Origin of the sequence: Streptomyces sp. NPDC056600, from assembly GCF_042792855.1 — a bacterium.
Classification (GTDB): domain Bacteria; phylum Actinomycetota; class Actinomycetes; order Streptomycetales; family Streptomycetaceae; genus Streptomyces.
The window spans coordinates 1-45,807 of record NZ_JBHTVQ010000005.1 but is presented as its reverse complement, the minus strand read 5'-3'; the positions used below and the strand labels follow the sequence as shown (position 1 = coordinate 45,807).

The window sequence follows — 45,807 nt, the reverse complement described above, 5'->3', positions numbered from 1 at the left end:
CGGACACGGCAACCGTCGCCCACTTCGTCCCCGCCCCACCCCGCACCCCCATCCGGACCTGACCTGAGTTGACCCCGTGGGGGGCCGGGCAGGCACGCTGCCTGCCCGGCCCCTGGCTGCCCGCCCCGCAGCCGCTCACCTGCTCAGGCGAACCCGCGGCCACGCGAACTCGAATGCGTCCAGGAAGACAGTTTCCAGCTCGCGGTGCCTGCGCGGAGGCTGTCCATCGGGTCGTAGTCCTTCATGGCCGTGGCGGTGCCCTTCCCTGCCGGTCGGTAAGCCGGTCGGATGTTCCCGGATCGGCTGTGCCTGCCGATCTGTGGGTTCAGACTCGGCGCTGGACGTGCAACAGGTACTCCTTGCGATCCAGTGGGTTGTGGTCTGTTCGAGGCCGGGTCGGGATGACGCCGCGGACGGGCCGGTAGCCCACGAAGGCGTGTTCGAGTTCGCCTTCGCCACGGGTCAGGCCGGGGAGCCTTCGCTCGAGGCCGTGCAGTGCGCCCGCCGGGATCTGACCGTCCAGCACGCACACGGTGCCTTGCACCACCGGGGCCTGCGGGATGGCGCCGAGTCCGGTCAGCAGAGGCAGCAGCGGCCCGTAGGTGTCGGCCGGCACTTCCAGCCGGTAGCGGTGCAGCGGTTCGTGGACGGTGGTGCCGGCCGCTTGGAGGGCGGTCGCAAGCACCAAGGGTGTGAGGTTGCGGAAGTCTCCCGCGGTGCTGGACATGCTGGCGTCGAAGGTGCCATGGGCGTGGCTTTGCCGGGCCCAGTAGCCGTTGTGCGTCAAGGTCACCGTGCAGTCGGTGACCTGCCAGCCCTGCAGTCCCTGCGACAGGGTCTGCATCACGGTGTCCTCGACGGTTCTGATGAACGCGTAAGGCATTGACCCGAGTTCGACTTCCCGCTGGAACCGCACGCCGGAGCCGACCGGAGCGGCCTCGACGCGGAGCCCGATAGTGGCGAGGAACGGGTTCGGGGGCTTGGCGATGTACTCCACGGCGGTGCCGGTGCCGTTCGGGCGTTCGATACAGATGGTGGTGGTCTCGCGGAAGTCGACCTCGACGCCGTAGTCGGTGGCGAGTGTCGCTTGGATGACTTCCTTCTGGACCTCTCCGTACAAGGAGACCGAGACCTCGCCGCGCACCTCGTCCTGGCGGAGGTTGATCAGCGGGTCCTGTTCGGCGAGTTGGGCCAACGCGGGGTGCAGCGCGGCCCTTGCGGCGGCGTTCCTGGGGACGACGACGCTCTCCAGGGTCGGTGGGGCGAAATTGCGGCTGTCCTGCACGGGCTCGGGCGGGACACCGATCGAATCGCCGATCCTGATCTCGCTGAGGCCTCGGATCCTGCCGATCCTTCCTGCGGTGATCGACGCGGCTCGAACGGTGCGACCGCCTTCGAATACCTCGATGGCGGTGACCTTGCCCTCGTTGCTGCCGCCGAACGTCAACCGGTCGCGGACGCGCAGGGTCCCGGAGAACATGCGAACGTAAGCGATCTTCTCGCCCGCGGGTCCGCGTTCCACCTTGAACACGGTGCCGTGCAGCTCGGCATCCGCTTCGCCGACGGTCCCAGGCAGCAGCTCCCTGATGCCGGAGACCAGCGAGTCGACGCCCACTCCGGTGAGGGCGGAGCCGAACAGCAGCGGGTGGATCGCGCCGCGACCGGTCTGGGCCGCGAGCTGTTCCCGCAGGAAGCCGGCAGACGAGGCGATCCTCTCGTCGTCGAGGTACGCGGAAAGGAACGCGTCGTCGTGCTCGGCGAGGCGATCCACCAACGCTGTGGCGAAGACGGCATCCGTTTCAGCGTGCGGCGTGAACGTCGCGTGGCGCGTCCCGCTGTCGGTGACAGACCCCAGGGGGACCACCGCCGAAGTCAGCCGTTCGGTGATCTCCCGCACGACCCGGTCGCAGTCTGCGCCTCGGCGGTCGATCTTGTTCACGAACAGCAGCGTCGGGATCCGAAGGCGCTCCAGCGTGCGCATCAGCACCCGCGTCTGCGCCTGGACACCCTCGACGGCCGAGACCACCAGAACGGCGCCGTCGAGCACGCCGAGCACCCGCTCCACCTCGGCGATGAAGTCTGGGTGGCCGGGTGTGTCGATGAGGTTGACCGTCGCACCGTCGACGGCGAACGACACGACCGCCGACTTGATAGTGATCCCGCGCTGCCGCTCCAGCGCGAGGGAGTCGGTCTGGGTACTGCCGTCGTCGACGCTGCCCGGCTCGTCGATGACTCCGGCGGCGAACAGCAGCCGCTCTGTCAGGCTGGTCTTACCGGCGTCGATGTGAGCCAGAATCCCCAAGTTCAACGTGTGCACTGCGCTCCAGGTCCTTCGAATCAGCGATGGTCTCCGCGGCGATGGACGTGGCTGCAACTCGCATGACGTGGCTCCTGGGTTCGGTGGGATCTTGGCGAGCAGTGGAGCAGACCGCCGGAGCGGTCAGCAACTGATTTGCCGACCGGCGGGCATCTGAAGCCCTACCGGACTTCAGCGGGCCCAGTTGCCCGAGTTCATGTCACCGGGTAGCGACGGTCGCGCTGGTACCAGCGGGTGCAAGGGGGACCGGCCGGATCCGCCAACCGTTCAACATCGCCTCACAGTCCGCGGCCCGCGGATCAAGCCGGCGACCCCGGAGGCCAGCACCATTACGCGGCTCAGCACGACTCACCATGTGCATCGCCACGCCGTATCCGTTGCGACACGGTTCATACCGGTGGAGCGGCACCCTCTGGAGATGGCATAACCATGCGCTTCGCTCAGCTGAGGCTGCTTCGCGGTATCCGGTCACTTGTACGTTCCGGGGCCGGTGAAGGCGGTGCGCACGCGCTTCGAGGTAGCGGTGCCCGTTGCCTCCTGCGAGATGGTGCGGCGTTCGGCTGTGGTGACGTGGAGGCCGAGGATCTGGCTGAGCACGGGGGCCGGGATGCCCTGGCCCGTCCGTCGGCCGTCGAGGGATCGGGCTACACCTGCCGCGATGCCCTCTACGACCCCGGGTACGGACTGCCCGTCGTCGGCGGCGAGCACTTCAAGCCCGGTCGCTTGTCTGAGCCGGTCTCACCCCAGCCTTCCCGCCGGTCCCGCCGGTGACCGGCCGGGGCAAACCACCCGCGTGGAGTTGTTTCGGGTTCGCGTGTGGGTGGGTGGGTGGGTGGTGTGGGCGCGGTCATTGTTCTGGTACGCATCGCCAGGCGATCACGGCGGCGGTGATGTAGGCGGTGGCGCCGATGGTCATGGTGATGCGTAGCGCGGTCGAGGGGTTGGTGGCGGTGGCCAGGAGGCTGCCTGCGAGGGCGACGCCTGTGGCGCTGCCGATCTGGCGGGTGGTGTTGAAGAGGGCGGAGGCGGTGCCGGTGTAGCTGGGGGGTACGGCGCTCATGACGGTGGTGGTCGTGCCGGTCAGGGCGAAGGAGGTGCCGAAGCCGGCTGCCATCATCGGGGCGATGAGGAGGGCGTAGCCGGGGTTTTCTCCCGCTGCGGCCCGGCCTTCGCGGACGCCGAACGCCACGGCTGCCAGGACGGCCAGGGCCAGGCCGGTGAGGACGGCCGGATCGCTCCAGCCGCGCCGTCCGGCCTCGTTGAGGGAGGCGGTCAGCAGGGCGACGGCCGCCACGATCGCGCACTGTGCGGGCCAGTCCAGGGCGCGCTCTGCCCGGCGGGGCGAGGGCGTCACATGGCGCAGTGTCAGCGCGAGGCAGGCCGCGCCGACGGGGAGGTTGATGAGGAAGATCCAGCGCCAGCCGACGGTGGACACGAGTGCTCCGCCGAGCAGAGGCCCTGCCGAGGCGGCGATGCCGGCCATCGACCCCCACAGCCCGAAGGCGCGTGAGCGGGCCGCCGGTTGCGGATATGCCTGCTGGAGCAGGGCGAGGGAGCCGGGGACGATGAGGGCGGCGCCCAGGCCCTCCACGAGGCGGGCGCAGACGAGGAACGCCGCGTCCGGCGCGACCGCGCAGGCGGCGGAGGCGGCGGTGAACACGGCGACGCCCGTGCAGAAGATGCGGCGGTTGCCCAGCCGGTCGCCCAGTGCGCCGCCGGTCAGCAGGAATCCGGCGAGGACGAGCGTGTAGCCGTCGGTGACCCACTGCATGCCGGTGAGCGAGGCGGACAGGTCGCGGCCGATGACGGGAACGGCGACGCTGATGACGGTCACGTCCAGGATCACCATGAAGTACCCGGCGCACACGGCCAGCAGTGGCGCCGAGCCTCGCCGTTCGCCCTCGGGCCGCCCCTGGGCCACGGTCGTTCCTCCTCCGGTCGCGGCGAGATCGCCTGGATCGTCACAGTAAGCGCCGGATGCCGTATGTCAGGGAAAGCAGGCCTTCGTGCCGGGGTGTCCTGCGCCTCGGGCTGCGCCGGTCCCGGCACCGCGCTGCCGCCCGGTGCCGGGCCGCGGGTGAGGGAGGCCCGAGGTCACGTCCCAGGCCCGCCCGGATTCGCGCCTTCGCACCGGACCGCCGGCCGGTCCCGGATCCCGCCACTGCCTGTCGTCGTCCTGGCCATCGGAGTACGGGCCTTGGGGTCGGGTGTACGACTTGTTCCGCCGGTGGCAGCGGAACGGCACCTGGCAGCGGACCGTCACCGATCTGCAGGCCCGGGCCGATGCCGAGGGCCTGATCACCTGGGACCTCAGGGTCGACTCCACCATCGTCCGTGCCCACCAGCACGCCGCTGGGGCACGAAAGGGGGACCTCCAGAAGGAGCCGCCCGGAGGTGTCACCACCGAGCCGGCCGACCACGGACTCGGTCGCTCGCGCGGCGGCCTGACCACCAAGCTGCATCTGGCCGTCGAACAGCGGCAAAAGCCCATGTCGATCGTCATCACCGCGGGGTAGCGAGGTGACTCCCCGCAGTTCGAGGTCGTCCTGGGTCGCGTCCGGGTTCCCCGTCTGGGGGCGGGCAGGCCCCGCGTCCGGCCGCGGCGAGTCCGCGCCGATAGGGCGTACGCCTCTCGCAAGAACCGCACCTACTTGCGTCGACGTGGCATCCTCTGCACCATCCCGGACAAGGCTGACCAGGCCCGCAACCGCAAGAAACGCGGCTCCCGTGGCGGCCGACCGCCGAAGTTCGACCCGGTCGACTATCGCCAGCGGCACGCTGTCGAGTGCGGCATCAACCGTCTCAAAAGGCACCGGGCCGTGGCCTCGAGGTATGACAAACTCGCGGTCCGCTATGAGGCGACCGTCCTTGTCGCGGCCATCAATGAGTGGTTGTGACCAGCACTCCACAACGGACCATGGCCCCGGGCCGCCCCGGTCCTCCGCCTGCCAGGCGGCCGATCCCGTCTGCCCCGAACTGACCACCCGTCGGCCTGAGCATTCGCGGACCATGTACACGTCGCAAGGAATCAACCGTCTGGCGGTGTCAGAGGAGTCCGAGTACTTCGGCCAGTGCGCTGGGACGCCGGTCCACGGGCAGAGGGTCAACCAAGTGAACCCGACACCCCAGCGCGGTGGCGCCGACATCCGCTATGCGTTCGTCGCCCACCATGAGCGCGTCGCCGGGCGCCACCCCGAGTCTGTCGCACGCCATCTGGAAGATCCGAGCATCGGGCTTTTTCACCCCGCGTTCAAAGGAAAGGAAGTAGGCGTCCACGAGGTCATCGACACCGTGGTCACGGAAGACGGGACGGATGTCCCAGCCGATATTGCTCACGACGGCGACTGGGATGCCTCGCACGCGCAGGGCATGGAGGGTTTCCCTGGTGTCGGGATACGGCTGCCACGCCCCGGACACTTGAGAACGGTCGTACAGGGCCTCAGCCAGGTCCGGCAACGGCGGCATGGCTTCCCGGGTGAGGGCCGTGAAGGCGGCCCGGTGTCGTTCGGCAGTCAGATCACGCTCGCGCCACAGTGCCTCCAGATGAGACGGCACTCGGCGCGGCGGCACCCCTCCTGGCTGAGCCCCGAACTCTTCCAGGCGGCCGGCGCACGCATCGAGTTCCTCGTCGGCCACAGCCAGACCGGCACTCGCGGTCACCACGCTCAGCGACTGCACGGCCGATTCGATCCGGAAGAGTGTTCCAGAGAAGTCGAACATCACACCTTTGATCATGCAGCCGATCTTGACCGTGCCGACGAGACCTCGGCAACCCTCAGGTTGATCAGAACTTGCAACCAAACGATCCGGACGACCGGCACCTCAAGCGGCACCGGCGGCTCCTCGCCAGACTCTTTTGATACACGGCCTAGACCGATGCCGCACCCAGACCGCCGACGCCGCAGCCTCCACTGGCCTGTGTCACCCTTTACCGCCACCGGCCTGTGCCTTCCGTCTGTGCTTCCGGTGGGGTGGGTGAGGGGGTGGCCTCTGCCGTCGTTGCCGGCTGCTGGGGCTGGGTGGGCAACAGGGCATGGGGCCGCGGGACGCCCGCGTTCCGTGGTGGTGGTGCTGTCCGTGATGCGTGGCAGACGGCTCGCGACGTCGCTCACGCCGGCGAACCAGCCGTCCTTGAGCCGCTCCCCGGGCCCGGGTCTGCGGGCTGCCCCCCCGCAAATCCGGGTCCGGGTCTGCGGGCTGCCCCCCGCAAGCCTGAACCGGCTGTTCTTTGAACCGCTTCCCGGGCCCGGGTTTGCGGGTTGCCCGCCCTCGCAAGTCCGGGAGGCGTCGCCGCCCCGGCGCTGAGGGCGGGCGGGGTGGTGGCGCCCCCCGGCGCCGGTGGTGTGTGTCGGGTGTCGGGTGGGTGGTGAAGTACCTGTCCGGCGGGCCGGCGGGCCGTGGTCGTGAGGGCGCCCGGGGGGGTTGTCAGATGTCGATGACGCGGTAGGCGATGGTGTACACGCCGCCGGATCCTTCGAGGGAGCGGTACTGGATCTCGGCGCCCGCTTCACTTCCCGTCACGAGCGTCGCGCCCAGCTTGTCGTCGCCGCTGGTCGTGTCGTAGTCCCACAGCGTCATGGTGCGCGCCTGCTGGATGCCCAGGACGAGGGCCGTGTTGCTGTTGCCGTCGGTCATCGACCGGACGTAGCCGGGGCCCATCGTCTGGTACTTGAGGCTTCCCGGCCACACCTTGACGGCGTTTGCGTTGGCGTCGGTGACCTTCAGGTAGGCCTCGTCGTGGTCGCCCTCGCTCTGCTGGTGGCAGGTCACCTCCAGCAGTTCGATGCGGACGTAGTCGACCGGCTCGGCCTGGGCCGCCGTGGCGAGTCCGGTGACGCTGCCCAGCGAGAGCACGGCGGCCGTGGCCACTCGGGTGATTGCACGCATGATCTGGTTCCCCCTTGAACGTACGTGGTGGCCCCGCGTGGTCGTGCGGGGCCGGTGCCGTCCCTTGGCACGCCTCCACCCTGCCCGCCGTCACCCCCTGGTATCTACGCGCGTCCCACTGAGCGGAACGGGGCCGGACATCCTCACGCACGTGCCTTGGTCCCGGAGCGGCCCAGTGCGCGGGTGAGGTGAGGGCGGCTGCGTCCCGCTGAGCGGAACGGGGCCGGACATCCTCACGCACGCGCCTTGGTCCCGGAGCGGCCCAGTGCGCGGGTGAGGTGAGGGCGGCGGCCGCGTCCCAGTGAGCGGAACGCGGCCGGACACCTTCACGTACGCGCCTTGGTCCCGGAGCGGCCCAGTGCGCGGGTGAGGGCGGCGGCTGCCTCGGCGACCCGGTCCGCCATCACCTCCAGCCGCTGGCCGGTCTCGGCCATCACGGCCACCGATCCCACCACGGCCACCGCGCCCACCACGGCTCCCGTCGTCAGGCGTACCGGCAGCGCGGCGCAGCACACTCCGGCCGCCACGTCTTCGCGGTCCAGGACGGCGCCGCTGCGCACCGGGCCTCGCAGGGCTTGGCCCAGCGCGGTGTCCAGGGGGAACGCCTCGCCGTTGCGGACCGGTACGAGTGGCTCCGCCCGGCCGGGCACCGAGCAGACCGTCAGGGCTTGTTCCTCGTGCATCACCGCCAGCACCGCACTGCCTCCGGTGGCGGCTCTGAGCCGGTGCAGCGGCAGGCGTCCCGCCATGCGCAGTCCTGGGTGCGGCTGCCATGCCTGGCCGAGCCGGTAGAGCTGTGCGCCCAGCCGGTAGCGCGCGCCGCGGCGCTCGACCGCCCCCAGGGCCGTCAACTGTTCCAGCAGCCGGTGAGTCGTGCTCTTGGGCACCGCGCAGGCTACCGCCAGTTCACTCACTCCTGCCCCGTCGCCGTGCTGCCGCAAGGCTTCCAGCAGCGCGAACGCCCCCTCCAGTACGCCGCGTCCTTTGTCCGCCGTTCGCATACGTACGGCTGTGTCCATGACATCCCCCGATGACGTGTCCCGGTCGCGTCCCCTCACAGCGGCGCGGCCTTCAGCATCCGGGACCATGTTCACCACACCGCCCTGCCGGGCGAAACCATTCCGCCATGTCGCCCCGCACACACCCGGGATGCGCGAAGGCTGCTGCCGGCTCTTGGCGGATTGCGAGCCGCTGCGGCCCAGGGACTTCCGCGGACGTGGACGGCCGAGGGTGATCAGAAGCTGAAGGGCGCTGCTTCGGCCGCCGGCTGCACGGCGTTCCTTGGCTTCGAGCTCCGTTCGGCGCACGGCGCACGCTCGTGAGGACCTGCCGTGGCGGTGATGCCGCCGTGGGCGGAAATCCCGCCCCCTTCCGCACGATGAGGCATGAGAACGGCCCCTGACCGGGATGTCCGGTCCAGGGCCGCGCTCATGCCTGCGTGTCGTGACGGCCCGGCGTGCCCAGGGCCACGTCTTGACGGGCGGGTCGGCGGCGCGAGCCGTGGCACGTCGTCGACCACCTGGCCCGGTTCGTCGCCGTGGAGCTGATGGCCGCCTCCCGCGCACCGGAGCCGCGCCACGCCGGGCCGTCGCGGGGCTGACCGCCGCGCCCGCCACCCGGCCGCCCATACCTCGGCCGCCCGCGCGGCCGGCGCCGCGGGCCCCGCTGCGGACCGCCGCCCATGCCCCGGCCTCGCGGCGGCCGAGGCATGGGCGGCCGGCACAAGTCGTCGGCGGCACAGATTCGTCGTCCGCGCGGGCCGTCGGCGATGCCGGCGTCGCCCGCGCGGCCGCGTCGCCCGCGCGGCCCGCTGACATGACACCGCCGCCACCGGGCCGGCCGTCCACCCCTCACCGGCCGGTCCGGCGGCCGCCCCACGCCTCACGCGTCACGCGTCACGCGTCAGAGCCGGCCCAGCCGTTCGGTCACCTTCTCGGACTGGAAGGCCACGACCGCGGCATCGAGCTCGTACGGCTTGCCGTCCAGCATCTTCGCCATGTTCATGGTCATGTAGGAGACCAGGTTGTTCCCGTGGCGCACCACCTGGCAGTGCGTCACGGCCACTGGACCCGTCTGCTTGATCAAGTCCGAGGCCACGGCGAAGGCGATGGTCTCGTCGGAGCCCTGCGCCTGGGCGCCCTTCTCGGCCCTGACCTTGTAGATGGATGCCTCCTCCTTGCCAGGCAGGGTGTAGTCGACTCCCCCGTACCCCTTCGTGCACCTCTCCACTGCGTCGGTCACGTTCTTCATGGCCTGCTCGGCGTCGTTCCCGCTGTAGGTGGCAACGGTGACCGCGGTGCTGTCGAGCGCCATCATGTCCTTGAGGCCGAGGTCCGGCGCTCCTGCGCCGGCCGCGGGCCCGACGTCGGGGATCTTTACGGCGGTGCGGACGACGTGTGCCTTCGCGTCGCCCACCGGGGCCAGGCTGATCACCTGTACGAGCGGCTTGCACTCCTTGTTCCCGCGGATCCGCACGTCGTCCCAGGAACCGTGGAACAGCTGATCCGTGGGCGCCTCCCGGACCTTGTACATCGGCAGATCGCCGTCCGCCAGGGCGAGCGTGGCGAGCTTCTTCTGGCTGAGGGCCCTGACCTCAGGGGCCGCGGACACGGAAGGCGACGCGGGGCGGGAGGGCTGCGCGGCCGTGCCGTCGGCGCAGCCCGTCAGCAAGGCCAGGGACAGCGCGCAGACAAGAGTGAGGGCACCCGGACGCGCCCACGAGAAGTTGTTCACCGTCGGACTATGAGGTGTCCCGCACACACGGTCAAGGGCGTTTTGCGCAGTCCCGGCGGCCGGCCGTCACAGCCCCACGCGCTCAGTCGGCGTGCGACGGCGAGCTTGTCCTTCGGCCGTCCGGCATGCCCTCCTGCCGGGTGCCGTCTCGCAGGCTCGTGTCGTACAGCTTCAAGCGCCGCTCCGCCATGTCCCCTCCCTCCCTCCCTCCCTCTTTCCCCAGCCGGTCACCGTCCGGTGGCCGGCTCGGGAGGGGCTGGAGGGCCGGTCGGGGCGGCCCGGGGTTCGAGGTGGGCCCGAGCGGGCGCCGAGGCGGGCCCGAGCGGGCGGACGCAGGCTCGGCGGCATGACTGCATCCACGGATACACCGGTGGCCAAGCTGGTGGGGACCTGGACCGCCACCTCCGCGGTCGACGGGGTGCCCTCCCCCTACCGCACCACGTTCGTCTTCCGCAGCGACCACACCATGGAGGCGCTCGGCCCTTGCGGCCCGGACGGCAGGCCGGCCTTCGGCGGCCCGGGGCACTGGATCGAGCGGCCCGACGGCTCGTTCGTCTACCACGTCGCGCACCCGCTGCCGGACCCGCAGGGAGGGGCACCGGGAACCATCCACAGCCTCCAGCAGGTGTGGGTGTCCGGGGACAGCCACACCTCATCGGGTACCGCGGTGCTGCACCGTGCCGACGGCAGTGTCGCCGGCGCCTTCACGGTGACCCTGGAGGCTGCCCGCTGAACCCCCAACCCGCCGGCGACCACGGCAAGGGCGGCTCCTCCCGGTGGGGGAGGAGCCGCCCTCGACGCCGTGCGGTCACCGCTGGGTGATCATGCCGCCCGATCGCGGCCGATCGCGCTCACGCCAGGGCGCCGGCGGCCTTCCGGGCGCGCTCCTCGGCCGCGGCCAGCGCGTCGGAGCGGGACTTCTGCGCGAGGTCGACCAGATCCTCCATGCCGGGCACCTTGCCGGCGAGAGTGAGCTGCGCGGAAATGACCACCAGGTCCATCTCCAGCTCGTCCTTGAAGACGGTCTGCAGGTAGGGCTCCACATGGTTGCGGGGCGCCTGCGGGGCACCGGGCGTGTAGCCCCCGCCGAAGCTCAGCAACAGCGTCGCCGGACGGCCGGCCAGCGGCTTGGCGTCGCCGAAGGCAAGGGTACGACCGGCCACCAGAACCTGGTCGATCCATGCCTTCAGGGTCGAGGGAATGTTCCAGTTGTACATCGGAGCGCTGATCACCAGTGCGTCGGCGGCCAGCAGCTCCTCGACCAGTTCGTCCCGCAGCGCACCGGCCTTGCGCTGCTCGGCGCTCTGCACCTCGGCCGGAAGGAACTGGGAGACGATGCCGGCCTCGTCCAGGTGCGGAACCGCCGTCGCACCCAGGTCGCGGTGGCTGACCGTGCCGTCCGGGTGCGCCTCGGACCAGGCACGGCGGAAGGCGCCCGCGAGCTCTCTGGAGACGGAACCCTCAAAGACGGCGGACGAGTCGATGTGAAGCAGATGAGCCATGGAAATCTCCTGAATCCTTGGCGGCCGGTCCAGCCGTCCGGCTGGAACTCAGGGACGGGCCAAGCGCATTCGGCCCCCACCCTGCCGGGCCCAACTCGATCCCCGCTCGCAAACGGCTCGACCGGCGCCGCGCCCGGCGTTCGCGCCCGGCGTTCGAGCGCTGCGCGAGGCGGTGCCCGCACACTGCGCGCACTGTCGCCCCCAGGGCGCCCGAGCAGGAGAGTGATCCAGATGACCAGCATCCAGGCAGAAAGAACCATCGGCGAGGTCACGGCACCGTCCCCACCCGCAGACACATCGGGGACGGGCCGTCTGCCCTCCCTGACCGGGCTGCGCTTCATCGCCGCCCTCATGGTCTTCGCCTTCCACGGAAGCCTGCTGTTCGTCTTCCGCGACCCGTCGGTGCAGATGCGGTACATGACGGACGTCGCCACCGCGGGCTTCGTGGGCGTCTCGTTCTTCTTCGTCCTCAGCGGGTTCGTGCTCACCTGGTCGGCCCGGCCCGGCGGTGGTGCCGCGGCCTTCTGGCGGCGACGGCTGGTCAGGATCGCACCCAACCACGTGGTGACCCTCGCCGCCGCGCTGGTGCTCCTCGCCTGGGCGGGCCAGGCCAGCGGCATCCCGCAGGCACTGACCAACCTGGTGCTGCTGCAGTCCTGGGTGCCGGACATCACCTACGTGGGCTCCGGCAACGACGTCAGCTGGTCGCTCTCGGTGGAGATGCTGTTCTACCTCTCCTTCCCGCTGCTGTTCGCCCTCGTCCGCCGGATCCGGGCCAGCCGGCTCTGGTACTGGGCCGGGGGCACGGCCGCAGCCGTGGTGCTGCTGCCGCTGGCGGCACGCGCCCTGCTGCCCGACAACCCGCACTTCATCTGGGGGCCGGCCTCCTTCACCCAGATCTGGTCCGTCTACGAGTTCCCGCTCTCCCGGTCCCTGGAGTTCGTCCTGGGCATGCTGCTCGCCCGTATCGTCCTCACCGGCCGCTGGGTGCGGGTGGGTGTCTGGCCGGCCGCGCTGCTGGCCGCCGGCGCCTACATCGCATCGCTGCACGCGCCGTTCCTCTTCCGGTTCGCCGCGGTCACCGTGATCCCGCTGGGAATCCTGATCGCCGCCGCCGCCTCGGCCGACGTGGCAGGCCGCCGGACGGTACTGAGTACCCGCCCGATGGTGTGGCTGGGAGAGATCTCCTTCGCCTTCTACATGGTGCACAAGCTGGTTCTCCAGTTCGGGCACCTCGCCTTCGGCCGCATCCCCAACCATATGGGCGGCGTGTCCGGACCGGCCTGGAGCACCCCCGGCGGCGCGGCCTTCCTGGCCGGCTGCCTCCTGGTCTCGCTCCTGCTGGCCTGGGGCCTGTCGGTGGCCATCGAGCGTCCGCTGGTGCGCCGCTGGTCCTCCCGCCGCACCCAGCGAGAGGAACTGCACGCATGACCACCGAGCAGCAGCCCAGGCCCTACCCGTTCAGCGAACCCGACCGGCTGGAGCTGGATGCCGCCTACGCGCAGATCAGGGCCGAGGGCGGACTGGCCCGCGTCCAGTGCCCCTACGGCACTCCGGCGCTGCTGGCCACCCGCTACGAGGACGTGAAGCTGGTGCTCGGTGACCCGCGCTTCAGCCGCGCCCGCGCGGTCGCCGGGGACCAGCCCGCGCACACCCCCATCGGCCCCGGGCCCGACGCCATGGTCTCCATGGACCCCCCGGACCACACCAGGCTCCGCCGGGTGGTCGCCAAGGCCTTCACCATGCGGCGTATCGAGCAGCTCCGGCCCCGGGTGCAGCAGATCATCGAGGACCTGCTGGACGCCATGCAGGCGCAGGGCAGGCCGGTGGACCTGGTCGCGGAGTTCGCCCGGCCGCAGCCCGCCCTGGTCATCTTCGAACTCTTCGGCGTGCCTGCACAGGACCGCAAGCAGCTCCAGGAGTGGGCCGAGACCACCCTCACCGCCACCGGCGACCGCTACACCCTGCAAGACGTCTTCCAGGCACTGGACAGCCTGCGGGCGTACATGGCGGACCTCCTGCAGGAGCGCCGCCGCAAGCCCGCCGACGACCTGCTGAGCGTGCTGGTGGCGGCCCGCGACGAGGAGGACCGGCTCTCCGAGAAGGAGCTGCTGGACCTGGCCACCGGAGTGCTGATCACCGGCTACGAGACCACGGCCGACCAGATCTCCAACTTCGCGTATCTGCTGCTCACCAGGCCGGACCACCTCCGGCAGCTGCGTGCCGACCCGGAGCTGATCCCGCAGGCGGTGGAGGAGATGCTGCGCTTCGTCCCGCTGCTGCGCGGCACCTCCTTCCCCCGCATCGCCACCGAGGACGTGCTCCTCAGCGGCGGCCTGGTGCGGGCCGGCGAGGCGGTGCTGCCCGCCATGATGTCCGCCAACCGCGACGAGGCCATCTTCACCGACCCCGACGAGCTGGACTTCCACCGCGAGCACAACCCGCACTTCGGCTTCGGCCACGGAGTGCACCGCTGCCTGGGCGCGCAGCTGGCCAAGATGGAACTGCAGATCGCCCTCGGGGCGCTGCTGCGGCGCTTCCCGCACCTGCGGCTCGCGGTCCCCGCCGAGGAGGTGCCCTGGCGCGTCGTCACCCTGCAGCGCGCCCCCCGGGAACTCCTGATCACCTGGTAGCAACCGCAGTTGTCAGTGGGAGGGACGACAATGGACGCACAGCAGTGGCGGATCGACGTCGACCGGGAGGTCTGTGCGGGTACCGGCCTGTGCGTCGGTACGGCCGCCGGCCGGCTCCGGCTGGACGCCGGCCGGGCCCGCCCGGTCAGGGAGGTGGTGGAGCCGGACCAGGCGGTCGTGGACGCCGCCGAGACCTGCCCGATGGAGGCGATCACGGTGCGGAGCCTCACCACCGGTGAGGTGCTCGCACCCGAACTCTGACAGGGTGCCGCGCGATTGCACGGCCGATTCGAAAGTAGCGCATGCGCTGGGACAACCTGAGCCTCGACGGCAACGGCGACCGTGAGGCGGCGGCTTGGCCGCTGATCGAGCGGGGCGCCGTGACGAAGACCTTCGACACCCCGGACTTCAAGGGCATGACCTTCTACGAGGTCCGGGCCCGTTCGGTCCTCAACCGGGTGCCGGGCGGACCGGGGATCCCCGCCGGCTGGACCCTCAACCCCTACCGCGGCTGCACACACGCCTGCGTCTACTGCTTCGCCCGCGACAGCCACCGCTATCTGGACCTCGACCCCGGGCGCGACTTCGACACCCGGGTGGTGGTGAAGGTCAACGCCCCCGAGGTGGTCCGGCGGGAGATCGCCGCCCGCGGCAGACCCGGCGACCATGTCGCGATGGGCACCAATGTCGACTGCTACCAGCGGGCCGAGGGCCGCTACCGGCTGATGCCCGGCATCCTCGCCGCGCTGCGTGACTACCGGGTGTCCTTCTCGGTCCTCACCAAGGGCACGCTGATCCTGCGTGACCTGCCGCTGCTCCAGCAGGCCGCCGAGCGGGCCCGGGTTCAGACGGCCGTCTCGGTGGGCTTCACCGACCCGGCCCTGTGGCGCGCCCTGGAACCGGGGACGCCCTCGCCGCAGGCCCGGCTGGAGGTCTGCCGCAGGCTCAACGAGGCGGGGGTGCCGTGTGCCGTGCTGATGTCGCCCATCGTGCCCTACCTCAGCGACTCACCGGACCAGCTGCGGGCGACCGTCAAAGCGGTGGCCGAGTCGGGGGCCGTCTCGATCGCGCCCGAGGTGATGTATCTGCGGCCCGGGTCCCGCGAGTGGTTCATGCGGTGGCTGGGTGAGCACCACCCCCACCTGGTGGGCCGCTACCGGGCGCTGTACGGGGACGCCGTCCAGGCCCCCCACTGGTACCGGCGGCGGGTACTGGACCAGGTGTGGGAGCTGGCCGAGGAGTACGGTTGCCGGCCGCCGCAGACCTTCCACACCGGCCGTCCGCCGAACTGGTCGGCCCCGCCGCCCCCGCCCCAGGACCCGGGTCCGACCCAGCAGGCCCTCTTCTGACCGGCCCGCGGCCAGGGGGCCCATCCGCCCGCGCGGGCCGCCGGCGGCCCGCGCGGGCGGTGCGGGTGAGGCACCGGCCGGGCACGGCGCAGGAGAGACGAAGGGCTCAGCGGGGCGGGATGTTGTGGTTGATCCGGAAGAGGTTGCCCGGGTCGCAGAGCCGCTTGAGGGCGACCAGCCGGCGGTAGTCCGCGGGCCGGTAGGCGGCCCGGACCCGCTCGGGGGCGGTGTCGCTGTGGCCCAGGAAGTTGGGGAACGCCCCGCCGGTGAGGGCCGGCCGCAGGCCGTCCATCAGGCCCTGCTGCACGGCGTCGATCGCCGCCGACTCCTGGGCCGGGGCGCTGTGCGCGAGGTAGAGCGCGAAGTCCGCGTCGCGCAGGCCCACCGCGTTGCGCACCGCGGCCGGACGGCCCAGGGCACCGCCCAGCTGCCGCAGCGAGACGACGCCTGCGGGCAGGGTGGCATCGGGTCCGGCCAGGGCGACCAGCAGGTCGGTCGCCTGCGCGTCCAGTGTGCGGATCAGCCCGGTGCGCTCGTGCAGGGGCTCCGGTGAGCTGGTGCCCTCGGTGAACATGGCGGCGAAGTCGGCGAAGGGCAGGTCCTGGACGGTGTCCAGGAACGGGGTCAGCGCGCGCAGCGGCCGCAGCAGGGCGTCGCCCTCGGCACTGTCGCCGAGGTGGCCCACCACGACGCTGACGATGAACTGGCCGCGCAGCGGCGGCGGCAGCACCGGGTCGTCGGGCAGCCGCAGCAGCTGGAGCGAGGTGGTGGTCCGCTCCGAGAGCCCCGCGGACCACTGCCGGTAGGCCTCCAGCACGTCGGCGGCCTGGGTGCCGGCGAAGTTCAGTGCGCCACCGTAGACGCGGGCGACCGGCATCAGCTCGATCTCGATCCCGGTGACCACCCCGAAGTTGCTCTTGCCTCCCCGGGCGCCCCAGAAGAGTTCCGGGTCGCGCGTCGGGGAGGCGGTGCGTATGCGGCCGTCGGCGGTGACGATCTGGAGCGAGCGCACCCGGTCCGCGGCATAGCCGAAGGTACGGCCCAGCAGGCCCAGGCCGCCGCCGAGGACGTAGCCGACCACGCCCACGTCCGTGGAGGAGCCGCTGAGCGGGGCGAGCCCGTAGGGGGCGGCGGCGCTCACCACGGCGCCCCAGCGCACCCCGGCCCCGATCCGGGCGGTGCGGGTCTGAGGGTCGATCCGGACGCCGTTCATCAGACGGGTGTTGACCAGCAGCGCGCCGTCGGCGGCCACGCTGATCCCGTGGCCGGTCGTCTGCACCGCGATCGGCCAGTTGCGGTCGCGCGCGTAGCCCACCGCGGTCGCGACGTCGGCCGGCCCGGTGGGCACCGAGATCGCCAGCGGATGGTGCTCGACGATCGGGTTGAAGCCCGAGCGCTCGGCGTCGAACCCAAGATCGCCGGGCAGCAGCAGCGCCGGCGGTGCGGCGGCCGCGGCCGCCTCGACCAGGCCGCCGCCCAGGGCGACGGAGGCCGACTGGGCGCCCACGGCCGCGATCACCCCGGCTCCGGCGAGTCTGATCACCGAGCGTCTGTCGAGCTGTTCCGACATGGTCTCTCCGCAGAGGTGGTGGGGCCGGGGCGAGCCCGGGTGGATGGCCGGCGGGTTATTCGGGGGAGCCGGCGAAGGTGCCGGAGGGGCGGGCCCGCGGCAGGGCGAAGGCCACCGCGAAGGCGAGCGCCAGCAGCCCCGCCAGGACCGCCAGCACCCGTTCGAAGGAGTCGGCGAAGCCCCGCTCGGCGGCCTGGGCGCCGGCCCGGTCGACCGCGGCGGCGGCCGCCGGTGTCCGCTCCAGCGCGGTGCGCAGCCGCCCGCAGCTCGGCGGCACGTCGACGGCGTCCTCGGCGACCGCGCGGTCCCGTTCGCAGTCCCGCAGCGAAGCGGTGATCTTCTCCTGCCCGGCGGGGGAGATCCCCGCCGCGGCCAGTTGGGTGCGCAGCTGCGGCGCCTGGTCGGCGGCCCGCGCCGCGACCTGGCCGCCCAGCACCCCGAAGAAGACGGTGCCGATGACGGCGACGCCCAGTGCGCCGGACAGCTGCTGGACGGCGGTGAAGGTGCCGGAGGCGGAGCCGGACTCGTGCGGCTGCGCGGTGGTGTTGACGGTGAAGTAGAGCGAGGACATCGCCAGGCCCATGCCGACGCCGATGAGCAGCAGCGCCGGGGCGAACCAGAGAGCGTGGACATGGTCGCCCTGGAGGCGTACGGCGAGGTACAGCAGGCCGACGCCGGCGGCCATGGCCGCGACGCCCAGGTGGATCAGCCGGCGGCCGTACCTGACGGCCAGTCCGGTGCGGCCGGCCACCAGGGCGGTCACGGCGGAGCCGATCACCTGGGGAAGGGTGGCGAGGGCCGCCTGCAGCGGCGAGTAGCCGAGTCCCAGCTGCACATAGAGGGTGAAGACCAGGGAGAACCCGATCAACGCGCAGAACATCAGCGCCCCGGAGACCAGCGCCCCGGAGAAGGCCCTCTTGCCAAACAGCGAGGGCAGCACCAGGGGGTCGCCGCCCGAGCGCTGCCGCCGGGCCTCGTACCAGCCGAAGACGACGAACAGGGCGACCGAGGCGGCGATCGAGGCGAAGGTCCAGGCGGGCCAGCCCAGCTCACGTCCCTGCACCAGCGGAAAGACCATCAGCAGTGCGGCCAGGGCCACGGTCGCGGCGCCGACCAGGTCCAGCCGGGACACCGTCCGGGCGGAGGTGGGCAGCAGCCGAGCTCCGGCGACCAGGCAGAGAAGCCCCAGCGGCACATTGATCAGGAAGATCATCCGCCATCCGGTGCCGAAGAAGTCCGCGTCGACCAGCCAGCCGCCGACCAGCGGCCCGGAGATGTTGGCCAGCCCCACCACCGGTCCGATGGAGCCGAAGGCCAGCGGCAGCTCCGCGGGCGGGAACAGTTCCTTGATCAGCCCCAGTCCCTGGGGGATCATCACCGCCCCGAAGAGGCCCTGCACCACCCGGAAGCCGACCAGCATGGCCGGATCCTGGGCGGCCCCGCAGAGCGCCGAGCAGACGACGAAGCCGGCCACACCCACCAGGAACATCCGTTTACGGCCGAAAAGGTCGCCGAGCCGGCCGCCGATGATGAGTCCCGAGGCCATCGCCAGCGTGTAGCCGGCGGTGAGCCACTGGATCACGGTGGTACTGCCGCCCAGGTCCGCCCGGATGGACGGCCCGGCGACCGTGGTCACCAGGGAGTCCAGGATGTCCATCATGGTGGCGACGAGAATGACGGCGAAGGCGCACCACCGCCAGCGGAACGGCTCCGGCGCGTCCCCCGGCGCGGCGGACGCGCCGTCGGCCGGCGCGGCGTGGGTGTCGGACGACATGAGTTCTCCTCTGGATGACGCGGCCAAGCGGTGGTGCGGGGTGCGGTGGTGCAGGGGTGCGGTGGTGCAGGGGCGGTTCGGGCGCGGCGCCGCGTCAGCCGTGGTCGCGGACGAACTCGCGTACCGAGGCGACCACGTAGTCGAGCATCTCGTTGGTCAGCCCGGGGTAGACGCCGACCCAGAACGTGGCCTCGGTGATCAGGTCCGCGTTCCGCAGGTCGCCCACGATGCGGTGGGGCTGGTCCACATAGGCCGGCTGGCGTGTGAGGTTGCCGCCGAACAGCCGCCGGGTGCCGATCTTGCGGCTCTCCAGGAAGTCGCAGAGCTCCGCCCGGCGGAACGGGGCGTCGGGCGCCACCGTGATCAGGAAGCCGAACCAGCTGGGCTCGCTGCGCGCGGTGGCCTCCGGCAGCAGCAGCCCGGGGACGCCCTCCAGCCCCTCCCGCAGCCGCGCCCAGTTGGCCCGGCGGGCCTCGATGAAGCCGTCGAGCTTCTTCAGCTGGCTGAGCCCCAGGGATGCCTGGAGGTCGGTGGCCTTCAGGTTCCAGCCCAGGTGGGAAAAAATGTATTTGTGGTCGTAGCCGTGCGGCAGCGTCCCCAACTGGTAGTTGAACCGCTTGAGGCATTTGTTGTCCTCGCCGGGCTCGCACCAGCAGTCGCGTCCCCAGTCGCGCATCGACTCCACGATCCGTGCCAGCATCAGGTTGGAGCTGAGCACACAACCGCCCTCGCCCATCGCCATGTGGTGGGCGGGGTAGAAGCTGACCGTCGCCAGGTCGCCGAAGGTCCCGGTCAGCCGGCCGTCGTAGAGGGAGCCGACCGCGTCGCAGTTGTCCTCGATCAGGAAAAGGTCGTGCTCGTCGGCCAGCGCCGCCACCTCGGCCACCTCGAAGGGGTTGCCCAGAGTGTGGGCGATCATGATCGCCTTGGTGCGCGGGGTGATGGCGGCCGCAATGGCCGCCGCGGTGGGGTTGTAGGTTCCCAGATCCACATCGACGTAGACCGGCACCAGGCCGTTCTGCAGGATGGGGCTGACCGTGGTGGTCCAGCCGACCGCGGCGGTGATCACCTCGTCGCCCGGCCGCAGCCGGCGGTCCTCCAGCAGCGGCGAGGTGAGCGCGGAGAGCGCCAGCAGGTTCGCCGAGGAGCCCGAGTTGACCAGGTGCGCCTTGCGCCGCTTGAGCCGGCGGGCGAAGGCCGACTCGAACTTCCGCGAACTGACACCCGCGGCGATCCGCAGGTCCAGGGCGGCCTCCACCAGGGCCGCGCGGTCCTCCTCGTCCAGCACCGCACCGGACGGCCAGATCGGGGTGAGACCCGGCACGAACTCCACCGGGGCACTGCGCAGATGGTGGTACTTACGGACCTGCTCCAGCAGCAAGGCCTTGGCTTCGTCGCTCATCGGGTACCCCGTTTTGCGGTCAGGCCCTCGATGGCGGCCACCAGCCGGCCGGGCGAGGGCAGTTCGAGGAGCTGGTCGCGCAGTTCACGGGCGCGGTCGCGGTACGAGGGGTCCTCCAGCAGCGCCCGGCAGGCGTCCAGCACCTGCTTCGGGTCGAGGTCCTCCAAGGCGATCCGGCGCGCGGCGCCGAACGCCTCCAGACGCCGGGCGCTGTCGTACTGCTCGACGGTGTGCGGGATGAGCACCTGGGGCAGGCCCTCGCGCAGCGCGGCCATCACGGTCCCGGCGCCGCAGTGGTGCACCACCAGGTCGCAGGCGGGCAGCACCGAGTCCAGGGAGAGCCAGCCGGCCGCGAGCACCGAGGGGGGCAGCGGGGAGAGCTGCTGGACCACCGCGTCCTCGACCGCCACCAGCAGGTCCACATCCAGGGTGGAGAGCATCTTCAGCAGGGCCGCGAACAGCTCGACGCGGCCGGGGACGGGTACCGTCCCCAGGGTCAGCAGCAGCCGGGGCCGCTCAGGCTTCGCGAAGACCCACGGGGGCACGGTGCCCGGGGTGCTGAACGGCACATAGCCCATCGGCGCCGTGTTCGGCCGCATCGTTCCCGGATGGACCCCCGGCAGGCAGGTGTCGACGACCAGCGCCGGGTCCGGCAGCCGCGGCAGGCCGAGCCCGGCGAGCTCGCCGGCGAACTCCCGGTGGCCGTGCTCGTCGATGACGTCGAGGTAGCCCAGACCGATCCCGTGCTCGACGAAGGGCACCCCGTGCACGGCCGCGGCGGCCGCGGCGGCGTAGGAGTGCGGCTCACCGACGACGACGTCCGGCTTCCACTCACCGGTGATCCTGAGCATCCCCTCGAGGGTCCGCGCCCCCAGCCGGCCGAACGCCCGGCCTGTGTGGGCGAGCAGCTCCTCCTCGGTGTCCGGCAGCACGATCGGCTCGCCCGCCCGGTCGAAGAGCATGATGTCCCGCATCGGCAGCGGACCGCAGTTGGGGACGAAGGGCAGGCCGGAGCCGTTGACCGTCTCCGCCATGTTCTCCGGGGAGGCGACGACTACTTCATGGCCCGCGGACCGCAGGGCCCAGGCCAGCGGAACGACCGGGAAGTAGAGCCCGAAGGACGGGCTGGTGCTCACCAGGATTCTCATGCCCAGAACAGTAGGAACCCCCTCATGAGGGCCACTTGACTCAGCCTTGAGCGACCCGGCGCACGCTGTCCACCAGCTTGGCCAGCGACAGCGCATCAGCGGCCGCCGCGCCGGCCGGCCGCCGCCCGCGCGCCGCCTCCGCGAAGCGCCGTACGGTGGCCGCACACTGGTCGTACGGCTCCAGCGTGAGCTCCTCGATGCCGTCCGGCCGCTCCACCCGTACCACCGGCCGGTGGCCGGCGGGCGGGGTGAAGGCGCGGTCGACCTGGATCCGGCCCGCACTGCCCCACAGGGCGTAGCACGACCGGTAGGAGTGCTCCATGCCGAAGGCCAGCTGGGCGCTCACCCCGCCGCGGGCGCGCAGCAGGGCGCTCCCGGCCACCTCGACACCGCGTCGCGGGTCGAGGCGCAGGTCGGCGCCGAGTACCGCCGTGTCCGCTCCGAGGAAGAGCTGGGCGGCGCGCAGCGGGTACACACCCATGTCCAGCAGTGCGCCACCGCCGAGGTCGGCCCGGTAGCGGATGTCGTCCACCGGCCGCGCAGGGACGGCGAACGCCGCCTCGAAGCAGCGCAGTTCGCCGATCCGGCCGCCGGCCAGCAGCTCCAGCACCCGGCGGTGCACCGGGTGCTGGAGGAACATGATGTTCTCCATCACCACCAGGCCCCGCGCGGCGGCCAGCGCGGTGATCTCCGCGGTCCGCGCCGCCGTGGTGGTGAGCGGCTTCTCCGCGAGGACGTGACGGCCGCACAGCAGGGCACGCTCCACCCAGTCGGCGTGCAGTGCCGCGGGGAGCGGCACATACACGGCCTCGACGTCCGCCCGCTCCAGCAGGCTTTGGTAGCCGGTGACCGCCGCGCAGCCGTAGGGGGCGGCGGTGCGGGCGGCCTTGTCCGCATCGCGGCTGGCCACCGCGACCAGCTCGGTGGCGGGGCCGGCGGCGAGTGCGGGCAGCACCCGCCGCACGGCGATCTCCGCGCACCCGAGCACGCCGACCCCAAGAGGCCTCATCGCATCGCGTTCAGGCAGGCGACCAGGGTACGGGCGTGCATGTTCACATACTGGCCGTGCTTCAGCAGCTCCACGAGCTGCCCCACGGCGACCCAGGCGTAGTCCGCAGGGACGTCCCGGCCGAGGCTGTCGTCGGCCTCCACCACCACATAGCGGCTCTCCGCGTTGAGGAACCTGCCGCCCTCCTCGGAGTGGACGGCGTCATAGCGGATGCGGTCGGGTCCGGCCTGCGCCACATAGTCGTAGAACAGCGGCCGGTCGGCGTGGTCGTAGTTGCCGGGGCGGCACTGGACGGTCGGGCCCAGCTCCACGGCGTTGAGGAAGCCGCCCTCCACCTTGGCGTGCAGCAGCATGTGCAGCACCCCGCCGAACTCCTTCACCACACAGGCCGCAACCCCCCGCCCGTTGGGCTCCAGCAGCGGCTGCGACCAGCCGCCCACCTCCCGGCTGCCGGCCCGCACCGAGACCGCGACCACCCTGAAGTGCCGGCCGTCGTCCCGGACGATCTCGTCCTTCGTCCGGTGCCAGCCGGGCACGTCCCGCAGCGGCACCCGGGCGATCTCCAGGTCGTGGTCCGAACGCAGCCCGGTGAACCAGCTCAGCACCTCAGGCGTGCTGGTGACAGCGCCGGCCGCGGGGTCGAAGGACGCGGCCAGCGCGCCCCCGAAGCCCTCCTGCGAGGCCCCCCGGCCGGACGGCGGCGGGAGGCAGGACAGCACGGTGCGCGAGTCCATGTTGATGAGGTTGTCCCTGGTCATCAGCTCGTTGATCTCGCCGAGCGTCAGCCAGCGGAAGTCGTCGTGCAGCGGCACGTCCACCGACGGGTCCAGCTCCACCACCATGTTGCGGTTGCTCTTGCGGTAGAACCACCAGCCGTGCTCCGACTGGAGGACGTCGGCGATCACCCGGCCCCGCCGCGGCCCGGCGAAGTACTCCAGGTACCGCACCGCAGCGCCCTTGTGGACCCGGGTGTAGTTGCTCCGGGTGGCCTGCACCGTGGGGGAGAGCTGCAGCAGATTGGGGTTGCCCGGCTCCATCTTCGCCTGCATCAGGAAGTGCAGCACCCCGTCGAACTCCTTGACGGCGATGCCCAGGATGCCGACCTCGGGCTGCTTGATGATGGGCTGGTACCACTCGGGGAACGGCCCCGTGCCGCTCACATGCAGTCCCTCGACGCTGAAGAACCGGCCGCTGCGGTGCACCAGGTTGCCGGTCTGAGCCGCGAAGTGCCATCCCTCCATGGCCGCGAACGGGATCCGGCTCACCTCGAAGGGGTGCGCCCGGCGGCGCTCCGCCAGCCAGGCGTCGAACCCCCCGCCGGACAGCAGCCCGCCCTCGCGGGCCGCCGCCGACACGGCCAGTCGGGCCGGCAGCCCGGTGTCCTCCCGCGGGGTGAGCACCGGCGGCGCCTCCCGTACGGCGGTGGTCATACGGTGCCTCCCAGCACGAGGGCGGGCTCGGTCCGCATCGGCTCCCACCACGCCCGGTTGTCCCGGTACCACGCGACGGTGGCGGCCAGGCCGGACTCGAAGGGCACCGCAGCGCTGTAGCCGAGCCCAGTACGGATCTTGGTGTCGTCGAGGGCGTACCGCATGTCGTGCCCCCGACGGTCGGCGACCCGGCGCACCAGGTCGGGTGAGGCGTCACAGAGGTCCAGCAGCAGCTCGGTGATCCGGCGGTTGCTCATCTCGTTGCCACCGCCGACGTTGTAGATCTCACCCGCCGCGCCGCGGGTGAGCACCAGCTGGATCGCCCGGCAGTGGTCCGAGACATGCACCCACTCACGGATGTTGGAGCCGTCGCCGTAGAGCGGCACGGTCCTCCCCTCCAACAGCCGGGTGACGAAGTGAGGGATCAGCTTCTCGACGTGCTGGTACGGGCCGTAGTTGTTCGAGCAGCGGGTCACCGACACATCCAGGCCATGGCTGCGCCAGTAGGCGCGGGCCATCAGGTCACTGGCAGCCTTGGACGCCGCATAGGGGGAGTTGGGCAGCAGCGGCCACTCCTCGGTCCACGAGCCGGACTCGATCGAGCCGTAGGTCTCGTCGGTGGACACATGCACCACCCGGGAGACGCCGCTGCGCACACAGGCCTCCAGCAGCGCCTGCGTGCCGGCCACATTGGTGCGGACGAAGTCGGCGGCGGCCTCCAGGGACCGGTCCACATGCGACTCGGCGGCGAAGTGGACCACGGCGTCGTGGCCCGGCAGCAGGTCGAGCAGCAGCGGCAGGTCGCAGACGTCGCCGCGGACGAACGTCAGCCGCGGATGGCGCTCGGGCAGGTTGGCCCGGTTGCCGGCGTAGGTGAGCAGATCGAGCACGGTCACCTGGGCGTCCTCGTAGCCCGGGTACTCGCCCGCCAGCATCGCGCGGACGTACTCCGAGCCGATGAACCCGGCCGCGCCCGTCACCAGAAGCCTCATCCTGCCGCCACCTCCACCCGGGTGTGGTCGCCGACCACCAGCCGGTTGAGTCCCTCCGGGGCGGCCAGGCTGACGGCGGCGGACCGGCCGATCAGCGAGGCGCGGACCCGGACCTGCTGTACGGTCGCCCCGGAGAGCGCGATGGAGTCCTCCACCTGGGCCGTGCTCAGTACACAGTCGGCGCCCAGCGAGGTGTGGGGGCCTACATAGCTGTCCTCGACCAGGGTGCCGGCGCCGACGATGACCGGGCCGATGATGCGGGACCTGACGATCCGTGCCCCCTGCTCGATCACCACCGGGCCGATCAGCTCGCTCTGCCCGTCCACCTCGCCGTCGATCCGCGGGTGGACCGCCTTCAGGAGCTCCCGGTTGCACTCCAGGACGTCCTCGACCTGGCCGGTGTCCTTCCAGTAACCGGTGTGGAGATGGGCGTGCACCTCGGCGTCCCGCGCCACCAGCCACTGGAGAGCGTCGGTGATCTCCAGTTCGCCGCGGGCGCTGGGGCCGACCGCCGCGACCGCCTCGTGGATGGCGGGGGTGAAGATGTACACCCCGATCAGTGCCAGGTCGCTGACCGGCGTCTGGGGCTTCTCGACCAGCGCGGTCACCCGGCCTTCGGCGTCCACCTCGGCGACGCCGAAGGCACGCGGGTCGGCGACCTTGTGGACCACCACCTCCGCCGCCGGGCGGCGGGCATGGAACGCGGCGGCCACCTCCGCGATGCCGCCGGGCAGCATGTTGTCGCCCAGGTACATCACGAAGTCGTCGTCGCCCAGGAACTCCCGGGCGATGACGACGCAGTGGGCGAGACCGCGGGGAGAGTCCTGCTGGATGTAGGTGATCCGCGCCCCCAGGGACGAGCCGTCCCCCAGGACGCTGCGGATCTCCTCGGCGCGGTCGCCGACCACGATGCCGATCTCGCTGATGCCCACGGCGCGGAGGTTGTCCACGACATGGGCCAGCACCGGCCGGTTGGCGATCGGGATGAGCTGCTTGGGCATGGAGTAGCTGAACGGACGCAGCCGGGTACCCGCGCCTCCGGACAACACCAGGGCTTTCATGAACCATCTCCTCGGCAGGCGGCGCCCCCGTGGACGGGGCCCGGTATCAGACGGTGGTGAAGACCTCGTCGTACTCGAGGCGCGGCAGTCGCGGGAACCAGGCGTCCTTGCCCGGCTTGCCGATGTTCACCACGGCGATGACGTTGTGCTTGCCGTCCCCGAAGAACTCCTTGTCGATGGCCTCGCCGTCGAAGCCGACCATCGGGCCGGCGGCCAGCCCGGCCGCGCGCAGACCGAGGATGAAGTAGCCCAGCTGCAGAGTGGCGTTGGACTTGGCCGCCCGCTCCCGGATCTCGAAGTCGGAGAAGACGGCGTCCTTCAGCTCGGGGAAGACCGGGAAGATCCGCGGCAGCTCCTCGTGGAAGTCCAGGTCCGCGGCGAGCACCGCGACCAGCGGGGCGGCCTGGGTCTTCTCCCGGTTGGGCTCGGCCATGTGCGCGACCAGGCGCGCCCGGGCGTCGTCGCTGCGGACCAGCAGCACCCGCAGGGACTGCAGGTTGAACGCGGTGGGGGCGTACTTCACCAGGTCGTAGACGGCCTGCACGGTCTCCTCGGAGACCGGCTCGTCGGTGAAGGTGTTGGCGGTGCGGGCGTCCCGGAACAGCAAGTCCTGGGCGGCGGTGTCGAGAGCGAGCGGGCTGGACATAGGCGTTCCTCTCGGAAGGTGAGCGCGGGATCGCGAGTGCCCGGCCACCGTGGCCGCGCGGTCTGGAGCACCGGTCGACTCCCCCTCGCGGCAGCCCTCCAGCGGCCCGCGATCGCAGCTCCAGCCGCAGCCCCGACGCTCCACTGTGCTCCGCGACGAAGCGGAGCCGCCCGCCAAGTCCTGCCAGCCCGCCTGCCAAGGGAGGAGCGCGATGCCCGCGCCGACCCAGATCCAGGAGTCCAGAGGCCCACGCGCCCGGCTCTCCTCGCTCACCAGCATGAGATTCTTCGCCGCCCTTCTCGTCTTCTTCTGCCACGCGGGCTTCGTGGCGTTCTTCAACCAGCCCTCGTACCGCGGCGACTTCACCTCGCTCGTCAACAAGTCCGGCGCCGTCGGCGTCTCCTTCTTCTTCGTCCTCAGCGGGTTCGTCCTGGCCTGGTCGGCCCGCCGGGACGACACCGCACCACGGTTCTGGCGCCGCCGGCTGTTCAAGATCTACCCGATGCACCTGGTCACCTTCGCTCTGGCCATGGCGGTCACCGCATCGGCCACCGCGGCCTGGGACACCTCGCTGCTCAACCTGTTCCTGGTGCAGACCTGGCTGCCCCGCGCGGACATCGCCAACATGGTCAACATCCCCAGCTGGTCGCTCTCCTGCGAGCTCTTCTTCTACCTCTCCTTCCCGCTGCTCTTCAGCGGTCTGCGCCGCATCCGCGCCCAGCACCTGTGGCGCTGGGCCATCGGCATCACCGCGGCGATCGCCCTGGTGCCGCTGGCAGCACGGCTGCTCCCCAGCGCCCCGCTCATGCCGCCCATCGGCGGCCCGATCGGCAACCCGGTCTCGCAGTGGGAGACCTGGTTCGTCTACGCCTTCCCGCCGGTGCGCATGCTGGAGTTCGTGCTCGGCATCCTGATGGCGCTGATCGTGCTCAACGGCCGCTGGGTGCGGCTGCCGCTGTGGGTGCCGCTGGTGCTGGCCGCCGGCGCGTACGCCGCTGCGCTGCACGCCCCCTACGGCTTCAGCCTGGTGGCCGTCACCATCGTCCCGGTGGCGCTGGTGATCCCGGCGACGGCGGCCCTGGACATCGGCGGCCGGAGCTCCTTCCTGCAAAACCGGGTACTGGTGCTGCTGGGCGAGATCTCCTTCGCCTTCTACATGGTGCACAGCGTGGTGATGGCCCAGTTCGGCAAGCTGATCACCCAGGGCGCCCTGGGCAGCTGGGCGACCACCGGACTGATCGCGCTGGACCTGGTGGTCAGCCTGGCCGTCTCCTGGGCGCTGTACAGCTTCGTGGAGCGCCCCATCATGAAGCGCTGGGGCAGCCCCCGAGGCGCCCGGCAGGCCGTCGTCGAGCCCGCGGTGGAGTCCAGGCTGGTCAAGGTCGCCTGAGCCGCGGCCCGGCACACACCACGGAGCCCCTGCACGCCGGACGTGCAGGGGCTCCATGGTGCCGTGGTACCCGGCGGCCGGGTCAGCCGGCCGCCGTCAGCAGATCGATCTCCTCCGGTGCCGGCCCGCACCCGGGCCGGCACCTCCCGGGTGCGGCCGCCCGGCTGCGGCGCCGGCCCCGGAAGCACAGCCGCGGTGCGGGTGAACCCTGGCGCGGGGGCGGGCTCCAGCACACTCCCCGCCCGGCGGCAGCTGCCACGCGCCACATGGTGCGAATGGCCGCGGGTCCAGGACGCGAAACGCTCGGCGAACCGCGCCCGCAGCCCCGGCCACCGCGCCGGGTCGTCGCGGTCACCCAGCACCTCGCCGCCCAGACCCAGCCCGCTCGGCAGCGCCCGGCAGAAGCGCTCCTCCAGCGCACCCACGGCCACATGGCCGCCATCCGCACAGGCGAAGACGCCGCAGAAAGGGGCGCCGCCGTCCAGCAGGTTACGGCCGCGCTCCCCCCGCCACCGCCCGGCCCCGGCCATGCCCACGAGCATGCCGAGCACGGCCGCCGTACCGCCCGAGACGGCGGCGTCGACGACCTGCCCGAGCCCGGACCGCTGCCGCTCGTAAAACGCCGCGAGAACGCCGGCGACGAGCAGCAGCCCGCCGCCGGCGAAGTCGCCCAGCAGATCGACCGGCGGGACGGAAGGCCCGCCCGCCCTGCCGATCGCGTGCAACGCTCCCGACAGGGCGATGTAGTTGACGTCATGTCCCAGGGCGCCGGACAGCGGACCGTCCTGCCCCCAGCCGGTCATCCGGGCGCAGACCAGAGCGGGATCGCGCGCCGCGCACGGCTCGGGCCGGCCCCGAACCGTGCGGCGACGCACCGCCGGAAGCCCTCGACCAGGACGTCGGACCGCTCGACCAGACGCAGCAGCGCCCCGACGACCGGCTCCGAACCTCAGGTCCACGGCGATCGACCCGCGCCCCCGCTCCAGCACCCGGTGCCAGGGGGCGAAGGGACGGGCGCCGTCGGCGCGGTCCACCCGCACCACGTCGGCGCCGAGGCCGGCCGGCATCACGCAGGCCAAGGGCGCCGGCCCGATCGCCGCCGGCTCCACGACCCGCAGACCCTGCGCAGGTCCCATCAGAGCCCACTCCTGTCGGCCGCCGCGGGCGGCTCAGAACTCCACCGGCAGCTCCCACACGCCGTAGATGACCGCACCCTCCTTGGTCCTGATCTCCTTGTAGGGGATGGCGAGCCGCAGGTCCGGCAGCCGCTGGAAGAGCTTGCTCCAGACGATCTCCAGCTCCAGACGGGCCAGGTCCGCGCCGATGCAGTGGTGCAGGCCGTAACCGAAGCCCAGGTGCTTGCGGTTGCCGCGCTCCAGGATCAGCTGGTCCGGGTTCTCGTAGACCTCCGGGTCGCGGTTGCCGGTGAAGGCCACGCAGAGAATGCCGTCGCCCTTGGGGATGGTCACCCCGCCGATCTCGATGTCCTCCATGGCGACCCGGGCGATGGCCGCGTCCCCGATGGTCAGGAAGCGGATCACCTCCTCGAGCGCGGAGGGCACCAGCGACGGGTCGGCCTTGAGCTTGGCCAGCTCCTCGGGGTGCTCCAGCAGGCAGGCGGTGCCGATGGAGATCATGCTGGCGGTGGTCTCGTGGCCGCCGTTCATCAGCAGCCGGCACAGGTTGACCAGGTCGCGGGTCTCGTACTCCTCGCCGGAGCTGCGGTACTCATCGATGGCCCGGCTGAGCAGGTCGTCGCCCGGGGTCTTCTCCTTGATGGCGATGAGGTTCTCCAGGTACCCCCCCACCTCCACCATGGCGGCCTGCCGCTGCTGCGTCGTGCTGTCGCCGGCCAGCAGCACCGCGCCGTGCTTCTGGAAGAACTCGTGGTCCTCGTAGGGGATGCCCAGCAGCAGGCAGATGACGGTCATCGGAATCGGCAGCGACAACTCGTGGTGCAGGTCGACCGGGGAGCCCTTGGCGATCATCCGGTCGATGGTCTCGTCCACGATCTTCTCGATCTGCGGGCGGAGCTTCTGGGTCTGACGGTAGGTGAAGGTGATGGCCGCCTTGCGGCGGGTACGGGTGTGCTCCGGCGGGTCGTACCCGATGAACGAGGTCTCGGTGCGGAAAACCTCGGGGATCGGGAAGTAGAACGGGAAGTTCTCCTCCCGGCGCGAGGAGCTCACCCGGGGATCGGTGAGCAGCTGCCGGATGTTGTGGTACCCGGTGATCAGCCAGGCCTCACGACCGGTGGCCAGCATGGTCTTGCCGATCGGCTGCTCCGCCACCAGCTGCGCGTACTGGTCCGGCGGCGAGAACGGGCACTTCCGGTCCCAGGGGAACGGTGAGTCGAGCCCGCTCGGTGCGGCCTCGCTGATGCTTGATGTCACGACGACTCCCTTTCTCGTCCTTCGCGGGAAGGGTGGCACCGCGATCTGGAGACGAACCGGAAGCGGACTCGAACCTCTGCTCGCACCACGGGTGCTCGACCTCCGCTCCAGAGGCCGCCCATAGCGTCGGCCGGGACCGCAACGCCGCAGCGCATCAGCGCTTCAGGAGGAACGTCGCATGAGCACCGCGATCACGCCCTTCCGCGTCGAGATCCCCCAGACGGACCTCGACGACCTGCGGCGGCGCCTGGCCACGACCCGCTGGCCCGAGGCCGAGACCGTCGGCGACTGGTCCCAGGGCGTCCCGCTGGCCTGGGCACAGGAACTGTGCGAGTACTGGGCCACCCACTACGACTGGCGGGCCGCCGAAGCCCGGCTGAACGCCGTACCGCAGTTCCGCACCGAGATCGACGGCCTCGGCATCCACTTCCTGCACGCCCGCTCACCGCACCCCAACGCGCTGCCGCTGCTGATCACCCACGGCTGGCCCGGCTCGGTGGTGGAGTTCCTGGACCTCATCGCAACACTGACCCACCCCGAGGACCCCGCGGACGCCTTCCACGTGGTCTGCCCGTCGCTGCCCGGCTACGGATTCAGCGACAAGCCGTCCGGCACCGGCTGGACGGCCGAGCGCACCGCCGCGGCCTGGACGGAGCTGATGACCAGGCTGGGCTACCACCGCTACGCCGCCCACGGCGTGGACTGGGGCTCGTTCATCACCGGCATCCTCGGCGAGACCGACACCGGCCGCCTCGCCGGCATCTACCTGGCGATGCCCTTCGCCCGCCCGCCGCAGGAACAGGTCGAGCTGTCCCAGCGAGACCTGGCGGGCCTGGCCGCCCTCAAGGAGTTCCAGCAGACCGAGGGCGGCTACTCGGTGATCCAGACCACCCGCCCGCAGACCCTGGCCTACGGCCTCACCGACTCGCCGGCCGGGCAGCTGGCCTGGATGGCGGAGAAGTACTGGTCCTGGAGCGACCACGACGGGCAGCTGGAGAAGGCATTCCCCCGCGACCGCCTGCTGGACGCCGTCTCCGTGGGCTGGTTCGCCGCCACGGCCGCCTCCTCGGGCCGGCTCTACTGGGAGAGCCAGAACAAGATGGCGCTGGGGCAGGTCGACGTCCCCACCGGGATCTCCATCTTCCCCAAGGACGGACGGATGCCCCGGCCGTGGATCGAGCGGCGCTTCACCGACCTGCGCCGCTGGACCGACCACGAACACGGCGGCCACTTCCCCGCGATGGAGCAGCCGGAACTGCTCGCCGATGAACTCCGATCGTTCTTCCGCGAGTTGCGCTGACAGAATCGAGTCGGACGAACCCAGAACCACCGAGGAGCCACATGCCGGACCAGCCCGTACTCGGCCCCCGCGCGCTGGGGCGCGCCACCCTGGCCCGCCAGCTGCTGCTCTCCCGGGCCGAGCTGGGTGCGGTACCCGCGGTCGAACTGCTGGTAGGCATGCAGGCCCAAGCACCGTACGCCCCCTACTTCGGACTCTGGACGCGGCTGCGGGACTTCCGCACCGAGCACCTGGCCGACGCGCTCAACGAGCGGCGGCTGCTGCGCATCGGACTGATGCGCAGCACCGTCCACCTCGTCACCCCGCACGACAGCCGGGCACTGCGCCCCTGGGTGCAGCCCGCCCTCGACCGGGAGCTGGACACCGCCTTCCGCCAGGCCACCGAAGGACTGGACCGGGCCACGGTGGCCGCCGCCGGCCGGGAACTCCTCGCCGCCGAGGCGCTCACCACCAAGGAACTGGGCGAGCGGCTGCACAAGCTGTGGCCAAACCGCGACCCCAGAGCCCTCACCTACGTGGTCCGCAACCTGGTGCCCCTGGTACAGGTCCCGCCACGAGCGATCTGGGGCGTCGGCGGCACCACACGCTACGCCACGGCCGACTCCTGGGCCGGCCCCGGTCCCGACCCGGACGCGCTGCCGACCCCCGAGACGCTGGTACTGCGCTATCTGGCGGCGTTCGGCCCCGCGTCCGTGCAGGACGTCCAGACCTGGGCCGGGCTGGTCCGGCTGCGCCCGCTGCTCGAGCGGCTGCGGCCCCAGCTGCGCACCTTCCGCACCGAGGGCGGCCGCGAACTCTTCGACCTGCCCGACGCCCCACGCCCGGACCCGGACACCCCCGCCCCGGTGCGCTTCCTGCCCGAGTACGACAACCTGCTGGCCTCGCACGCCGACCGCACCCGGGTGATCTCCGACGAGGACCGCCGCCTGGTGATGACCCGCAACGGGATGAGGCCCACCTTCATGGTCGACGGCGCGGTGCGCGGCGCCTGGAAACTCACCCGGCAGCGCTCCACCGCAACCCTACTGGTGGACCCCTTCCGCCCGCTGAACCGGGCCGAGCGGTCGGCGGTCTCCGCGGAGGCCGCCCGGCTCCTGGCGTTCGCCGAGCCCGACGCCGACCACGACGTCCGGCTCTCCACCTCCACCCCCACCTCCACAGGGAGTGCACCATGACGGAACTGACGCCCGTCCCCCTCGACGGCGGCCCGGTGGCGGTCCTCGGCGCCCTGGAGCTGGAGCGGACCGCCGCCGGCCTGCGCCCGCAGCGGCTCCCCGCCCGCGCCCGGGCGCAGGTGGACGACGCCCACTTCCAGATGGTGGTCGCCCAACCGGCCGGCGTACGGCTGGCGTTCCGCACCGCGGCCACCGTCCTGGAACTGGACGTGCGGGCCACCAAGACGGTCCTGCCGGGCGACGCCGCCTTCCCCGACGGGCGCTACGAGCTGCTGGTCGACGGAGCACCGGCCGGCTGGACCGTCGTCCGCGACGGGGACCGGATCCATGTCGACCCCGCCACCGGGCAGGCCCGCACCGTCCCCGGCCGGCCCGGCACCGTGCGCTTCGACGGCCTGCCGGACCGCCTCAAGGACATCGAACTATGGCTCCCCCAAGGGGAGATGACGGAGCTGCTGGCACTGCGCAGCGACGCTCCGGTTAAGCCGCCGACCCCGTCCCGGCAACCGCTCTGGCTGCACCACGGCAGCTCCATCAGCCATGGCGCCGACCAGCTCAGCCCCACCGGAATCTGGCCCAGTGTGGCCGCGGCCCGGGCAGGCGTCCGACTGGTCAACCTGGGGCTCGCCGGCCACTGCATGCTGGACCCCTTCACCGCCCGGGCCATCCGCGACACCCCCGCCGACCTGATCAGCATCAAGGTCGGCATCAACATCGTAGGGACCGACGGGATGCGGCTACGCGTCCTCACCCCCTCCGTGCACGGCTTCCTGGACACCGTCCGCGAGGGCCACCCCGACACTCCGCTGCTGGTGGTGTCGCCGATCCTGTGCCCCGAGGCCGAGGAGCGCCCCGGTCCGCTCGTGCCCTCCTGGGAATCCGGCTCCTTCGGCTTCCGCGCCCTGGGCGATCCCGCCGAAGTGCCCGCCGGCCGGCTCACCCTCCAGGTCGTCCGCACCGAACTCGCCCGCATCGTGGCCGAACGCGCGGCGCAGGACCCCCAACTGCACTACCTGGACGGGCGCACCCTCTACGGCGAGAAGGACGCCGCGGAACTGCCGCTGCCCGACGCCCTGCACCCCGACGCCGCCACCCACCGGCTCATCGGCGAACGCTTCGCCGAACTGGCGCTGCGGCCCGGCGGCCCGCTTCGAGGCTGAGGCGATCGGGCTTCGAGGGCATCCCCCTAGCGTGCTGCTGGTCCGCGCGTCCCCCGGCCGCGAACTTGCAGACACCGACGGCCCGCGACGCGGAGGAGGCACCGTGCCCGCCGAGGACCCCTCCCCCTCGCCCTTCCCCGATTCGACCCTCCAACGGCCCGACCCCCGCTCCGCCCGGCTGCGGGCGCAGCGGCCGGTCACCCGGGCCGCGGTGGCGGAGGGCGGCCCCACCCGGCCGGTGACCAGATACGAGGACATCCGGTCGATGGCCGCCGACCACCGGTTCAACCGGGCGGCGGCACACCCCCCCAGGTCGCCGCAGCTCGGCGGCCAGCCCCAGGCACCGCCCACAACAATCGTCTCGCTGAACCCGCCGGACCACACCCGGCCGCGCCGGCCGGCGCAGCAGACGTTCGACGCCGCGCGGGAGCGCTCCATCGAACCCCACACGACCGAGCCGGCCGACGGGCTGCTGGACGAGCCGGTCGCCAAGAAGGCTCCCGACGAAACCCCCGCCGACCTGCTGAACGGCTCTGCCACCCCTCTGGCGCCGACCGTGATCCGCGAACTGCCCGGCGTCCCACAGGCCGACCACGACCGCTCCCACAGCCGGGTACGGCAGCTCGCCACCGTGCGCGGCCCGGAGGAGGAGGCGACCGCCACCCGTGACCAGCTCGGCGGGTACCTCGCCGGCCTGGCGGCGGAGAAACGCCAGCACCCCACCGCCGACGACCTCTCCGCACTGATCGCCGACCACCCCGACACCCGGCGCGCACCGGGGGAGGACCCGCCGCTGCTCCCCGCGGCCGTGAAGGAACTGCTGCGAGGGGTGAACCTCTTCGCCACCAACCCCCCCCGGGCCTGCCCGCATCACCACCCAGGACGTCACCCGGGGGCGGGGTCACCATCCCCACCGGGCACGCGGTGTCCCCGGCCTTCGCCTCCGCCAACCACGACGCCAAGGCCCTCGCCGCCCCCGACCAGCTGGACCCCACCCGCGCCGACACCCCCATCCGGCCTTCGGCGCGAGCCGGCCTTCGGCGCGAGCCGGCCTGCCCGCCCTGCCCGTCGCCTGGTGAACCGCCCGAGACAACCGAGGAGTCACCCATGACCCATGAGTCCATCCCCGCCGTGAGCCGCGAGGTGCGGCTCGCCTCCTACCCGGACGACGAGGTGGGGCCGGAGCACTTCACCGTGGCCGAGGCCGAGCTGCCGGAGCCCACCGGCGGCCAGGTGGTCGTCCGCAACGAGTGGATGTCGCTGGGCGCCGTCTACCGCGACCAGATGATCCCCGGCACCGACCTGCCGATCCCGGTCTTCCAGCCGGGCGAGGCCATGTGGGGCCGCACCGTCGGCACCGTGGTCGCCTCACAAAGCCCCGACCTGGCCGTCGGTGACCTGGTGGAGCACTTCTTCGGCTGGCGGGACTACGCCGTCAACTACGCGCAGGCCTTCTTCCGCCGCGACCGCGAACTGCTGCCCTCCCCGGAGTACTTCCTCTCCCAGGGCCCCACCGCCTGGCGCGGCATGGTGGACATGGCCCAGGTCGGAGACGGGGACACCGTCTTCGTCTCCGGGGCCACCAGCGGCGTCGGCTCGCTGGCCGGCCAGATCGCCCGGCTGCGCGGCGCCAAACGGGTCATCGGCAGCACCGGCTCCAAGGAGAAGATCGACTTCCTGGTGCAGGAGCTGGGCTTCGACGCCGCCTTCGACTACCACGAGGGCCCGGTGGCCGAGCAGCTCAAGGAACTGGCCCCCGACGGCATCGACGTCTTCTTCGACAACGTCGGCGGCGAGCAGTTCGAGGGAGCCGTCAAGGCGGCCGCCCCCGGCGCCCGTTTCGCGCTCTGCGGGGCACTGTCCGGACAGCTCGGCCCGGGGGACGGCGGCCGGCCCCGGCTGGACCTGATGGCGGCCTTCCCCAAGGAACTGGTGCTCCGCCCCTTCGCCACCCTGCACACCCCCGAGCAGATCGCCGACTGGAACGAGCACTTCGGCCGCTGGCTGCGTGAGGAGCGCATCGTCTTCCCGCACACCGCCGTCGAGGGCGGAACGGCCGCCCTGCCCGCCAACTTCCTGGCCCTGCTCGACCGCCGCTTCAGCGGCACCGTCGTCGCCCGGCTGACCTGACAGAAAGGCGTGCCCCCATGTCCGACAAGACCTTCGCCGAGCAGACCGTGGTCGTCACCGGCGGCGGCACCGGCATCGGCCGGGCCACCGCCCTGGCCTTCGCCGAACTCGGCGCCTCCACCGTGATCATCACCGGCCGCCGCCCCGAGCGACTGGCCGAGGTCGCCGCCCTGCACCCCGCCGTGGTCCCGGTGACCGCGGACGTCACCCTGGCCGCCGGCGCCGACGCGGTCGCCGAGGCCGTCCAAGCTCGCGGCGGCACCCTGGACGTCCTGGTGCACAACGCCGGCGTCTTCCGCTTCAGCCCGCTGGACGCGCTGGACGCGGACGTCGTCCGCGAGGTGCTGGACATCAACCTGACCGGCCCACTGCTGCTCACCGGACGGCTGCTGCCGCTGCTGCGCTCACCCGGCGGCTCCATCGTGCTGGTCTCCAGCCGGGCGGGCCACAACCCGTCGCCCGGCGGCTCGGTGTACGCGGCCAGCAAGGCCGCGGTGCACAGCCTGACCCGGAGCTGGGCGGCGGAGCTCGCCCCCCGGGGCATCCGGGTCAACGCGATCGCCCCGGGCTTCGTCCGCACCGACGCCTATGCGGCCAACGGACTGGGCCCGGAGCAGGTCGCCGGCCTCTTCGAGCACGTGAAGAACGAGATCCCGCTCGGCCGCGTCGGGGACGTCGCCGACATCACCCCCTGGATCACCCGCCTCGCCGAGCCGGCCAGTGAGCTGGTGACCGGCCAGATCATCACCCTCGACGGCGGTATGGACCTCAGCTGACGCCGTACCGCCGAGCAGGGGGCGCTCCCGGTGATCGGGGGCGCCCCCTGCCGTCTCGAGACCTCCACCCCAGAGGATGTTGCGACAGCCCTGCGGAACCGCGGTACGGGTACACCGGAGAAGAAGGGCGCCATGACGGCCGTCCCGACCGTGGTCGTCGTCGGCGCCGGGCAGGCCGGCACCGACACCGCGGCCGCCCTGCGCACCCGTGGCTTCGACAGCCGGATCACCCTCGTCGACGACGAGCCCGACCTGCCCGATCTGCCCCACCAGCAGCCGCCGCCGTCCAAGGCCCTTCCTGGCCGGCCGTCTGGAGGCGACCGAGCTGGAACCGCGCCCCGCCTCGTGATTCGCCGACCAACAGATCGAGCCGGTGCGCGCCGACCGCGCCGTCCAGCCGGACCGCGAGGGCAGAAGCGTCGGCCTGGCATCCGGCCGCCGGCTCCCGTACGACCACGCGGTGCCGGCGACCGGTGCCCGACCCCGGACCCCGCCCGTGCCCGCGCCGACCTGATGTCCGAGCGCCTGGTCGCGGCCCACCGCGACCAGGGGGGGCAGAGTGGAGCTCCAGCGTCGAGCTGGTGGCCCTGCGCGGCGACGCGCGCGGCCAGGTGCGGGTGGCCGAGCTGGACGGCGGGCAGCGGCTGCCCGCCGACCTGGTCGCGGTCGGCGTCGCCGTGCTGCCCAACGCCGAACTGGCGGCCGCCGCGGCGCTGCGGGTCGGGGACGGCATCGTGGTCGACGAGTACCTGCGCACCAGCGACAGCGCCATCCATGCGATCGGTGACTGTGCCCGCTTCCCCAGCCCGCACACGGGGCGCCACCCGCGCCCGGAGTCCGTGCAGAACGCCGCCAACCAGGCCCGCACCGTAGCGGCGGCCATCTGCAGGCAGCCGGAACGCTATCCGGCGGTACCGTGGTACTGGACGGAGCAGTACGAGCTGAGGCTCCACATCGCCGGGAACACCACAGGGCACGACCGCACCGAGGCGGCGGGCGATGCCGCCGAGGACCGCTTCTCGGTGTTCTGCTTCCACGCCGGCCGGCTGGTCGGAGTGGAGCCGGTGAACCGGCCCGCCGACCACATGATCAGCCGCCGACTGCCGGCGGGCGACACGGACCTGACCCCCGAGGAGGCCACCACCGCCCCCGGCTTCGGCCTCAAGACCCGCACCCGCCGCCCGCAGACGGCCTGACACCCGCACGCCACCCATCCCCGCGCCCCGAGCCGCCGACCGACGGCACCCCGGCGCGCGGACGTCCGCCGATGCCCGCCTTCACCCGGGAGCCCGCGCGGGGCATCCCGCGCCACTCCGACGCCGGCATTCCCCGCCCAAAGACCACGACGGCCCAGACCTCCACAGAGGTCCGGGCCGTCCGTGTGCGCCCGCCGTATCCGGCCGCATGATCAACTGGGGTCGTCCCAGCGCACCGGCAGCGCCGCCAGGCTGTGGTTCACATCGCCCGGATGCCAGCGCAGCCCGCTCTCCGGCACCGACAGCCGCAGCGACGGGAACCGCCGGGCCAGCCCGCTGATGGCCACGGCCAGTTCCAGCCGGGCCAGCGGGGCGCCCAGGCAGCGGTGGATGCCATGGCCGAAGGCGATGTGGCCGCGACGGTCCTCACGGTCGGAGTTCTGCCGGTCGAAGTCCAGCCGCCCGGGGTCGGCGAAGACCGTACGGTCATGGTTGGCCGACGACAGGATGATGAAGACCGGGTCGCCCTTGGGGACGGTCACCCCGCCGATCGTCACGTCCTCCACGGCGAGCCGGGGAAAGCCGGAGGTGTCCGTGGCGAAGAGGTTGACGCCGCGCAGCAACTCCTCCACCGCGTCGGGGACCTCCTCCGGGTGCTCGCCCAGCCGCCGCCACTGCCCGGGGTGGTGCTCGACCAGGGCCAGCACCGAGTTGGCGAGCTGGCAGGCGGTGGTGTCGAAACCGGCGCCCAGCAAGGCGTATCCAAAGACGACCAGCTCCTGCTCGGTGAGGCGGTCGTCCTCGTCCCGGGCAGCGATCAGCGCCGACAGCAGGTCGTCGGACGGCTCCTCGCGCTTGGCGGCGATCAGCTGGGTCATGTACATCCCCAACATCGCGGCCCCCTCCCTCGCCACCTCGGGCGGACCGGAGACCGAGGCGAACTGACGGGCCCACAGATGAAACTTCTCCTGGTCACCCACGGGCACGCCGAGCAGCTCGCAGATGACCGTGAGCGGCAGCGGCGACGCGAAATCCGCCACCAGATCGGCGGATGTACCGCCGGCGGCCATCCGGTCCAGCAGCCCGTCCACCAACTCCTGGATACGCGGCCGCATCAGCTCGATCCGCCGCACGGTGAACGCCTTGGTCACCAACTTGCGCAGCCGGGTATGCTCCGGCGGGTCCATGGAAGCGATCATCTCCGGCGGCGCCTTCAGGAACCCCTCGAACTCCGGCGCGCCCGGCCCGTACATGGCCGCCCGACTGAGGCCCGGATGGGTCAGCGCCTCCCGCGCCTCCACGTAGCCGGTGACCACCCACGTATGACCGCCGCCGCGCACCGGGACCCGCGCCACCGGCTCCTCGACGCGCAGCCGGTCGTAACCCGGCGCGGGACCGCGGTAGCTGGAACCGCTGAAGGGGAACGCCTGGACCTCGGCCTCCGCCGCAGGCGCCTCGATGGGGGCCATGGTCATACCTCCGGACCGAGCAGGACGGCGGCGTAGTTCTTCCGGGCAGCCGTGTCGTACTTGAGCGCCACATGGCTGGCCGCCGAAGTGACATCGCGCCAGAACCGCTGCAGCGGCAGGCCCTCACCCAGACCCCCCGAGCCGGACGCGGCGACCACCAGGCCGACCGACTCCACCAGCAGCTCCGCGGCGAAGACCGCATTGCGCTCGTTGCGGGCCATCAGCTCCGGAGTGAGACCGCGCTCGTCGATGGTGCGCGCGTTCTGCTCGACCAGATGCCGGGCCGCATCCACCATCGCCGCCGCCCGGGTCACCTGGAGCTCCACGGACTGGGTGCGGCGCTTGCCGGTCAGCACCGCCACCGCGGCGTTCATCGCCCCGGCGGCCGCGCCGGCCACCGGGGCCACGAAGGTCAGCCCGCCGACGGCCTGGAACGGCACATTGTGGGACGCCACGTCGGAGTCCTGATTACGGCCGGTCAGCATGTCCGCACGGGCGAAGGACAAGTGCTCGGGCACCAGGACGCCGTCCGCCACCAGAGTGTGGCTGCCCGTCGCCCGCATGCCCACGCTGTCCCAGGTCTCCTGGACCCCGTAGGTACCGCTGGGAAGCGCGAAGAAGCGCAGCTCCGGCGGACCCTCGGAACCCGCCACAGCGGCACACACCAACGTCCAGTCGGCGAAGCCGATACCGCTGACATAGTGCCAGGTACCGCTGACCCGCCAGCCACCGCCCGTGCGGACGGCCTTGCCCGCCGGCATCAACGCGGTCGCCACCACCACGTCCGGCCCGGCACCCCACAGCGCGTGGTGCCCCTCGGCGGGCAGGTACGAGGCGAAACGCGCGGAGTAGGCACTCAGCGACGCGCACCAGGCGGTCGCCGGACAGCCCTCGCCCACCGCCATGACCGCGCGCGTGAGTTCGGCGAACGAACCCTCGCTGCCGCCCCAGCGGGCAGCCACGAAATGGCGGGCGAACCCGGCCTCGCGGATCGCCGCCACCACCTCGGGCGACAGGTTCCGGGTTCGGTCGGCCTCGGCCGCGTGACGGGAGGCGAGGATACGGACCTTCTCCGCGGCCTCCGCCAAACCCGGGTCCAGCTGCATGTCGGCAGGCATCCTCGCGGCCTCCTGTGGTGACGGGACTTCCGGTGTGGCCAGCGTGACGTGGAGCCCTCGAGATCCGCTGCACCACGGGTCGACCGGACGCCGCCGGCCCGGGTCCAGCCGACCGCGATCCACCGTCGAGCCCGCCTCGGAATCCTGGGCGCGCCGCGCCCGTCAGCGGCGAACGAGCGGTCAAAAGGAGTCACCGTGTCACAGACGTTGGGTACCACCCGGCCCCGGGTACCGGCCGGGCTCTATGTGGAGGTACAGGCGTTCTACGCCTACCAACTGCCGCTGCTGGAGGACCGGAAGGTGGAAGAGTTCGCCCTCACCTTCACCGAGGACGGTGTCTACGCGCACGCCAAGGACGGCTGGGAGCTGGCGGGACGCGAGCAACTGGTCACCGAGATGCGCAAGGCGCTGCCGCACTACGGCACCTCCATCTTCCGGCACTGGTTCGACAAACTGGTGATCGAGGAGCATCCGGACGGCACCGTGGCAGTCGCCTTCCGCTCCCTGGTGAGCGTGACCGACGAGCAGGGGCAGGTGACCTTCGAACCCAGCGCCACCATCCACGACGAACTGGTGCGCCGCGACGGGGAACTGCTGACCCGCCGCCGAACCGTGCGCCACGACATCCCGGACCCGGCCGGATACTGGTCGGCGAAGCTCGACTGAGACCCTGAACCGCAAAACGAGGCCCCGACCGCGCCGCAGTCGGGGCCCTCACCCCGCGGAGGTGCCGCTCAGCGGTCGACCGGGACGCCCAGCCGCGCCGCCACGCCCGGCACGGCGGCGCGGCCGGCGGCAGCTCGCCCTCCACCAGGTAGCGGTCGACCAGGCAGTCCAGCTGCTCCTTGCCGCCGAGCGCACAGACCTCGCGGTCGCCCCAGTCGGCCACCATCAGCAGCCGGTGGCCCAGCCGGCCGACCAACGCGACTCCGCCGTCATAGCGGTCCACCGGATCGCCCTCGGCCCGGACGACCAGCCCCACCGGGCAGCCGTCACCGACCGGCACCACCGGCTCCTCCGCCGCGCCGAAGGCACGGAATCCCCCTACCCAAGGCTGGGGCCGCAGTACGCCCCAGCCGTAGGAAAACCGCTCGCGCAACTCCCGCACGTCCCGGTAGTAGACCGCGACGCCGTCCGGCCAGAAGTGCTCCAGAGTAATGGCCTCCAGCACCCCATCCGCAGAACGCCCCCGTTGTCGACGGCACGCCAGGCACCCTGCTCGGCCAGCAGGGACCCGACGGCCGCCAGGCCCGCCACCGACCCCAGGACGCGGACCAGCACGGCCAGTTCGGCCCAGCAGCCGCAGTCGCCGGCCCCAGTGCCCACCGCACCCTCGAAGAGGGTCCGCAGCCGGATCCCGTCGGGCAGCACCTCCAGCCGGTCCACCGTCTCCCCCACGGCGGTGAACACCTCCGCCGGCCCAGCGCCCTGTCGGCAGAGCCCGATGACTTCTGGGGCACGCACCTCGCACTCGCCGCCCTCACCCCCGATCGACAGTGGCACCTACTGCCTGATCACTTCGCCCACCGCATGCCCAGCTCCCGCAGCGCGTCGAGCTGCTCCGCGGTCAGCTTGTCTCGCCTAGCGCGAGTGTTCGAGACCCACACGCCCAGCTTCACGACCACCGGCTCCGCCTCGCCGCCGACCGCGATCTGTTCGCTGTGACCCCTCGGCACCGGCCGGTCCGCGCCTTCCCGCTCGACCCACTGCGTGAGCGCCGCCAGGCCCCGCTGGAACGCCTGCTGCGCCCTGCCCAGTCCCTTCGTCGCAGACGCGGCCACCGGTGCGAGAGACAGGGCATCCAGCGGCGGTGTGATGCCCAGCACGGTCAGCCGCTCCCGCTGTTCGGCCGACAGTTGCGTCCAGACGCTCGGCCTACGTTGTTGTTGGAGCCACCGCCCGATGTCGTCGCCCTCCACCAGCACACCCGGTGCGATGTCGGGCAGAGCGCCGTCAGCGTCGACGAGGTCCACGAGGACGCGGTAGTGGCGTTGCCAGTCCAGCGGCCACGAACAGTTCCAGTCCGCGTCGACCGCGGCCAACTGCGCCGCACGCCGCTGCGCCCGCTCCGCGTTCTTCCCGAGTCCGCCCTCGCGGCGCAGGTTGGCCAGGTGCCGGCCGACCGGCACTGTCACCTCGCCTTCGCCCCACACCGCGTCCTGACGTGGTGCAAGGTGCCCCATGGCACGCCGGTAGGACCGCAGCGCGGCGAGCTTGTTCTCCCACGCCTCCTCGCCCGGCTCCCAGACCATCCCGGCCTCCGGCGCATCCAGCAGGCTCTTGCGCCGATCCTCCAGCTCACCTGCTCGCAAGGCCTTCCGCTGCTGGTGGACCCATCGCCCGAGCGGAAAAGCCTTCGTCGTACCCACGGAGGTCTCAACGTCGTAGGGCACGGCGCAGAGCCCGGTGATCCCGTTCTCCGCCCGCCACCGGATGAGGGCTTGGTAGCCCTCCAGCCACACCAGCGATTCGGGCCGGTAGACCCGCGTGCGCAGGAAAGCGGCGATCGTGGCGGCGTCACGCGGGCTGGAGAAGTGGAGCAGGCCAGCTTCGGCGGCGGCCTGCGTGTCGTCGTCCTCCTGGTCCTCGCCGTCGCCCTCCCCGCCGGCACCCACGATCTGCCCGTCCTCCTCGCGCCGGACGCGAACCTTGCGCCTGCCGCTCGTGAGCGCCCGGGAAGCGAGCTGCTCGACCAGCCGTTCGTCATGCGAGCGCAGGCCCTGGAGGACCGCTACAAGAGGGCGGAACGAGGCGCTGGCGACCATGTCGGCGGGATCCTCACCGGGTTCCAGGAACACCGGCACGATGATGCGGGCGACCTTGGTGGAGCCGTCCTTGTTGAGGCGGAGCGCGCGGCCGATGTTCTGGACGATCTCGACCTGGGAGCCGCGGGTGTCCGCGAAGCAGATCGAGTCGACTCCCCGCTCGCCGGTGATGTCGACGCCTTCCCCGAGCACCCGCACCGAGGCGAGGAACGCACGGTGCACGCGCCGGCCTGCCGCGTCGATACCGTTGGCGAACTGGCGCAGGACCTCGCGCCGCTCGGAGACGAGGTGGTCGCCGCACAACCACGCCGACCAGACCCGGTCCGGGGGTACGTGGCGGCCGGCCTCGAGCTCGTAGAACTTCGCGTCGATGGAGGACTTCGGCAGCTTGTCCGCGGCGGCCAGATCGTCGTCGGTGGCGTCGTTGACGTACAGCGCGGCTGCCGTCTCCGCCAGCTTCCCCGCGAACGCGGCGGCTTCCTCGACCTTCTGGTGGAACGTCATGACGGTATGGAGATTCCACGCGGCGGCGTGCTCCAGGAGCGCGGTCTGCAGCAGCGCCAGGCGCCGGCCGCGCCGCGCCTCCTCGGACTCTCCCAGGACGGGGGAGGGGTCGCGGATTTCCAGGACGTCGATCTCGAACCCGGCGAGGATCTCCCGCTCGATCGCCTCGCTCAGACCGAGCTCGGCGATCCACGCGCCGTAGGTGCCGTTGGGGTCGTCGGCCATGGTCGCGAGCTCCACCTCCTGGCCGTCCGCGCCCTTCTGTGGCCGGGGAGCGGCGAGGATGCGCGGGGTCGCGGTCAGGTACAGCCGAAAGTCCGCCGGGATCCGGGCGTTGTCGTGGATCGCCGCCCAGGGACGACCAAGATCACCAGCGGTTCCATGGGCCTCATCCACGATGGCGAGGTCGAAGCCGTCCATGCGCTGCCCGTAGAGGCGCTCCCCGCCCGCCAGGGCGGCCTCCAGCGGCCCGCGCACCTTCCGCTGGTCCTCGGGGGCGTCGATGTCCTCACGGTCGACGAGGGAGGCGTAGGTGGCGAACACGATGACGGGCCCGGTGCTGGCCCACAGGGCGAGCTGGATGGCATTGGTGGTGGTGCGCACCCCCAGTTCGTTCAGCACGGGGTCGTTGTCCAGTGAGCACACCGCAACCATCGGCGCCTGGTGGCCGACCAGGCACCATGCCTGGGCGGTCTGGACGAGGAGGTCCAGGGTCGGCACCGTCACGAGGATCCGGCCGCCGCGGAAGCACTCCAGCCCGCATGCAGCCGCTGTGATGGTCTTGCCAGAGCCGGTCGCTGACACGATCGTGGCGCGGGCACCCCGCGGGGGCACGGATGACCTTGCAGGGAATCCCGCCCAGCGGCGGAATGCCGACTTCTGGGCGGTCTGGTGTTCGCGGAGCTGAACGGCGGCCATGGTGTCCATTCTGAGATGAGCTGGCATAAGCGGGGCACGTGGTGCAGTCGGCAGACCTGACGGGTAATCTCAGATGCCCTACGCTCCGGGTGTGATCCGTCCTGTCTCAGGCCCTCCGACGTTCAGGCACCTTCTCGCCTCTCTCCTGCTCGTCTTGCTGATGTCAGCTGGCTGGTACGGCTGGCAGCCGGTGCACCCTGACTGCGTCTTCGCTTCATACGGGAATTGGGAGAGTCCCGAAGATGCTTACCAGCCGGCAATTGAAAACGGACAGTGTGAACCTGAATACCCCCGTTGGAAAAGCTGGGTCGATTAGGCTTTCTTAACCCACCACAGCGTGTCCGTCACAATCACCAATCCTACATGCTGCATCGGATGATGCACCGATCCTTCAAGCAGGGAACCACGACAGCCCTGCCAATCCCTGACTCCTCAACCCAGCCGCCCCTCCTCGCCCCGTCACACGCCAGCCCTCCTGCCCATCACTCCGTCACCCGCCTGACTCTGTCCCCCACTCCGGTCGCACCCCCGGCCCGCGGCTGGCCGCAGCAGGCGGTCGGCTCGTGCGGCAGTCCGCTGAACGAGTCAGGCAGGGGTGTGCCGGGCCGGCAAGGGAACCGTCTCTCCATGAGGGAGACTGGTATGACACAACGTTCGAACAGGACGCCGGAGTGGACTAAGCCAGGCCAACGATGGGCCCTGTGGGTGTACTGGCCGATGCTCTGCATCAGTGCGGGCCTGCTCGTGTGGAAGGTGAGCGATGGCGCCAGCACTGGACAGACCGTCACGGCAGCCCTGCATGTTCTCCTGTGGGTAGGCCTCCTGGCAGCCAACCGGCGCGCACGACGCAGGCAAACCCGGAACGTGACCCCTTCTGCCAGCTCGGCTCGCGGCAGCGGGCCGCAAGGGTCCTGAAGGCGCAGCCGGAAGGCCCCAGGCGGGGGAGCGCAGCGGACCCGCCGCCCCGGCTTGCAGCGAAGCGGAAGCCGGCAGCCCCAGGGTGAAACCCTGGGGCCGTCACCCCGCCTGCGCAGCAGGCGGGGTGCGAGGGGCGCAGCCC

The 45,807-nt window shown here is 71.7% G+C and carries 36 protein-coding genes and 4 pseudogenes; 17 read left to right on the top strand and 23 right to left on the bottom strand.

Annotated elements, in window-relative coordinates; all coding sequences use genetic code 11:
• Positions 1 to 325: 325 nt before the first annotated feature.
• From ACFRAV_RS04190 to ACFRAV_RS04180, 3 genes are all read right to left on the bottom strand, one after another.
• Positions 326 to 2,317 carry a GTP-binding protein gene (locus ACFRAV_RS04190; protein ID WP_382551482.1) on the bottom strand — a complete coding sequence of 664 codons (1,992 nt, stop codon included), beginning with the start codon at positions 2,315 to 2,317 and terminating at the stop codon, positions 326 to 328.
• Positions 2,318 to 2,785: 468 nt separating this feature from the next.
• Positions 2,786 to 2,914 carry a hypothetical protein gene (locus ACFRAV_RS04185; RefSeq protein WP_382551480.1) on the bottom strand — a complete coding sequence of 43 codons (129 nt, stop codon included), beginning with the start codon at positions 2,912 to 2,914 and terminating at the stop codon, positions 2,786 to 2,788.
• A 250-nt stretch (positions 2,915 to 3,164) separates the two neighbouring features.
• Entirely contained in the window at positions 3,165 to 4,238 is a 1,074-nt protein-coding gene (locus ACFRAV_RS04180; RefSeq protein WP_382551478.1) for an MFS transporter, read from the bottom strand.
• Between the two features lie 286 nt (positions 4,239 to 4,524).
• Here ACFRAV_RS04180 and ACFRAV_RS04175 point away from each other — a divergent pair, with 286 nt between their 5' ends.
• Complete coding sequence (locus ACFRAV_RS04175; RefSeq protein ID WP_382551476.1) at positions 4,525 to 4,833, top strand: hypothetical protein; 309 nt, start codon at positions 4,525 to 4,527, stop codon at positions 4,831 to 4,833.
• A gap of 24 nt (positions 4,834 to 4,857) precedes the next feature.
• Positions 4,858 to 5,214, top strand: a pseudogene (locus tag ACFRAV_RS04170) (transposase); the annotation flags it as partial.
• A 148-nt stretch (positions 5,215 to 5,362) separates the two neighbouring features.
• Here the strand turns inward: ACFRAV_RS04170 and ACFRAV_RS04165 are convergent.
• The 4 genes from ACFRAV_RS04165 to ACFRAV_RS04150 all read right to left on the bottom strand — a co-directional run bounded on the left by ACFRAV_RS04165 (position 5,363) and on the right by ACFRAV_RS04150 (position 9,937).
• The gene (locus tag ACFRAV_RS04165; RefSeq protein ID WP_382551474.1) at positions 5,363 to 6,052 is read right to left on the bottom strand and encodes an HAD family hydrolase; all 690 of its coding nucleotides are present in this window, start codon (positions 6,050 to 6,052) and stop codon (positions 5,363 to 5,365) included.
• A gap of 690 nt (positions 6,053 to 6,742) precedes the next feature.
• A complete protein-coding gene (locus tag ACFRAV_RS04160; protein WP_382551472.1) occupies positions 6,743 to 7,204 on the bottom strand; it encodes a hypothetical protein in 462 nt (153 codons plus the stop codon).
• 326 nt (positions 7,205 to 7,530) lie between these two features.
• The gene (locus tag ACFRAV_RS04155; protein ID WP_382551470.1) at positions 7,531 to 8,205 is read right to left on the bottom strand and encodes a helix-turn-helix domain-containing protein; all 675 of its coding nucleotides are present in this window, start codon (positions 8,203 to 8,205) and stop codon (positions 7,531 to 7,533) included.
• Positions 8,206 to 9,106: 901 nt separating this feature from the next.
• On the bottom strand, positions 9,107 to 9,937 hold the full coding sequence (locus ACFRAV_RS04150) for a hypothetical protein (protein WP_382551468.1): 831 nt from the start codon (positions 9,935 to 9,937) through the stop codon (positions 9,107 to 9,109).
• 346 nt (positions 9,938 to 10,283) lie between these two features.
• Between ACFRAV_RS04150 and ACFRAV_RS04145 the strand changes: the two genes are divergently transcribed.
• Positions 10,284 to 10,670, top strand: coding sequence for a hypothetical protein (locus ACFRAV_RS04145; protein WP_382551466.1), 387 nt, complete (start codon positions 10,284 to 10,286; stop codon positions 10,668 to 10,670).
• 118 nt (positions 10,671 to 10,788) lie between these two features.
• On the opposite strand, the gene ACFRAV_RS04140 is transcribed toward ACFRAV_RS04145, so the two are convergent.
• Positions 10,789 to 11,439: an FMN-dependent NADH-azoreductase gene (locus ACFRAV_RS04140; RefSeq protein WP_382551464.1), complete on the bottom strand. Its 651-nt coding sequence runs from the start codon at positions 11,437 to 11,439 to the stop codon at positions 10,789 to 10,791.
• Between the two features lie 231 nt (positions 11,440 to 11,670).
• On the opposite strand from ACFRAV_RS04140, the gene ACFRAV_RS04135 reads away from it, so the two are divergent.
• Genes ACFRAV_RS04135 through ACFRAV_RS04120 form a run of 4 tightly spaced genes read left to right on the top strand, consistent with a single transcriptional unit; the run spans position 11,671 to position 15,421 of the window.
• Positions 11,671 to 12,870, top strand: coding sequence for an acyltransferase family protein (locus ACFRAV_RS04135; protein ID WP_382551462.1), 1,200 nt, complete (start codon positions 11,671 to 11,673; stop codon positions 12,868 to 12,870).
• A complete protein-coding gene (locus ACFRAV_RS04130) occupies positions 12,867 to 14,072 on the top strand; it encodes a cytochrome P450 (RefSeq protein ID WP_382551460.1) in 1,206 nt (401 codons plus the stop codon). Before ACFRAV_RS04135 ends, ACFRAV_RS04130 begins: the two co-directional genes overlap by 4 nt.
• Positions 14,073 to 14,102: 30 nt before the next feature.
• A complete protein-coding gene (locus tag ACFRAV_RS04125) occupies positions 14,103 to 14,333 on the top strand; it encodes a ferredoxin (protein ID WP_382551458.1) in 231 nt (76 codons plus the stop codon).
• Positions 14,334 to 14,374: 41 nt separating this feature from the next.
• Positions 14,375 to 15,421: an Rv2578c family radical SAM protein gene (locus ACFRAV_RS04120; RefSeq protein ID WP_382551456.1), complete on the top strand. Its 1,047-nt coding sequence runs from the start codon at positions 14,375 to 14,377 to the stop codon at positions 15,419 to 15,421.
• A gap of 106 nt (positions 15,422 to 15,527) precedes the next feature.
• Here ACFRAV_RS04120 and ACFRAV_RS04115 read toward each other — a convergent pair whose 3' ends face one another.
• From ACFRAV_RS04115 to ACFRAV_RS04075, 9 genes are all read right to left on the bottom strand, one after another.
• The gene (locus ACFRAV_RS04115; protein ID WP_382551454.1) at positions 15,528 to 16,991 is read right to left on the bottom strand and encodes an FAD-binding oxidoreductase; all 1,464 of its coding nucleotides are present in this window, start codon (positions 16,989 to 16,991) and stop codon (positions 15,528 to 15,530) included.
• A gap of 55 nt (positions 16,992 to 17,046) precedes the next feature.
• Positions 17,047 to 18,765 carry an MFS transporter gene (locus tag ACFRAV_RS04110; RefSeq protein ID WP_382551452.1) on the bottom strand — a complete coding sequence of 573 codons (1,719 nt, stop codon included), beginning with the start codon at positions 18,763 to 18,765 and terminating at the stop codon, positions 17,047 to 17,049.
• 94 nt (positions 18,766 to 18,859) lie between these two features.
• Entirely contained in the window at positions 18,860 to 20,167 is a 1,308-nt protein-coding gene (rfbH, locus tag ACFRAV_RS04105; protein ID WP_382551450.1) for a lipopolysaccharide biosynthesis protein RfbH, read from the bottom strand.
• The gene (locus tag ACFRAV_RS04100) at positions 20,164 to 21,315 is read right to left on the bottom strand and encodes a nucleotide disphospho-sugar-binding domain-containing protein (RefSeq protein WP_382551449.1); all 1,152 of its coding nucleotides are present in this window, start codon (positions 21,313 to 21,315) and stop codon (positions 20,164 to 20,166) included. Before ACFRAV_RS04100 ends, rfbH begins: the two co-directional genes overlap by 4 nt.
• A gap of 40 nt (positions 21,316 to 21,355) precedes the next feature.
• Positions 21,356 to 22,324 (bottom strand): Gfo/Idh/MocA family protein, encoded by a 969-nt coding sequence (locus ACFRAV_RS04095; protein ID WP_382551447.1) that lies wholly within the window; start codon positions 22,322 to 22,324, stop codon positions 21,356 to 21,358.
• Positions 22,321 to 23,754, bottom strand: coding sequence for an NDP-hexose 2,3-dehydratase family protein (locus ACFRAV_RS04090; protein WP_382551445.1), 1,434 nt, complete (start codon positions 23,752 to 23,754; stop codon positions 22,321 to 22,323). The genes ACFRAV_RS04095 and ACFRAV_RS04090 overlap by 4 nt, the downstream gene beginning before the upstream one ends.
• Positions 23,751 to 24,746, bottom strand: coding sequence for a dTDP-glucose 4,6-dehydratase (gene rfbB, locus ACFRAV_RS04085; RefSeq protein ID WP_382551444.1), 996 nt, complete (start codon positions 24,744 to 24,746; stop codon positions 23,751 to 23,753). The genes ACFRAV_RS04090 and rfbB overlap by 4 nt, the downstream gene beginning before the upstream one ends.
• Entirely contained in the window at positions 24,743 to 25,807 is a 1,065-nt protein-coding gene (locus ACFRAV_RS04080; RefSeq protein WP_382551443.1) for a glucose-1-phosphate thymidylyltransferase, read from the bottom strand. Before ACFRAV_RS04080 ends, rfbB begins: the two co-directional genes overlap by 4 nt.
• A gap of 46 nt (positions 25,808 to 25,853) precedes the next feature.
• Positions 25,854 to 26,453, bottom strand: a complete 600-nt coding sequence (locus ACFRAV_RS04075) for a malonic semialdehyde reductase (RefSeq protein WP_382551441.1) — start codon at positions 26,451 to 26,453, stop codon at positions 25,854 to 25,856.
• A gap of 211 nt (positions 26,454 to 26,664) precedes the next feature.
• On the opposite strand from ACFRAV_RS04075, the gene ACFRAV_RS04070 reads away from it, so the two are divergent.
• On the top strand, positions 26,665 to 27,843 hold the full coding sequence (locus ACFRAV_RS04070) for an acyltransferase family protein (protein ID WP_382551439.1): 1,179 nt from the start codon (positions 26,665 to 26,667) through the stop codon (positions 27,841 to 27,843).
• A 248-nt stretch (positions 27,844 to 28,091) separates the two neighbouring features.
• Here ACFRAV_RS04070 and ACFRAV_RS04065 read toward each other — a convergent pair.
• Positions 28,092 to 28,979, bottom strand: a pseudogene (locus ACFRAV_RS04065) (CoA transferase); the annotation flags it as partial.
• A 33-nt stretch (positions 28,980 to 29,012) separates the two neighbouring features.
• Entirely contained in the window at positions 29,013 to 30,236 is a 1,224-nt protein-coding gene (locus tag ACFRAV_RS04060) for a cytochrome P450 (protein ID WP_382551438.1), read from the bottom strand.
• A 178-nt stretch (positions 30,237 to 30,414) separates the two neighbouring features.
• On the opposite strand from ACFRAV_RS04060, the gene ACFRAV_RS04055 reads away from it, so the two are divergent.
• The 8 genes and pseudogenes from ACFRAV_RS04055 to ACFRAV_RS04020 all read left to right on the top strand — a co-directional run bounded on the left by ACFRAV_RS04055 (position 30,415) and on the right by ACFRAV_RS04020 (position 37,973).
• A complete protein-coding gene (locus ACFRAV_RS04055) occupies positions 30,415 to 31,536 on the top strand; it encodes an epoxide hydrolase family protein (RefSeq protein ID WP_382551437.1) in 1,122 nt (373 codons plus the stop codon).
• A 41-nt stretch (positions 31,537 to 31,577) separates the two neighbouring features.
• A complete protein-coding gene (locus ACFRAV_RS04050) occupies positions 31,578 to 32,711 on the top strand; it encodes a winged helix DNA-binding domain-containing protein (protein WP_382551436.1) in 1,134 nt (377 codons plus the stop codon).
• Positions 32,708 to 33,871, top strand: a complete 1,164-nt coding sequence (locus tag ACFRAV_RS04045) for a GDSL-type esterase/lipase family protein (protein WP_382551435.1) — start codon at positions 32,708 to 32,710, stop codon at positions 33,869 to 33,871. The genes ACFRAV_RS04050 and ACFRAV_RS04045 overlap by 4 nt, the downstream gene beginning before the upstream one ends.
• Before the next feature lie 103 nt (positions 33,872 to 33,974).
• Positions 33,975 to 34,982 carry a hypothetical protein gene (locus tag ACFRAV_RS04040; protein WP_382551433.1) on the top strand — a complete coding sequence of 336 codons (1,008 nt, stop codon included), beginning with the start codon at positions 33,975 to 33,977 and terminating at the stop codon, positions 34,980 to 34,982.
• A complete protein-coding gene (locus ACFRAV_RS04035; RefSeq protein ID WP_382551432.1) occupies positions 34,979 to 36,001 on the top strand; it encodes an MDR family NADP-dependent oxidoreductase in 1,023 nt (340 codons plus the stop codon). Before ACFRAV_RS04040 ends, ACFRAV_RS04035 begins: the two co-directional genes overlap by 4 nt.
• 17 nt (positions 36,002 to 36,018) lie before the next feature.
• Positions 36,019 to 36,777, top strand: coding sequence for an SDR family NAD(P)-dependent oxidoreductase (locus ACFRAV_RS04030; RefSeq protein WP_382551431.1), 759 nt, complete (start codon positions 36,019 to 36,021; stop codon positions 36,775 to 36,777).
• A 132-nt stretch (positions 36,778 to 36,909) separates the two neighbouring features.
• A pseudogene (locus ACFRAV_RS04025) lies at positions 36,910 to 37,083 on the top strand (FAD-dependent oxidoreductase); the annotation flags it as partial.
• 275 nt (positions 37,084 to 37,358) lie between these two features.
• Positions 37,359 to 37,973, top strand: a complete 615-nt coding sequence (locus ACFRAV_RS04020; RefSeq protein ID WP_382551429.1) for an oxidoreductase C-terminal domain-containing protein — start codon at positions 37,359 to 37,361, stop codon at positions 37,971 to 37,973.
• Positions 37,974 to 38,185: 212 nt separating this feature from the next.
• Here ACFRAV_RS04020 and ACFRAV_RS04015 read toward each other — a convergent pair whose 3' ends face one another.
• On the bottom strand, positions 38,186 to 39,442 hold the full coding sequence (locus ACFRAV_RS04015; protein ID WP_382551428.1) for a cytochrome P450: 1,257 nt from the start codon (positions 39,440 to 39,442) through the stop codon (positions 38,186 to 38,188).
• 2 nt (positions 39,443 to 39,444) lie between these two features.
• Positions 39,445 to 40,560 (bottom strand): acyl-CoA dehydrogenase family protein, encoded by a 1,116-nt coding sequence (locus ACFRAV_RS04010; RefSeq protein ID WP_382551427.1) that lies wholly within the window; start codon positions 40,558 to 40,560, stop codon positions 39,445 to 39,447.
• A gap of 195 nt (positions 40,561 to 40,755) precedes the next feature.
• On the opposite strand from ACFRAV_RS04010, the gene ACFRAV_RS04005 reads away from it, so the two are divergent.
• The gene (locus tag ACFRAV_RS04005; RefSeq protein WP_382551425.1) at positions 40,756 to 41,226 is read left to right on the top strand and encodes a nuclear transport factor 2 family protein; all 471 of its coding nucleotides are present in this window, start codon (positions 40,756 to 40,758) and stop codon (positions 41,224 to 41,226) included.
• 133 nt (positions 41,227 to 41,359) lie between these two features.
• Here ACFRAV_RS04005 and ACFRAV_RS04000 read toward each other — a convergent pair.
• A pseudogene (locus tag ACFRAV_RS04000) lies at positions 41,360 to 41,542 on the bottom strand (alpha/beta hydrolase); the annotation flags it as partial.
• Between the two features lie 532 nt (positions 41,543 to 42,074).
• Positions 42,075 to 44,747, bottom strand: a complete 2,673-nt coding sequence (locus ACFRAV_RS03995; protein WP_382551423.1) for a Helicase associated domain protein — start codon at positions 44,745 to 44,747, stop codon at positions 42,075 to 42,077.
• Between the last annotated feature and the right edge of the window lie 1,060 nt (positions 44,748 to 45,807).

Excerpts from the sequence above, each read along its gene's own strand:
- ACFRAV_RS04165 (WP_382551474.1), bottom strand. The coding sequence starts at position 6,052 with ATGATCAAAGGTGTGATGTTCGACTTCTCTGGAACACTCTTCCGGATC.
- ACFRAV_RS04160 (WP_382551472.1), bottom strand. The coding sequence starts at position 7,204 with ATGCGTGCAATCACCCGAGTGGCCACGGCCGCCGTGCTCTCGCTGGGC.
- ACFRAV_RS04155 (WP_382551470.1), bottom strand. The coding sequence starts at position 8,205 with ATGCGAACGGCGGACAAAGGACGCGGCGTACTGGAGGGGGCGTTCGCG.
- ACFRAV_RS04145 (WP_382551466.1), top strand. The coding sequence starts at position 10,284 with ATGACTGCATCCACGGATACACCGGTGGCCAAGCTGGTGGGGACCTGG.
- ACFRAV_RS04140 (WP_382551464.1), bottom strand. The coding sequence starts at position 11,439 with ATGGCTCATCTGCTTCACATCGACTCGTCCGCCGTCTTTGAGGGTTCC.
- ACFRAV_RS04135 (WP_382551462.1), top strand. The coding sequence starts at position 11,671 with ATGACCAGCATCCAGGCAGAAAGAACCATCGGCGAGGTCACGGCACCG.
- ACFRAV_RS04130 (WP_382551460.1), top strand. The coding sequence starts at position 12,867 with ATGACCACCGAGCAGCAGCCCAGGCCCTACCCGTTCAGCGAACCCGAC.
- ACFRAV_RS04125 (WP_382551458.1), top strand. The coding sequence starts at position 14,103 with ATGGACGCACAGCAGTGGCGGATCGACGTCGACCGGGAGGTCTGTGCG.
- ACFRAV_RS04120 (WP_382551456.1), top strand. The coding sequence starts at position 14,375 with ATGCGCTGGGACAACCTGAGCCTCGACGGCAACGGCGACCGTGAGGCG.
- ACFRAV_RS04115 (WP_382551454.1), bottom strand. The coding sequence starts at position 16,991 with ATGTCGGAACAGCTCGACAGACGCTCGGTGATCAGACTCGCCGGAGCC.
- ACFRAV_RS04110 (WP_382551452.1), bottom strand. The coding sequence starts at position 18,765 with ATGTCGTCCGACACCCACGCCGCGCCGGCCGACGGCGCGTCCGCCGCG.
- rfbH (WP_382551450.1), bottom strand. The coding sequence starts at position 20,167 with ATGAGCGACGAAGCCAAGGCCTTGCTGCTGGAGCAGGTCCGTAAGTAC.
- ACFRAV_RS04100 (WP_382551449.1), bottom strand. The coding sequence starts at position 21,315 with ATGAGAATCCTGGTGAGCACCAGCCCGTCCTTCGGGCTCTACTTCCCG.
- ACFRAV_RS04095 (WP_382551447.1), bottom strand. The coding sequence starts at position 22,324 with ATGAGGCCTCTTGGGGTCGGCGTGCTCGGGTGCGCGGAGATCGCCGTG.
- ACFRAV_RS04090 (WP_382551445.1), bottom strand. The coding sequence starts at position 23,754 with ATGACCACCGCCGTACGGGAGGCGCCGCCGGTGCTCACCCCGCGGGAG.
- rfbB (WP_382551444.1), bottom strand. The coding sequence starts at position 24,746 with ATGAGGCTTCTGGTGACGGGCGCGGCCGGGTTCATCGGCTCGGAGTAC.
- ACFRAV_RS04080 (WP_382551443.1), bottom strand. The coding sequence starts at position 25,807 with ATGAAAGCCCTGGTGTTGTCCGGAGGCGCGGGTACCCGGCTGCGTCCG.
- ACFRAV_RS04075 (WP_382551441.1), bottom strand. The coding sequence starts at position 26,453 with ATGTCCAGCCCGCTCGCTCTCGACACCGCCGCCCAGGACTTGCTGTTC.
- ACFRAV_RS04070 (WP_382551439.1), top strand. The coding sequence starts at position 26,665 with ATGCCCGCGCCGACCCAGATCCAGGAGTCCAGAGGCCCACGCGCCCGG.
- ACFRAV_RS04055 (WP_382551437.1), top strand. The coding sequence starts at position 30,415 with ATGAGCACCGCGATCACGCCCTTCCGCGTCGAGATCCCCCAGACGGAC.
- ACFRAV_RS04050 (WP_382551436.1), top strand. The coding sequence starts at position 31,578 with ATGCCGGACCAGCCCGTACTCGGCCCCCGCGCGCTGGGGCGCGCCACC.
- ACFRAV_RS04045 (WP_382551435.1), top strand. The coding sequence starts at position 32,708 with ATGACGGAACTGACGCCCGTCCCCCTCGACGGCGGCCCGGTGGCGGTC.
- ACFRAV_RS04035 (WP_382551432.1), top strand. The coding sequence starts at position 34,979 with ATGACCCATGAGTCCATCCCCGCCGTGAGCCGCGAGGTGCGGCTCGCC.
- ACFRAV_RS04030 (WP_382551431.1), top strand. The coding sequence starts at position 36,019 with ATGTCCGACAAGACCTTCGCCGAGCAGACCGTGGTCGTCACCGGCGGC.
- ACFRAV_RS04015 (WP_382551428.1), bottom strand. The coding sequence starts at position 39,442 with ATGGCCCCCATCGAGGCGCCTGCGGCGGAGGCCGAGGTCCAGGCGTTC.
- ACFRAV_RS04010 (WP_382551427.1), bottom strand. The coding sequence starts at position 40,560 with ATGCCTGCCGACATGCAGCTGGACCCGGGTTTGGCGGAGGCCGCGGAG.
- ACFRAV_RS03995 (WP_382551423.1), bottom strand. The coding sequence starts at position 44,747 with ATGGCCGCCGTTCAGCTCCGCGAACACCAGACCGCCCAGAAGTCGGCA.